This is a genomic window from Pedobacter roseus (genome assembly GCF_014395225.1).
Taxonomy (GTDB): Bacteria; Bacteroidota; Bacteroidia; order Sphingobacteriales; family Sphingobacteriaceae; genus Pedobacter; species Pedobacter roseus.
In genome coordinates this window covers 57,672-115,342 of sequence record NZ_CP060723.1, presented here as the reverse complement: position 1 = coordinate 115,342, position 57,671 = coordinate 57,672, and the positions used below count along the sequence as shown (strand labels likewise).

Annotated in this window: 57 protein-coding genes (2 of these 57 cut by a window edge); 24 read left to right on the top strand and 33 right to left on the bottom strand. The window is 40.8% G+C overall.

The genetic code is table 11. From position 1 onward, the window contains the following. The 7 genes from H9L23_RS00520 to H9L23_RS00490 all read right to left on the bottom strand — a co-directional run. Positions 1-120 carry the 5' portion of a hypothetical protein gene (locus H9L23_RS00520; RefSeq protein WP_187593144.1) on the bottom strand. It extends 585 nt beyond the left edge of the window, so the window shows 120 of its 705 coding nt (coding positions 1-120); the start codon lies at positions 118-120; the stop codon falls past the left edge of the window. Between the two features lie 92 nt (positions 121-212). Then, entirely contained in the window at positions 213-1,688 is a 1,476-nt protein-coding gene (locus H9L23_RS00515; protein WP_187593143.1) for an RES domain-containing protein, read from the bottom strand. Between the two features lie 59 nt (positions 1,689-1,747). Beyond that, on the bottom strand, positions 1,748-3,271 hold the full coding sequence (locus H9L23_RS00510) for a reverse transcriptase domain-containing protein (RefSeq protein WP_187593142.1): 1,524 nt from the start codon (positions 3,269-3,271) through the stop codon (positions 1,748-1,750). A 334-nt stretch (positions 3,272-3,605) separates the two neighbouring features. After that, on the bottom strand, positions 3,606-4,277 hold the full coding sequence (locus tag H9L23_RS00505) for a BT4734/BF3469 family protein (protein WP_187593141.1): 672 nt from the start codon (positions 4,275-4,277) through the stop codon (positions 3,606-3,608). After that, complete coding sequence (locus H9L23_RS26990; protein WP_394355249.1) at positions 4,208-4,606, bottom strand: BT4734/BF3469 family protein; 399 nt, start codon at positions 4,604-4,606, stop codon at positions 4,208-4,210. Before H9L23_RS26990 ends, H9L23_RS00505 begins: the two co-directional genes overlap by 70 nt. Positions 4,607-4,695: 89 nt before the next feature. Continuing rightward, positions 4,696-5,475, bottom strand: a complete 780-nt coding sequence (locus tag H9L23_RS00495; protein WP_187593139.1) for a nucleotidyl transferase AbiEii/AbiGii toxin family protein — start codon at positions 5,473-5,475, stop codon at positions 4,696-4,698. Next, positions 5,465-6,481 (bottom strand): type IV toxin-antitoxin system AbiEi family antitoxin, encoded by a 1,017-nt coding sequence (locus H9L23_RS00490; RefSeq protein WP_187593138.1) that lies wholly within the window; start codon positions 6,479-6,481, stop codon positions 5,465-5,467. Before H9L23_RS00490 ends, H9L23_RS00495 begins: the two co-directional genes overlap by 11 nt. A 310-nt stretch (positions 6,482-6,791) precedes the next feature. Between H9L23_RS00490 and H9L23_RS00485 the strand changes: the two genes are divergently transcribed. Both H9L23_RS00485 and H9L23_RS00480 read left to right on the top strand, forming a co-directional pair. Continuing rightward, positions 6,792-7,613 (top strand): hypothetical protein, encoded by an 822-nt coding sequence (locus H9L23_RS00485; protein ID WP_187593137.1) that lies wholly within the window; start codon positions 6,792-6,794, stop codon positions 7,611-7,613. Between the two features lie 4 nt (positions 7,614-7,617). Continuing rightward, positions 7,618-9,012 carry a hypothetical protein gene (locus tag H9L23_RS00480; protein WP_187593136.1) on the top strand — a complete coding sequence of 465 codons (1,395 nt, stop codon included), beginning with the start codon at positions 7,618-7,620 and terminating at the stop codon, positions 9,010-9,012. A 509-nt stretch (positions 9,013-9,521) separates the two neighbouring features. On the opposite strand, the gene H9L23_RS00475 is transcribed toward H9L23_RS00480, so the two are convergent. Then, positions 9,522-9,743, bottom strand: coding sequence for a PTS sugar transporter subunit IIBC (locus tag H9L23_RS00475; protein WP_187593135.1), 222 nt, complete (start codon positions 9,741-9,743; stop codon positions 9,522-9,524). A gap of 210 nt (positions 9,744-9,953) precedes the next feature. Between H9L23_RS00475 and H9L23_RS00470 the strand changes: the two genes are divergently transcribed. The 3 genes from H9L23_RS00470 to H9L23_RS00460 all read left to right on the top strand — a co-directional run bounded on the left by H9L23_RS00470 (position 9,954) and on the right by H9L23_RS00460 (position 12,314). Further along, complete coding sequence (locus H9L23_RS00470; protein WP_187593134.1) at positions 9,954-10,853, top strand: endonuclease domain-containing protein; 900 nt, start codon at positions 9,954-9,956, stop codon at positions 10,851-10,853. Between the two features lie 154 nt (positions 10,854-11,007). Beyond that, positions 11,008-11,454: a hypothetical protein gene (locus H9L23_RS00465; protein ID WP_187593133.1), complete on the top strand. Its 447-nt coding sequence runs from the start codon at positions 11,008-11,010 to the stop codon at positions 11,452-11,454. Positions 11,455-11,459: 5 nt separating this feature from the next. Then, positions 11,460-12,314, top strand: coding sequence for a hypothetical protein (locus H9L23_RS00460; RefSeq protein WP_187593132.1), 855 nt, complete (start codon positions 11,460-11,462; stop codon positions 12,312-12,314). Positions 12,315-12,428: 114 nt separating this feature from the next. Here H9L23_RS00460 and H9L23_RS00455 read toward each other — a convergent pair whose 3' ends face one another. After that, the gene (locus H9L23_RS00455) at positions 12,429-14,150 is read right to left on the bottom strand and encodes an NERD domain-containing protein (protein ID WP_187593131.1); all 1,722 of its coding nucleotides are present in this window, start codon (positions 14,148-14,150) and stop codon (positions 12,429-12,431) included. 34 nt (positions 14,151-14,184) lie between these two features. Next, positions 14,185-14,424: a hypothetical protein gene (locus H9L23_RS00450; RefSeq protein ID WP_187593130.1), complete on the bottom strand. Its 240-nt coding sequence runs from the start codon at positions 14,422-14,424 to the stop codon at positions 14,185-14,187. 312 nt (positions 14,425-14,736) lie between these two features. Between H9L23_RS00450 and H9L23_RS00445 the strand changes: the two genes are divergently transcribed. From H9L23_RS00445 to H9L23_RS00435, 3 genes are all read left to right on the top strand, one after another. Continuing rightward, entirely contained in the window at positions 14,737-15,255 is a 519-nt protein-coding gene (locus H9L23_RS00445; RefSeq protein WP_187593129.1) for a hypothetical protein, read from the top strand. A 64-nt stretch (positions 15,256-15,319) separates the two neighbouring features. Beyond that, entirely contained in the window at positions 15,320-15,634 is a 315-nt protein-coding gene (locus H9L23_RS00440) for a hypothetical protein (protein ID WP_187593128.1), read from the top strand. A 464-nt stretch (positions 15,635-16,098) separates the two neighbouring features. After that, the gene (locus H9L23_RS00435) at positions 16,099-17,232 is read left to right on the top strand and encodes a hypothetical protein (RefSeq protein WP_187593127.1); all 1,134 of its coding nucleotides are present in this window, start codon (positions 16,099-16,101) and stop codon (positions 17,230-17,232) included. Between the two features lie 162 nt (positions 17,233-17,394). Here H9L23_RS00435 and H9L23_RS00430 read toward each other — a convergent pair whose 3' ends face one another. The 8 genes from H9L23_RS00430 to H9L23_RS00395 all read right to left on the bottom strand — a co-directional run bounded on the left by H9L23_RS00430 (position 17,395) and on the right by H9L23_RS00395 (position 32,363). Then, positions 17,395-17,571: a hypothetical protein gene (locus tag H9L23_RS00430; protein ID WP_187593126.1), complete on the bottom strand. Its 177-nt coding sequence runs from the start codon at positions 17,569-17,571 to the stop codon at positions 17,395-17,397. A 98-nt stretch (positions 17,572-17,669) separates the two neighbouring features. Continuing rightward, on the bottom strand, positions 17,670-18,599 hold the full coding sequence (locus tag H9L23_RS00425) for a hypothetical protein (protein ID WP_187593125.1): 930 nt from the start codon (positions 18,597-18,599) through the stop codon (positions 17,670-17,672). After that, positions 18,566-20,038 (bottom strand): hypothetical protein, encoded by a 1,473-nt coding sequence (locus H9L23_RS00420; protein ID WP_187593124.1) that lies wholly within the window; start codon positions 20,036-20,038, stop codon positions 18,566-18,568. The genes H9L23_RS00425 and H9L23_RS00420 overlap by 34 nt, the downstream gene beginning before the upstream one ends. Before the next feature lie 421 nt (positions 20,039-20,459). Then, complete coding sequence (locus H9L23_RS00415; RefSeq protein WP_187593123.1) at positions 20,460-21,971, bottom strand: FRG domain-containing protein; 1,512 nt, start codon at positions 21,969-21,971, stop codon at positions 20,460-20,462. 152 nt (positions 21,972-22,123) lie between these two features. Beyond that, positions 22,124-23,902, bottom strand: a complete 1,779-nt coding sequence (locus tag H9L23_RS00410) for a DUF6119 family protein (RefSeq protein WP_187593122.1) — start codon at positions 23,900-23,902, stop codon at positions 22,124-22,126. A gap of 626 nt (positions 23,903-24,528) precedes the next feature. Then, positions 24,529-26,868 (bottom strand): nSTAND3 domain-containing NTPase, encoded by a 2,340-nt coding sequence (locus tag H9L23_RS00405; protein WP_187593121.1) that lies wholly within the window; start codon positions 26,866-26,868, stop codon positions 24,529-24,531. A 136-nt stretch (positions 26,869-27,004) separates the two neighbouring features. Then, positions 27,005-30,571 (bottom strand): KAP family P-loop NTPase fold protein, encoded by a 3,567-nt coding sequence (locus H9L23_RS00400; protein ID WP_187593120.1) that lies wholly within the window; start codon positions 30,569-30,571, stop codon positions 27,005-27,007. A 253-nt stretch (positions 30,572-30,824) separates the two neighbouring features. Then, positions 30,825-32,363 carry a P-loop NTPase fold protein gene (locus H9L23_RS00395; protein ID WP_187593119.1) on the bottom strand — a complete coding sequence of 513 codons (1,539 nt, stop codon included), beginning with the start codon at positions 32,361-32,363 and terminating at the stop codon, positions 30,825-30,827. A gap of 554 nt (positions 32,364-32,917) precedes the next feature. On the opposite strand from H9L23_RS00395, the gene H9L23_RS00390 reads away from it, so the two are divergent. Beyond that, the gene (locus tag H9L23_RS00390) at positions 32,918-33,109 is read left to right on the top strand and encodes a cold-shock protein (RefSeq protein WP_121281998.1); all 192 of its coding nucleotides are present in this window, start codon (positions 32,918-32,920) and stop codon (positions 33,107-33,109) included. Positions 33,110-33,591: 482 nt separating this feature from the next. Further along, a complete protein-coding gene (locus H9L23_RS00385) occupies positions 33,592-33,861 on the top strand; it encodes a hypothetical protein (protein WP_187593118.1) in 270 nt (89 codons plus the stop codon). Between the two features lie 92 nt (positions 33,862-33,953). Here the strand turns inward: H9L23_RS00385 and H9L23_RS00380 are convergent, their stop codons facing one another. Further along, positions 33,954-34,091, bottom strand: coding sequence for a helix-turn-helix domain-containing protein (locus H9L23_RS00380; protein WP_246474938.1), 138 nt, complete (start codon positions 34,089-34,091; stop codon positions 33,954-33,956). A 162-nt stretch (positions 34,092-34,253) separates the two neighbouring features. After that, positions 34,254-34,667 carry a hypothetical protein gene (locus H9L23_RS00375; protein WP_187593117.1) on the bottom strand — a complete coding sequence of 138 codons (414 nt, stop codon included), beginning with the start codon at positions 34,665-34,667 and terminating at the stop codon, positions 34,254-34,256. 215 nt (positions 34,668-34,882) lie between these two features. On the opposite strand from H9L23_RS00375, the gene H9L23_RS00370 reads away from it, so the two are divergent. Together H9L23_RS00370 and H9L23_RS00365 are read left to right on the top strand one after the other, a co-directional pair. Further along, entirely contained in the window at positions 34,883-35,434 is a 552-nt protein-coding gene (locus H9L23_RS00370) for a hypothetical protein (protein WP_187593116.1), read from the top strand. Between the two features lie 431 nt (positions 35,435-35,865). Beyond that, positions 35,866-36,519 carry a suppressor of fused domain protein gene (locus tag H9L23_RS00365; protein WP_187593115.1) on the top strand — a complete coding sequence of 218 codons (654 nt, stop codon included), beginning with the start codon at positions 35,866-35,868 and terminating at the stop codon, positions 36,517-36,519. A gap of 91 nt (positions 36,520-36,610) precedes the next feature. Here H9L23_RS00365 and H9L23_RS00360 read toward each other — a convergent pair whose 3' ends face one another. From H9L23_RS00360 to H9L23_RS00350, 3 genes are all read right to left on the bottom strand, one after another. Next, entirely contained in the window at positions 36,611-37,423 is an 813-nt protein-coding gene (locus H9L23_RS00360) for a helix-turn-helix domain-containing protein (protein ID WP_187593114.1), read from the bottom strand. Beyond that, positions 37,424-38,395 carry an aldo/keto reductase gene (locus H9L23_RS00355; RefSeq protein WP_187593113.1) on the bottom strand — a complete coding sequence of 324 codons (972 nt, stop codon included), beginning with the start codon at positions 38,393-38,395 and terminating at the stop codon, positions 37,424-37,426. It lies immediately after the preceding gene. A 91-nt stretch (positions 38,396-38,486) separates the two neighbouring features. After that, entirely contained in the window at positions 38,487-39,362 is an 876-nt protein-coding gene (locus H9L23_RS00350) for an alpha/beta fold hydrolase (protein WP_187593112.1), read from the bottom strand. A gap of 231 nt (positions 39,363-39,593) precedes the next feature. Here H9L23_RS00350 and H9L23_RS00345 point away from each other — a divergent pair, with 231 nt between their 5' ends. The 5 genes from H9L23_RS00345 (at position 39,594) to H9L23_RS00325 (ending at position 43,875) form a co-directional block, all read left to right on the top strand. Next, complete coding sequence (locus H9L23_RS00345) at positions 39,594-39,908, top strand: hypothetical protein (protein ID WP_223191021.1); 315 nt, start codon at positions 39,594-39,596, stop codon at positions 39,906-39,908. A 333-nt stretch (positions 39,909-40,241) separates the two neighbouring features. After that, positions 40,242-40,733, top strand: a complete 492-nt coding sequence (locus H9L23_RS00340; RefSeq protein ID WP_187593111.1) for a cupin domain-containing protein — start codon at positions 40,242-40,244, stop codon at positions 40,731-40,733. Positions 40,734-40,773: 40 nt separating this feature from the next. Further along, positions 40,774-41,607: a helix-turn-helix domain-containing protein gene (locus H9L23_RS00335; RefSeq protein ID WP_223191020.1), complete on the top strand. Its 834-nt coding sequence runs from the start codon at positions 40,774-40,776 to the stop codon at positions 41,605-41,607. Positions 41,608-41,706: 99 nt separating this feature from the next. Next, positions 41,707-42,156, top strand: coding sequence for a GyrI-like domain-containing protein (locus H9L23_RS00330; protein WP_187593110.1), 450 nt, complete (start codon positions 41,707-41,709; stop codon positions 42,154-42,156). Positions 42,157-42,324: 168 nt separating this feature from the next. Beyond that, on the top strand, positions 42,325-43,875 hold the full coding sequence (locus H9L23_RS00325) for an FAD-dependent monooxygenase (RefSeq protein WP_187593109.1): 1,551 nt from the start codon (positions 42,325-42,327) through the stop codon (positions 43,873-43,875). A 194-nt stretch (positions 43,876-44,069) separates the two neighbouring features. Here H9L23_RS00325 and H9L23_RS00320 read toward each other — a convergent pair whose 3' ends face one another. Next, the gene (locus H9L23_RS00320) at positions 44,070-44,810 is read right to left on the bottom strand and encodes an SDR family NAD(P)-dependent oxidoreductase (protein ID WP_187593108.1); all 741 of its coding nucleotides are present in this window, start codon (positions 44,808-44,810) and stop codon (positions 44,070-44,072) included. 90 nt (positions 44,811-44,900) lie between these two features. Between H9L23_RS00320 and H9L23_RS00315 the strand changes: the two genes are divergently transcribed. Both H9L23_RS00315 and H9L23_RS00310 read left to right on the top strand, forming a co-directional pair. Further along, positions 44,901-45,290 carry a winged helix-turn-helix transcriptional regulator gene (locus tag H9L23_RS00315; protein WP_187593107.1) on the top strand — a complete coding sequence of 130 codons (390 nt, stop codon included), beginning with the start codon at positions 44,901-44,903 and terminating at the stop codon, positions 45,288-45,290. Positions 45,291-45,835: 545 nt separating this feature from the next. Further along, on the top strand, positions 45,836-46,726 hold the full coding sequence (locus tag H9L23_RS00310) for an SDR family oxidoreductase (protein ID WP_187593106.1): 891 nt from the start codon (positions 45,836-45,838) through the stop codon (positions 46,724-46,726). A 219-nt stretch (positions 46,727-46,945) separates the two neighbouring features. Here the strand turns inward: H9L23_RS00310 and H9L23_RS00305 are convergent, their stop codons facing one another. Both H9L23_RS00305 and H9L23_RS00300 read right to left on the bottom strand, forming a co-directional pair. Continuing rightward, positions 46,946-47,467, bottom strand: coding sequence for a DinB family protein (locus H9L23_RS00305; RefSeq protein ID WP_187593105.1), 522 nt, complete (start codon positions 47,465-47,467; stop codon positions 46,946-46,948). An 18-nt stretch (positions 47,468-47,485) separates the two neighbouring features. Beyond that, complete coding sequence (locus H9L23_RS00300; RefSeq protein ID WP_187593104.1) at positions 47,486-47,647, bottom strand: hypothetical protein; 162 nt, start codon at positions 47,645-47,647, stop codon at positions 47,486-47,488. Between the two features lie 594 nt (positions 47,648-48,241). Between H9L23_RS00300 and H9L23_RS00295 the strand changes: the two genes are divergently transcribed. Next, positions 48,242-48,595: a hypothetical protein gene (locus tag H9L23_RS00295; protein WP_187593103.1), complete on the top strand. Its 354-nt coding sequence runs from the start codon at positions 48,242-48,244 to the stop codon at positions 48,593-48,595. 80 nt (positions 48,596-48,675) lie between these two features. Here H9L23_RS00295 and H9L23_RS00290 read toward each other — a convergent pair whose 3' ends face one another. Next, positions 48,676-49,416, bottom strand: coding sequence for an SDR family oxidoreductase (locus H9L23_RS00290; protein WP_187593102.1), 741 nt, complete (start codon positions 49,414-49,416; stop codon positions 48,676-48,678). Between the two features lie 106 nt (positions 49,417-49,522). Between H9L23_RS00290 and H9L23_RS00285 the strand changes: the two genes are divergently transcribed. The 3 genes from H9L23_RS00285 to H9L23_RS00275 all read left to right on the top strand — a co-directional run bounded on the left by H9L23_RS00285 (position 49,523) and on the right by H9L23_RS00275 (position 51,332). Then, positions 49,523-50,092 (top strand): Crp/Fnr family transcriptional regulator, encoded by a 570-nt coding sequence (locus H9L23_RS00285; RefSeq protein ID WP_187593101.1) that lies wholly within the window; start codon positions 49,523-49,525, stop codon positions 50,090-50,092. 117 nt (positions 50,093-50,209) lie between these two features. Further along, positions 50,210-50,578: a response regulator gene (locus H9L23_RS00280; RefSeq protein ID WP_187593100.1), complete on the top strand. Its 369-nt coding sequence runs from the start codon at positions 50,210-50,212 to the stop codon at positions 50,576-50,578. 211 nt (positions 50,579-50,789) lie between these two features. Then, positions 50,790-51,332 carry a hypothetical protein gene (locus tag H9L23_RS00275; RefSeq protein WP_187593099.1) on the top strand — a complete coding sequence of 181 codons (543 nt, stop codon included), beginning with the start codon at positions 50,790-50,792 and terminating at the stop codon, positions 51,330-51,332. A 139-nt stretch (positions 51,333-51,471) separates the two neighbouring features. Here H9L23_RS00275 and H9L23_RS00270 read toward each other — a convergent pair whose 3' ends face one another. After that, positions 51,472-52,110, bottom strand: a complete 639-nt coding sequence (locus H9L23_RS00270) for a hypothetical protein (RefSeq protein ID WP_187593098.1) — start codon at positions 52,108-52,110, stop codon at positions 51,472-51,474. A 187-nt stretch (positions 52,111-52,297) separates the two neighbouring features. Between H9L23_RS00270 and H9L23_RS00265 the strand changes: the two genes are divergently transcribed. Then, entirely contained in the window at positions 52,298-53,092 is a 795-nt protein-coding gene (locus H9L23_RS00265; protein WP_187593097.1) for an SDR family NAD(P)-dependent oxidoreductase, read from the top strand. A 666-nt stretch (positions 53,093-53,758) separates the two neighbouring features. Here H9L23_RS00265 and H9L23_RS00260 read toward each other — a convergent pair. From H9L23_RS00260 to kdpB, 5 genes are all read right to left on the bottom strand, one after another. Further along, complete coding sequence (locus tag H9L23_RS00260; protein WP_025146845.1) at positions 53,759-54,889, bottom strand: histidine kinase; 1,131 nt, start codon at positions 54,887-54,889, stop codon at positions 53,759-53,761. Positions 54,890-54,894: 5 nt separating this feature from the next. Next, positions 54,895-55,143 (bottom strand): hypothetical protein, encoded by a 249-nt coding sequence (locus H9L23_RS00255; RefSeq protein WP_187593096.1) that lies wholly within the window; start codon positions 55,141-55,143, stop codon positions 54,895-54,897. A gap of 144 nt (positions 55,144-55,287) precedes the next feature. Continuing rightward, entirely contained in the window at positions 55,288-56,358 is a 1,071-nt protein-coding gene (locus H9L23_RS00250; RefSeq protein WP_187593095.1) for a porin, read from the bottom strand. Positions 56,359-56,803: 445 nt separating this feature from the next. Continuing rightward, on the bottom strand, positions 56,804-57,364 hold the full coding sequence (locus H9L23_RS00245; protein WP_187593094.1) for a K(+)-transporting ATPase subunit C: 561 nt from the start codon (positions 57,362-57,364) through the stop codon (positions 56,804-56,806). 135 nt (positions 57,365-57,499) lie between these two features. Continuing rightward, a protein-coding gene (kdpB, locus tag H9L23_RS00240) for a potassium-transporting ATPase subunit KdpB (RefSeq protein ID WP_187593093.1) crosses the window boundary here: on the bottom strand, positions 57,500-57,671 show its 3' end. Its footprint extends 1,856 nt past the window's final position; the window shows 172 of its 2,028 coding nt (coding positions 1,857-2,028); its start codon lies off the right edge, out of view — the gene reads right to left on this strand; its stop codon occupies positions 57,500-57,502.

The following is a 57,671-nucleotide window of genomic DNA, read 5'->3' as shown; positions in this document are numbered from 1 at the left end:
TTCACGTTCCTTTTCATCCCAGTCAAGCCCGTTGTACTGGCAGTCGAAATGCTCATCTAACATCACATCCCACCTTGGGAAATGTTTGGCAGCCGAGGAGTTTAATTTAGTTGCGGACATTTAGCGTTAGTTTATTTTAGTGATTTGCCCAATATACGGCAAAAAGGCACTCTAGTGCAAGCTAGGTTTATACAAATTGCCGCCACAATAAATCAAAAATCCAAAATTTCAGGCTTTTTTATCTTACACTCCTCCTTTACGGTAGCTCGCTGGTAAGGTATTTCCTTCGTTATAACCTCCAGAGAGCTGATTTCAAATATCTGCAGATCATTTTCCCTGATCTTCAGCGTAATTTCCCTGGTATCCTCCACAATTGGCCATCGAGGAGAGGGAAGAAATCCTATTCTTGGATGATAGACGTGATCTTTAATCGGCTCCTTTTTTTTCAGCTTCCCGGGCTGCTGAACAACGACATTATAGCTTTCATATTCTCCCTCTGCAGGTTCATATACGCTTGAATGTGCTGTGATCGTTGCGCCCTCCACTAGGTCTATCTGCTGAACCCTTGCGGCGCGGTGGAATAGCACAACATTGGCGCCTTCCTTTTTTGACTGCGTGGAAGAAAAGATAATCCCATCATAAGGAGGGTCATTGGCCTCGGCTAAAAAGTCGGCAATGATCTGGGTGGAAAGGTAATCCTTTGATTCCTGCGAAGGCATTACGGGGAGAGCTATGCGGTCTACCAGGCGACTGAGGAACAATGCCTTTTCACGAAGTGGTGCATATTGGGGATCGAAGATGCTTCCCTCAGCCCGTGCATTGCGAAGAGCGGTAAGATCAAGAAGTCTTAGTGGCCTTAATATTTCAAAATATCCGATAACTACTTTACTGCCCACCGGTGGCCTTACTTCTGCAAGCGCAAGTTCGTGGCTAGTCGCACCATAAAAGACGGCAACCCCTTGTGCGTTCATCCTTCCGCCCCTTGCAAATTTCGAAGATGGGGTTCCAATCTGCTGGTCGGGGCTCTTGATCACTGACAATATCTCATCCCGGTCCTGAAAAACCCTCGCCCTGTAGAGCCCCTTTATGCCCTTTGATGCGCCTGCCTTGCGGATAAGTGGAGCAGCCTTGTAAGAGGTAAATTTCTCAAGCCCAGTGAAGACCCTGGTTAGGTAATCATATACCTTTCTGCTAAAAAAGCGGGATTCCGATTGCACGACACGTTCGAACTCATCCCAATCCTGCTGCCATAAGTGGTCAGAGACACCTCTCATTTCATATAGGGCTTCGCTGCTGAAGCGCTGTTCCTCGAAATCGTTATCATGGTTGTCATACCTGGATTGAAGTATTGCCTGGATGTCTTCTGCCGCCTGCTCTGGAATGCCGCCCATATCTTCCAATAGGAATGGCAGGCTTTCCCCCTCGCGGTACCACCAGTATGAGGATTCCGGATCCGAGTGCTGCCTGTAATACTCTTCCTCTGTGGGCTGGTCATTGGTGGGCTCAAAATGCTGTTCAAAAGCTTCCTCAACGCGATCTGCCATTTTAGAGAGGGTGTAAGATCGCCTCTTCTTCTTACAATATGAGCAGATGCAGCTTATGCCACCTATCCTTATTTCCTCGCTTAGATATTCGTCAGTTACACACTTATAACATAACTTTTCCTCGTCATTGTCTTCCATATTCATGTCATTAAATTTTAAACACTAGGCTTTTTGGTAAATACAAACGGTCAGATATCCTGATCCTATTTATCTTTTAGTGCTTGATAGTAATAACTAAAAGGAAAGCCGTGATATATAGGTTCGGATATCCTTGATCGCTCTTCTGAGTCTGTATCATCCTTGTCATCAGCGCCCATTTTTCCTACCATCAATCTTAATTTGAGCAGTAGCCGGTTGCGGCTGGAGTCTAAGCGCTTAAGCTGTATGCGAGAGTATTTATTGTCGGTCAAAAGTTTGTAGCCGCTTACCCAGCACATTTCATTTGGAATCTGCTTATAGTTCCAAAGAGATACCCTTCCCACGGACATGCCTATTAATCGGCTGGCAACGGATTCGTAGATGGAGCCCTTGCCACTGCGGCATTGAGGATCCTTTAAGATCTGCTTCAGGTCGCCCACCACGCGGAACTGCTTTTTCATCTCTTTTAATAGTGAGCTTTTTCTTACCCTAATATGCCCCTGGTAATGCATTTCATACCCCACGAAGCCAATCCAGGGTGAGCCCATTCCGCTTTCATTTCCCCAGCTATAGCAACTTTTTGATTTTTCCGACCAGAATTTCTTGGCAGTGGCATAAGGGGTTTCCACCGGATCATGCACCACCAGCTTTTTGGATTTTAGCCCCAAGAGATATCGTTGGAAGGCCTGCTCGCACTTGTTCCGCTCAGGGTGGATGATAAGCATGTCATCGCAAAACCTTAGGTAGAGAAGCTTCCCATCCTGCAGGGCATTTACCTTCTTGTCTATGCCGTGCAGTACGGCATTCGCTATCAAGCCCGATAGTGCACCGCCCTGCGGAATACCAATTTTCGCGCTCGATAGGCGCTTGTAGTAATCCTTGGCAATCAGTTCCTTCCCAACCCATCCATATTCACCTTTGGGAATCTGGAACCTGTCGAAGTGCGCTTGTTTTTGGTTCAGTGGCAGAACAGTTTTATTGAAGGTGTAAGAATCCAGATAGTCGTAAAGGATACGTTTTGCATCGGCCAGGTCTTGGGCCTGGTAATCTTCCATTCCCTTTCGATTAAAAAACTGCGCAAAAATCTTCTTGATCAATGTATGGCTAACGGTATCAAAGAATTTCTTCATGTCACATTCGGCCACATGCAGGCTGCCTTCTTCAAATCTTTTCCTGTAATCCAGGATTTCCTGTACGGGTTCATGGTGCGTTGGGCACATCAGTTTTCCGTTTATCAAGCGTTTAGCCCTAAAGGCAAAGGAATGTTCGATAAAGAAGGGGTCAAAAACGCCCGTTAGATACCTGTTGGTGATACTTAGTATTAATTTGTCCTTCAGTCCAAATGAGGCTATCGGCCTGCATATATTTATTTTTGTATCACTGGCCTTGTCCTCTTTTAATTTTGGGATGATCTTTGGAGCGCCAATCTTATAGTTGCCTCCATGAATGCCATCCTGAACTTCCCTTATAAAGGCATCCAGCCTGCCCAGAAATGGAGCATCGGGCTGGGTATCTCTAAAGAACCTTAGAGTCGCCTGCAAGGAGAGCATTGTTTTTTCCGTTGAGCTGCGCGGGATGCCGTTTTTCATCCTTTTGCGCTGGAGTACCGATTTCCATTGTTTTCTTGGAGGAAATAAGCTTGTCAGCAGCTCGGTACTGTTGGTGCTGGAAGTCCTATGGTAATTGTGTTTTTTAGAGCTTGTGTGCAGATGAATAAGGTGGTCCTTGTTCCTGCGGTGAGCTAGTTTTACCCTCAGGCGGCAGAGCATATCAAGTATGCTTTTTTCAGATGAATAATCGCTGAGATTTAGCATAAAGAAAAAGAAAGTGGTCCCTGACTAGAAAATACTGAACTATTAGAGCTCCTCCCAACTTTGTCGTGCACAGAATGGCTGTTAATACTTGCGGGGTACTTTGCTATTTTCATAACATTTCCTCCACCTTAGGTACCTCTTTCTCTTTCTTATAGCCATTTTGCTTAGCAAAAAAGACTACGGTTGCAAAAGTAAACTTTCCCATCGAATTTGCATAGCAGTAATCGATCATATTTCGGCTGCCCCGTTCGTTATAGTCCCTGCCATCAAGTTTTGATAGTGAGAGAAAATATTTCATCCCCAGTTCGTAGGTGAATGTGTTGGCTATGGCATAAGATACCTGGTACCAGTTGTGAAAACTATAGGTTATCGAAAGTCCCCTTCTTGAGAGATACCTAATGATCGCCTGCACCTCAGTCCTATTTAGCTGGCTGTTCTTGCCCAATGGATTGAATTTCTGGTTGGCTGTTGGCTCGGCTGCATAAGAGTAGACCGCCGTCCTTAGTGTCTGCCTGGCCAACGCCGCTTCGCCATCGGTATAAGAAACGGAAAAAGGTGTTGTTTCTTCCCGGATAAATAGGTCGGGATCGAAGGAGAAAAAACATAGACGGGTGACGTCACTACCGCTTTTATCCAATTCAACATCGTATTTTTCCTTAAAATAGGTATGGACTTTCCTAAAGGCGTAAGTGTGCCTGAAGTTTGCATCCTCTAGGGGAAGTCTTCTGAAAAATCTAGAAACATTAGCCCCTTCAATCCAGATCCGGATGGTGATTCCCAAAAGGATAGAATATGAGGGTCGGCTTGAAGTCTGGATTTCAGGCCAATCATCCCATCAGCCGTTAATTTATCAAAATCTAGTACAAGTAACCGGTTATACTCAGATATGGAAGCGCGGTTCCTTTGCTTTTCGAAACTTGCAGAAAAGGTAACCGCAGGAAGCCTTTTTTTCTCTCTATCATAGTAATCGGTATTTCCCTCACTGAGATGTCTTCTGAGATTCTCAACCTCCGACTTGTAAGTTCCTATTTTTATAAGTTCAAGGCATTCTCCTACCTTAAGTTGTCCCGAAAGTGGGCTCCAGGAATTTTCCTGAAGGGAGACGGTCATGGATAATAACGGTTGAGAGGTCATTTTTTCTATATTTGGATATTTCGGAAAATAGGCAAAATTTGAGGGCTTTAAAAATCTTTCTGATCTTAGAGCCAGTTGTCATTCATTCCGTCTAGAATGGCCTGCCATCTTGCCGTTTCACGCTTTGATAATATTGCCTTAACCCTGTTGGCAAGCGTAACTGAGTTTGCCAGTAAGGTATTTATTTTTCTTCCTATCAACCGTGAGCATACCAGCTGGATATAGTCATTGTTGGTGGTATCATATAATTCCATCAGCTCAAAATGGGACATATAGATATCATCATTGTTCAGTTCGAAATAACTCTGGATTAGATGTTCGATATCGGCAATGTCCTTTGTCCGCTCCGGACGGTCGTCGTTAGCAATCAGCTTTAGCAGGATGATACCTTCTATGGTACAGACCTTTACCATCTGGCCGTTTCCGACATCATAATCCTCAACAAAGGGATAAATTTCTGCAAAGCCCGGCATATTCAATACAAAGGTTGGGTCGGTCAATTTTACATTTCTGTTTGCTTCCTCAATTTCTCCAAATGGCAGAAGATCGAGTTCCACGCCCTTTTTATAAATCAGCTTTATGGCCTCTGTTTCATGCCCTTCAAATAGCCCGGTTCCTATCAGCGCTTTTTTTATCTGGTTGTACTGCCCCTCATCGCTAATGGTGATGGCAAGGTCAACATCCTTGGTACCTCTTTTTGAAAGAAGTTCTTCGTTGGCAGATAAATGGATATCTCTTGCAATTGCACCCACGAGATAAAAATCGATATCAAATTTTGCGCATACGGTGCTCATCTCACTTAGCATTTCTGATACCAGTGGCAAAAGTATAGGGTTATCCGACATATTTTTCCTTTATTCTTAATGCGATTTCCCTGTTTCTGCTGTCCAGGCTGCTGATCAGTTCGGCATAGGCCAGCATCGGCGGAACCGTACCATCACCAGGCTCTGCGGTATCCTCATTCCAAAAAGGCCTCAGGATTTCTACATCACCAGTTGCAGATGGAACCAGTCTTAGCCTTCTCATTAGTTCAAATCGGTCACTGTTAGAGTATATGGTATAAACTTCTGGCACCAAGTGTCCAGTTAGGATAGCCCCTGCAGTTTCGCCTCCCCAGCGGATGTCGCCGCTTTGAGCTGTATATTCGTGCCAATTTGCCCTATCTTCCTTTTTAGCGAAGCGAAATTTCCCGACCAGCTGCTTTGGCCTTAGGACTGTTCTATACATGTCGGCCCATTTATCTATTAGGGCAGTCTTGTTGTCAAGTAATAAAATTGGCTGTTCCAGACGTGTCCCCATGATGATGTAACCGTCGCGCTTCATCTCTGAGATAAAGTTGCCTACATTACCCAGGGCTACGCTAGATGCGTATGCCATGTTACGGTAAGAAGTATTAAGTATGTCCGGCTCCTGAAGAACTGCAAATAGAAACTTTAGCCCTGCTGGTGCCCATAATTTGGTATCTTCATTATGTTTTGGCTGTGTGCTTTTTTGGTCGCTTATTAGAACGAACATGCTGCGGGTTTCGATATAGCAGTTCCCTGATGTTTCAATATAACAGATATTTTGCTTGCGCAGTTCCCCTTTCATGGGCGAGGGAATATATTTTGTAATAAGGATTCTCTTGCCGTCGGTCTGCTGCTGCCTTGAGATAATGTTGTCCAGCGTTGCAGTCCTGACCTCGGTCTTGACATCTGCTTCCAGAATGGATGTCTGTTGCCCTTTGGTAAGTTCTATTATGGCATCAGAATTTCTTCCGCGACCTGATGGATAGCTCAAGATTTTTGCTGTAACTCCGGCAATTTCTGTTAGTCTTTCCAAGGCGGGCAAAAGTATATCTTGCTCTTTCATGTTCAAAATTTTAATCTGTTCAAGATACATGAACAATCAAATATAATGAACAATAACTGATAATTCCTAAATAAGCTTATATTATGTTCAATAAAATTCAATGTTCAGGTTACATGAACGCTTAAATTTACTGAACAAGCATAAAGAATAGACGGAGAAAATCAGTGGCTTGGTGGGCCAGATATAATAGAAATTGGTTACTTTAGGATATAATTACGCTCCGAATGATAACAATAAATACAAAACTAGCTTTCGAGTTAGGAGGCCACTTGGCGTTTATCCCTGTTTCAAATAATCTAAGGCTATAGGGATGATTACGCTAAAGAAGTTTCGTAAAATAGACCAAGAGGTCAAGGATGCAATCGAAGAGGCATTCGACTATATCTCGGCAAGATCATTGGAGCATAACTATCTATTGTTCCTTGCTGAAGGGGAGTTCCATGCAAGGCCAATAAATTCCTCGCTGAACCTTAATCCATATACGATTGACAATAGAGGAGATAGATATAAGGATGAGTCAAGGCTGAGGTTTTTTATCGAGTTCATGAAGAATCAATATGGCTTTCCCTCTGGGCAGACATCTATTCCGGATGATGAGTATCGGATAACAATTGAGATGATGGTCTATACCCATATCTGGGAGGCTAAGGCATTCTTGCGCCAATTATACCGGCTGGCGACATTGGTTAGCGGCGCAAGTTACCCCTGGAAGGTCGAGGTTCCTGAGATGAGCAGGCATACTTATATCAGGATGGATATCAGGGATGTATTGGCTGGAAAGAAACTAAAACTGGCAAATGTGATTAGCAACGGCTTTCTTACTTCGCTAAGAAATGCATTCGCACATTCAGAATACCAGATTGATATGCACAATAAGCAAATCCATCTTGATACCTATAAAGGAGCGAGGTGGGATATCCCTTTGATAAGTTTTGATGATTGGAGCCTGCGGTTTGCCTATTCGGCATTGCTGTCCTATCATTTCCTTAATATCAAGGCAAGAAAAAGAAAAGAATATGGAACGGCAAAGCCCAAGACCCTGATCATGCATCCCATAACCTCAGAAAGGCATTTCCGTGCCCGCTATATTTATTATGACCAAAGAAGGAACTCATTCGGATTCCACCCTTAAGCAAATGGAAAGCACAACAGAAAAAGAACTGGCCGATATACTAAATAGCATCGGGCCAAATTATTTGGGAAAGTATTTAATGAATAAATTCTTTATAATGATTAAAACCGAGCTTAGGAAAAAAGACATTCCCAGCTACGATTACATAAGGCATGATTTTTCAGTTGAAGACCAATTGGCTATCCAGAGAAAGTATCAGGAGGTGATCCATCATGAAATCATACATTACGTGCATGAGGTGAGTACGATGGTGGGCATAACTACCTTCTATTTTCAGGTGATCAATAGAGCAATATTCACCGAGTTCGTGAATATTCCAGAAAGTAGTTCAGTAGAAAAGATTTCTGGAGAAAAACTTACGATGTGGAGAGGCATAAATGGTACGATTTTTACAATCATGGGTGGAGCAGCCTCTAATTTTGAGGATAGGATCGTATATAATATTGACAAAATTGAGAATGTAGACATAGAGGCCTACGCGCCATATGCTGACGATAAAATGGAGATGTCAATTCCAATGGTCCATTACGAATACCTGGATAAGGTAACAGGTGAAAGGCTAATAGACCAGGTTTACTTCGGTCATTTTTACATATATGAAGGATTGGCTTCTAACCTCGAGCGCGAATGTGCCAGGCTTCTAAACAAAGAAGTACCTCGGAAGTCTAAATTAGGATTTGAATATCTTTTGATGGAGAAAGTGGCTAAGCATATTTATCCAAGGATAAAAGAAAGGGATATGCTTGAGCTTACATCGCTTTCCTTGAGCTACCTGAATGCGGCACAGATGTTTGTTCAGTTTGTAACGGAGTTAAAAACTGCCAAGCACAAAAGGAAATTCATAGAAAAGAAGAAAGATACAGTTTCATATATCCTTAGTAAAAAATTAGAATACCTAAAAGAGACACTAGAAGAAATCGCAGGCATATTCAAGCATCGTTCCTCATTCAAAAAAGCAGTAGACCATCTAACCTCGGTAATGCTGGAAGGCTATAAAAGGAGGATAGAAAATCCTGTTTTCGAAGTGGATCTCACATTTGCCGGAGAACATCATAGAATGGGAGAATATGTACCGCTGTGCGATATGGCCTATGAACTCGTTGATGATGATGATTATATGAAGGACTATTCAGGGACCTATCTCGGGCAGGATTCCTTGAGCAATGCATTAAGGGTCTTGCTGTGCCATGTAGACTATTATCAATCTTTTATCAAGGGTGATGATGAACATCGCTGTCCGCAATATACATTCTGTCCTCATGAGCGAAGACAGCAGAAACCAGAGCAATGCAGAATAAACCCGCGACTGGCATTCGAGGATATGGATGAGCTGGGAGCATGCCATTATTCTCTTGGCGTAGCTTATTGTAAGGCCACGGACATACCTCAGGAGATGTAGAATATTCCGTGATATCACAAGTATAAAGGGAACAACCGAACTAACATGTTATTACAAGAGGCATCAAACTTCAAAGTATGCTAGTTGAAAAAAATAGTGAAATATTTCCATACCCTATAGGGATTCCTAGGTGGAAAATTACAAAGGTTAGGCATAAATGTGTAGTCACGAATTTGAATGACCATATGAAAACACAACTATTTGAAGGTCTAATTTCTAACAGTGAAAAGCTTGTAATAAATTAATATCATTGAAAAACGTGCTCTAAGATTTCTTCTTTCTGTATTGTCCTTCTACCTTATTATTCAACACTTTCTCAAAATTTACCACTGCTTCACAATCATCATAAAAGTTAGACCTATTGAAGCTTAACTCTACTTAAGGAAACACCATATTATGGTTGTTTCCTTTTTTTTGACAATAAAAATCTACTAGTCAAAACTTTACGCTTAAACTAATATCAGTTCGAAAATTACTTTTTAAGTCCTTAGACTTAAAACAAGAATAGTCTAAAAAACATCATTGGAAGATTTTGATGCAGATTTTGACTTGTTCGAAGTCTCTTTCGGGATATTATAGGTTCTTCCATCTTGATTTCCTGAATAATTCTTAGAAATTAGATATAAGAAATCCAAAATAATACCAGCTTCACTATCATCCACATAGATGCCATTCTTGGCTAAAACAACAATAGCCCGTTTAACAGAGATCTTACGCTCGGTGAAATTCATTTGTATCAGCTTTTGAGTTCAGAAATTAATATTTTTGATAATGCACTGTCCAGTTTAAGAGAAATATCCCCAGTTTGAAAGTTAACGGTATTTAATGGCAGAAAATTTAGCAAGTGTCTCCTATCAGCTATATCAAAAGTGTCATACTTTCTAAAAACCCTTACAATTTCTCCGTGATCCAACTTCCTCTGGAAGTCAATATTATTCAGTTTGTCAATATTATCCCCTAATTCTTTTTTAAGGCAATCAAAAAAAGAAATTGAATATTACAAGGCAAGAAATACTCAATTCCAGCTTATTCATGTTGTAGCCAATGTTCATACATTTCGACAACAAGAAGATAACTCATTGATCGCGTATCCATACGCAATATCTCTTGTCCTTGGACAAAAACGTGGATTGCCAGAGGTTACCAATATCAAATTCGTAGAGAAAATAAATCTAGAGAAACTTAACCAAAATAGCTACGTTTACACCGACTTGTCCCCTTTTAAGGCAGTATATGAAGGGTTTTATGCTCATATTAGTTTCATTTTCGGAATTGAAGCAGAAATGTATACAGACACGGTTGGCTTTATACTTGAAACCTACTTACTTCCATTAGATATAAAAGATGAGGATATTCCAATGATGGGGCCGCAAGATATTGATCCTGAGGCAGCTAGAAAATATGATAAATATAGGATCAAAAGATTTTTCAAGCCATTTAAAGACGTCACCCCTAGAAGAATCTGGGGGTGCGACTCTCCTATTGAATTATTTCTAATCCAAGGCCTCGCATCAAAGAACATCTTTCCAGTAATCCAGACCCTTATATTTAAGAACGGCGAAATATTTGACAACTACCATATGATAGAGGAAAAAGTCTTTATCAAAGGCGATGAGCTCATCACTGAAGTGGATTTATATTTTCCAGAAAAAAAACTGGCAATTTTTTGCGATTCAACCTCTTTCCACAGAGGCAAAAAAAACAAAGATAAAGACCGCTTGATTGATGAAGAACTTGCCAAACATGGAATAAATGTATTCCGGGTGATGGGAAAGGAAATAGTAGACAATCTAGATGGAGTTTTAGAGGATATACTTAAGACATTGGCACAATTGAAATAATCGGTTCCAGAAGAGCATTAAAATCTTTCAGGAAAAAATTTTTCTTAGGTCATATCAAAAGTACCTATTGTTCTTAACAGGCTTGTGAAACGAATCATATTATTGCTAGCTTTATATTTATTAAACTTTTACTATCAAAATTTCGACCTCAACAATGAAAAAATATCAGATTGGGACACTATTCCCCAATATCAATACCACTATAGCGCATTACTCACCGACGGCATTTTGTATTACATTAAATACCATAACCCAGCACCAGTTAAGCCAGATAAACCCATCGAAGGAAGACAATGCCGATAATCGAAGTATTTTGTACCATGAAATGCGCCATAATATTGATCATTTAAGCACATTATGGGGCCAGAGCAAAATCCTCCAGCTTTCAGAGGCGGTGAATGCCAAACTTGGCAGGGATGAAAAACAGTTCCATAAAATGATCACCTATAAAATCGGAGAGAACCAGCTTCATTTCGATAAATACTTTACAGAAACCTATAATGCAGTCACGCACACCCCGGCCAGGACACCTGGGGATTTGATATCTCAGCAGGCATTCGTTTTGATAGTCAGGGAAAGATATTGGAAAATAGGCCAATAGTGTTTATGAAATTTAGCACTAGGAATCATCTTCCCATAAATCGAGTACCTCTGTCAATAGCCTCTATCCTTGAAGTAAATGCAGTTTGGGAGGAATTCGAGGTTTACAATCAATACCTGGAGACTTTAAATGGAGATAACAAGAAAAAAGAAATATTCAAGCGGGAACTGTATGTTGAAAGAGACTTGCTTTATAATGTGGATTTGTCGCTTTATAATAGCGTCATACACCTGATAGCAAGCCACCTAAAAATAACATCTGCCTACGAAGCATTTAAAATTGCCACCAGCATGTGTACTATCGTACTTAACCTTCCCAGCAAGCTTTTAAAACAGATCCCCATACAAAACAAAAATTTTGCTACCTGGGGCGATAGGGTAAATGCAATGATCGATAACGGGGAACTTGGTTTTATGCTCTTTAACATGTTATATAATTACAGCAGAGAACGAACAGATGGTGAAGAATACAGTGCAGAGCTGTTTTTACAAAGAAATAACCTCCCTGCTAAAGCCGATGTGGAAGCGATAGTGCTGGAAGAATTTGACGGAATTTATCAAAAGGCAGCTAAGGAAGTCCATCTAAATGAATTCTTTAGCCAGCAGCTTGAAATAGGCAAAGAGCTTTTCCTAAAAAGAGGCTTGGATGGAACTGGGAAACCGATCAAAGAGCTGATAAAAGCACTTGAATATGTTCCTTTCATCATTACCAAAGACGCGGCAATTCCTTGCAAAACAAATTTAGTGGAAGTACTTAATAGCGATACACCGTTAAAAAACATAGACATCGATCAGTGGTACCATTTATCAAATGAGCTAAGTATAAACATGGAGGAATTCTATCAGATACGTGGCTTATAGCAGGCAATCAGATTCCACCAAAAATTACCAAGTAAAATCTAAAAAATTAGAAGGCCCGCCAAATAAAGTGGGCTTTCTGGTTTAATTGGATAAACAATACCAATAAGACAACAGTTACATCAGATGGATATAACCAGGATTGGTCTTAAACTCTACGTTCCGCTCATCTTTAAATCCTAATACTTTTTTATAAAGATTATCATAAATAAGATCATCGTCCAGGACCGGGTTATATTTGCCATGCGTTTTTCTCATCTTTAAAAAATTCTTGTGCGATAAAAAATATCCGGTTACCCTTCCTTCATCATTTGCCTGTAAATTGGCATGCAGGTTTTGCCGAAGGTTCAAAAACAGATGAAAATCGGCAATGGTCATATTTTTGTTCTTCATCGCCAATAAAAATATTTCCATGTCATCCAAACATACCGACCAGGGGTAGCGATCATCCTCAAATAAGGAAAGCATCTTGGAGAGATCATTCTGAATATGTCCGAACTTTTCTAACGTCACCACAACAGAAAACACCTGCTTAAATGGCCTAGTATCAATTGTTTCTAAAAACACATTTTCATCATCAGTTATATCAAAATTGGCTCTGTCCAGGAAAAACTCCTTTATCTTGAAGGTTTGCTCATACCCATACCCTATGGTGTTATTAAAATCCTTTTTGATCTTATCGTAAGCCCTTCCAGGATCAAAGGTAGGTTCGCGGATATTACCTGCTTTAACCTCAACAATGATTGCAGTTTTACCTGAGAGAATAAGCAGGTCATGTTCCGAGCCATCGACATGAAAGTTCTCATAAAACCTTGCCCCTTTATCCCTGGAATAAAAGTCCTTAAAAAGTTCAGTAACTTTCAATTCCAAATATTTGTCCCTCACCCTAGTAATCCGGTTGCTATCCTTTAAAATAGACTTGGCAGTAACAGTTAAAAATTCATAAATAGCATCCAATAGTACTTTATAATCAATAACCAGATACTGTCCATCCCCCATCCGGTAAATTGGCTTTTTAAGCAACTGGTTTGCTCCACTAAAATAAAGGAATCGCTCATTATGCTCCCTTCGAAGTGAAAAGTAAGAAAGGAACTTAGCAAGCTTTTCGGTGCCGCATTTCCCTTCCAGATCAGCTAAAGAAAAATAATGACTCGCGGCTGGATTAGTCAAGGCCTGCATAAGTTCCATATCTTTTTCTCCCACCGTAGCCATACCTTCCCTGAAAGAGTATTTTCCCAATTTAATACCTGACTGGATACTATCCAGATATTCGTTTTCTTCTTTATTTTCCCTATCCCACGCGCGGTTAAGCTTGCGGTGACAGAGTTTATCCAATTCATCATAAATAGCGATAAAGTCTGCCGGATTCAATCCCAGCTCTGCCTCCAGTTCCTGATGGATATTCTTAAAAACCCTTAAAATTTTCTCTATCACCTGCTCCTCAAACTTAAGTGGCCCCTGGTGAAAAAAAGCGGTATAAGTTGATAGCGAAACAGCATTTCGAACAAACTGTTCCTCATCCAAATGCTGAGATAAAACCTTCTGCTCACCGTAGGTCTGGTCATAAATGGTATTAATAGAACGCAGGTATGCCTTTATTCCGTCCCAATCCCGCTGAGGAAAATCCAAATCCTTAACTTCTTCAATAGGCGAGGTTAGATTCAGATTCATCAGGTATATCAACTGGCGAAACGGTGAGATAAGACCTGCATAAATATGCTTTTGACTGGGCATAGTAATGGTCTTGATCAGCGTAGTGATTCTTCCAACAAATACATCGGGATCATACTTCCCAACCAATTGCTTTAATTTCTTCGATTGTGCTTCTAACTCGTCCAAACTATTACTATTAACATAAAATTCAGCTATACTACTAAAACAACTCCTTAAAATTGATTTTGATCGCCCGACCCAAAAGCTCAATATGATTAGCCAACATTACTTCTCCGGAGGTTTGTTTCCAGTCATCGTAATCTGTCAGTTCTATTATTCTACTGGGATGATTATCAAAAAGATCAATTTCAAACTTTTGATTTTCGTTTTCCTTTTTCGGTAATTCGGTAACACCAAAATACATTCCACCGGGTATAACTAGCTTTTTTTGCTCCATCATTTTTTCAAACAATATAGCTATATTTTATTGGTTTCCAGATACCGTTATCCCATTATAACTCAAACAAATTAATGAAATCAGAACCCCGCAATCATATGACATTTTGTTTAGCCTCACGATATTTTTATATTGCTTCAATTACCGCTCAAGGCGAAGGACATGATCAAAATTAAATCTCCAAAAAAACAGTTAAGTAATTTAAGCCACCAACGCGCGATTGTCGTCGAATGTTCGGTAGCTATCGAACAGATGATATCCAACCAAGTCTGTTATCTAATGGATATAGAGCGGCCAAGTTCCAAACTCTTCGGAATGGGAAGTAGCTCATTATCTTTTAATCAAAAGGTAGAATTGCTTACTGAGGTAAAATACTACTCAAAGGAACAAAAAGAAAAACTGAACAGGTTTGCAGAAATCAGGAACAAATTTGCCCATCTGGCAGAAATAAAAAACTTTGAAGATTGCTTCAACTCCATTCAAGGACTCGAAAGCAAGCTCCTTAAATGGTTTCCCGAAATCATGCAAAACAAAACGGATTCAAAAGAAGATACCTTTTCCAAGTGTTTTTCAGCCTTATTTGAAACCATTGCCGCAGATATCGAACGCTTCGTGGAACACTACAACAATAGGTTATTTGAAAGGGTCACCCTCGAGGTCAAAGCAATTAACTATGACGCGATGCTTATCGCAATGAGCGAGGTTGAAAAAGAATTTGACCCCGAGATAATGGAAAAATTTGCAAAAAGATTTATTGAAAGAACAGATGAAATCTTTCGTGAATTAGACCAGAAAAAGGAAAATGAGAAAGCTCCAAAGAAAACTGCGCCATAAAATACAAGCCGGGTAAAACCTCGCTCAAATAAATACTTATATTATTGCATTCAAAAATCTAATCATGACCTTCGATCTCCAGCAAGCCAAAGAGCTTATTGCCCACTATCAATTCATCATAGGCCAACCACTTGATAAAAAAAATAATGCCTTCCATATTACAACACTCGCAATTGTTCCTGACGATGGCCAAAAGATTGCAAACATATTAAGCAGCCTAAATGAGAACAATAATATGATCCTTTTAGCCCAGCAAGGATACGACGTAAGTTCGGTAAAAGTGGTAGCAGCCCACATCGACAAATGGAATGGCAATACATTTTATAATGATCTTGATAGCTTTCTTGAAAGAAATAACCTAAAAAAAATTTACGAATAATCAAACTCAATATAGGTTAGTTAAAAACCTTCAGAAAAAACCCTTCTAAAGCTATATCAAAAGCGGCAATAATTTTCAATAGACTAGTTAAGCGAAGGTCGCTCCCATTCTCATAACGGCCCCATTGGGTTCTAGCAATATCATGGTCATAAGCAAAATAATCATAATTAGAATAACCCTTGGCGATACGAAGGTTCCTGATCCGCTTGCCCAACTTTTCCAAATATTCATCTGGTGAAAATCTGCTAGCCTTTTTTGTACTGATTTCTTCTCGTGCATAGTGTAAAGTAAAGAAATATCTGTTTTTTTACCACCACACAAGCGATACCACGAAAGCGTGACTAACATCTATTTGTTTCCCGAGCTATAGCATGTTTAAAATTAGACGGCCTGTCAAAATTGACTTGCAACGCAAATTTTGATTAAAAATACTGACAAGAAAATTCATTTCCGCACCTTTGTACATGAGCAAAAGAGCAATAGTTAATTTAGTTGATGAGAATTCGCTCCTTGAATACAATGATCAAGATTGGTCCGGGTTAAAAAAAAATGCGAGAGTCAATATCCAACATGATCTTCCAGGCGAGGAAGTTATTAAAATGCGTAATAAAATCGGCACCTCACATTGTCTATTTCTAAATAGCAGCAAATTCATGTTAAGCGGTGAATTACTTAAACATTTAGGTTATTTGGATATAGTTTTCGCGAGAGCGCAAACATTGGAAGTAATCGATTTAGAGTATTGCAAAAGTCAGGACATCGAGGTAGTTGAAATTAATGAAAATACACCTGAAAATGAGATAGCAGAGCTGATAAACAACTGGGCTTTGGCCCAAAAAGATTTAGATCCAAAATTTACAAACAGATATCACCAGAGTGGTGAAGAGGTTTATAAAATTTTAAAGGAAAAAGATGTAGAATATCTTTACCATGCCAATACCTTATCAACTTCTCAGACTTTCATCGAACAGGGCGCTTTACTTTCCAGAAAATACGTGGAAGATAACGGCTTGGTGCAAACAGAACAGGATAGTGATGCAATAGATAAAATATATGGTATATGGGATGATGTATTTTTAGACGGCGTAGACAACCATATTGCCCATAAAAGGGATAATATTTATGGACCGGTATTATTCTTGCTTAAACCTGAGATATTGTTGGAGCTAGATGAATACCCATTACTGGTAACCCGGTTTAACCCTCAGAATTGGAATGAAATTCCAACATGGAAAAGACGGTATATTTATAACCTAGAGACGTTAGAGAAGGACTATAAAACCTGGCAAAATATCAGCTCGCGTATGATGTTTACAGTTAGGGGCTGCGACAAGCATATAGATTTACAGAACTACCTGATGAAAGTCATTGTCGATCCCAGCGAATTCACCGTTGGAGGAACTGCTATGGGAGAGTTCTTAAAGCAACATATCCGAAAAGCTCTTGATGAAAACGGATTAGATCATATTGAGGTTTCCATCAGGGAACATTCCCTCAAGCAATCAGATTGTAAGTGTTTTCATGAGTATGATGTGTTAAGAGCAGAGAATCCGCCTACTGAGCTTAAAAAACGGCTCACACCGAAAGGTAGAGTTTAAAACCAATGTTGAAAAATCGTTAAAAAGTGAGCTACATATAAAAGAAAAAGAATAGCTTTTAATTTGGATTATTCCAGAAAGGATTATATTTTAGACCTTGAGAGCGTTAATTTAGATTTCGGGGATATAGACTTGTCTACATCCCCGTTTCATTTAAGTATTTTACTTGCGATATTCCTCGTTGATCTCTTGCAAGGTCCCATCCGGGAAGTATTTTCTGGTAATCTTTAAAGGAAGTTTTCTTAGCGAGAAACCGTATATCCGGTTAATGATCAGATACAATAAACATACCATGGCAGAAGATAATCCAATCTTTTCTGCATGATCAAAAAATTCCATGAATTGTTTAAGTTCCATTCCCATTGGTGCAATTATTATTTATGCAGCCAAGGTCGGAACTATTAACTTCCTTAATTTCCCAAAGGAAGATAAGGAAGTTAAATTTCTTTTAGCACCTTTTCAAATTCATCCTCATAATGCTGTTGGGATCCGCTGGTACTACTAAAAAGCGATTTCAAGGTGATGTTAAGACCTGGCACGAGACGATTAACCAAATCGGTTCTTTGCTGCCTGGAAAGATTTAAATCGACTTTCCCTAATTTACTTAATTTATCCATCCAGACTACAACAGCCCCCTTCTTACGTTCCCCGAGTATATAATTCCCTTCCTGATCTACTACCGGAGGTTCAACATTTTTTAGCGCTGATAAATACAAACTGGATTTTGAGCCGTCTTTGAAAAGATTTTTAGGCAAAAGTTCAACAGAGATTTTTCCCTTACTGACCTCCGATTTCCCGAGACCAAAAAGATCAATAAAATCCAGAATATGTTGACATATTTCCGCAAGAAACTGATTACTGGCAATATATCTAAATGCCAAACTTCTACCGGGTGAATGTTTATAATCCGAAACTTCCACGCCAAGATCAATACTAGTTACAAAGTAGTCTGATACGAAGACTAAGGCATGATATTTTTCACTCTCATGAATCCATTCCTTGGCTGGACGGCCACGATCCTCCAAAAAATCATCTACAATCTGATTACCTTTTGTTAGCTGCTTATTGTAAAAGTCTATAGTTGCCGCAGCTTTTAACCTGATCTCTCGTAACTGGTTTAAAAGTAATACATGATTGGTTGTGGCTTCATATCGCTCAGTAATGTTTCTTTTAAATTCCTGAATATTAAATAGCTCGGTGCTGGAGAAAATTTCCATGTGCTGAATATACTGGCCATCGATCCCGCTCCTACCATTCTTATCCAGTATGGGGATTCCTTGCCAAAGCTCTCCTTCTTCCGGGCGGAAATACTGTGACTGATAGATTGTGGCCACTACATCCAATTCCCTTTTAATCCTGTCGAACATTGTGATTTTAGGAACCAATGGCTCCCCTGCATAATAGCTACTCTATTTAAGTCTTCCATCGCCTCAGCAAAATATTCATCAGCCAATACCTTTAAAATCTTAAAGCGCTTGGTGATTTCGCCATGATCATTTTTATGTTCCCCGAAAAATTGGATCGCAAGGCCTAGATCTGTTTCTATTGATAACGATAATAATTTTTGCAGGATAGACTGTTTGAGAACAGGCAGCTCAAGTTTATTTAGCTCAGATAAAATCGCCTTTGCCGAAGCTTTAGCATAAGGCTTATAATTATCTATATTGGCATCGTGGAATACATATTGTTTGAGTTCAGATATCTTCTCATCTATCGAGCTTAAGATTTTTACCATCAAAGTATCCCTTAAAAACCTCCCGAAATATTTCGGATCAACTGCATTCTTCGCAATCATACCATCAAATTCACGGATGATCTCCTCCGCCCTGCGCTCGGTATCGGAAGTTGGAATAAAATTCGCTGCTATTATTTCCTTACTATCGGTCTTGCTTAATCCCTGGGTCCGGGTACAATTTTCTTCCCATTCCTGATCGCTGATAAACTGGTTGAAATACCAATGCAATTTAGGTTTGGATTTAAGATGGGCAAACTGTTCCTTGAGTGCAGTTAATAGATGCTTGTCCTTTTCAATAATAGCTTTGAATGGAAAGTGAAAAATGGAAAGCTCATAAAGGAAATCTTTGTCGGCACTAACCGGTAAGGCTGAATTTACTTCGACATCTTCAATCTGGGCAGATACCAGGGGCGGAACAATTTGGTTTAGGTTCCTAATTAAATCGAGTTCTAAATCTATAACCTTAATAAGCGCTTCATGGACTTTTTTAATTCCATGATCCTTTTTTAGCAGTTCTGTTTTATATCTCAGCAAAAATTCTCTCTTTTTTTCCTCTGAAGTCTGCTTTAGCTTCTCCTCAAGCTGCCTGACCCTTACCCTAGCGATGAGACTAATACTGGTAGCCAGGAAATATTGAAGAATGGCAGAAAGCTGCGCCAACATCCTAATTTTTACCTCTCTGGGTACTGTAATTATATCTGCGTCTTTCTTGGTGCTATCTTTTCTTATTCCTTCTACAACAAGCCAAATCACTTCTAAGTCTTTTAAACTATTTTCAACTCCTTTACTCTCGACGGTAATAAAAGCCCCATTAAAATCAACCTTTGCATAAAACCTACACTCAGCTATAATTGTCTCTATCAAAGTCCTATTAAAGTTCTCATAGACCGATTTCTGCTCTAATAGTCTAACAAAGGGATCACCAATTTCATCAATGAGAACACTATCTTGAAATAGTGCATAGGCGATTTCGATAATATCCGCCAATTGGTCTAATCCCCGTAAACGGCTTTCACCTTCTGCAGCAATGGTTTTTAAAACAAATGGAAGGGTATCCCTTTCATCCTTCATAATACTTCGACTTAAAAGAGATAACATTTATGTACACGATAAAGATAGCTATATTCTTACCCTATTACCAAAACCAGGTTTTCCATCTAAGTTCAGTTTTATGGCCTTAATGACATCAAATAAACTTGATGGCTTTCTGGAGATTTCGGCCACACTGACCAAGTAATCCAATAGCGGATTGACCATTCCAAGAAAATACATAACTCATTTATAGCATATTAATTATCAGTTTATTGGACTGGTCAGTCTGGACAAAAACAGACTGACCTTAAATTTCGAAACGAGTTGATAACTCCTAGCGGAATCTCCGGATTAGTTCTTAGCTGATAGTTAACAAATGTTCGATCCTTTTTCCCTATTCTTCTCAGCGCAGCCTTTGAACGGGTTTATCTGCAGAGTGTCTCCATTATCTTAGAACAGATTAAGCCAGTCCAAATACCTTGAGGTGTGCGGGGTTGAAATAAACCGTCGGATGTTCAGCGTCCAGTTCAAGTACCATCTGGCTAGGAATGACGTTTTCTGAAAATAGCTCGCACAGCTTCTCGAACCGAAACAGGTACTGCGGATGATAGATGAGTTGTACAAGTGCCACGGGATTGCTATCAATATCTTCCTCCAATCCCTCTTTGATATATTTCGCTATCGAGTTGCGCTTTGCCCATAATATCCCATAACCGCACACTTGCGCCCTGCTTTGGGCGCCATCCCCATTGGTCATTTCCACCAATACTTTATCGGGAATCAGCGGATTAAAGTTGTGAATTGGGTTTTTATGATGGATGGCGGCCATGAAGACAAAGCGAATGATAGCTACGGCAATCTGCGCACTGCTATAGGGCAGCAACCGCATACCGTCCCAGATGAGGTTGCATCCGAAGTCGATTTGCTGCTGCAGTTTTTTGGCGAATGGAATCTTGTTTCTTGTAACATGTATGGAAAATGCTTCGTTTCGGTTTTCGCTCAGCGTGTTGATGGCATCGGTCAACTGGGTGATGTAGTTGTTGAGATTCAGCGCTCGAATGTCGCTTAGAAGGATATCCAGGGTAACCATATGTTTCCGGTTAAAGCTCGACCAGGTTTCTGGTGAGGATTCCAGCCAGTTTCTAATCTTTTTCCTTTGCCAGGAACGGTGCCTGGGCATTCCTTTACTTACATATTCATACATGTCCGTCTCCGGAAGTATTTTGACCTGTTGAGCCGGCAGTAGGGATTTGATAAAGGTCATGTTATTGCTTCTGCGCTCGGCCTCGAAATAATGGTCCAGATTCATCTCAAGTATGCTCTTTTTATCGGGATAAATGTCGTTGTCCTGTATGGCATTCGATGGCTCCTGGTAAGAAAAAAGAATCCGGTTGAACTGGTAGAAATTTTCGATTCCTTTAAATGGGGTGTACAGGAACTGTCCATGCTGGGCTTCTAGCCGCCAGAGGTTCGCCACAGAAACCGAGAGGAAGCAGGGACGCAGTTCGTTGGCTTTGAGTATCTTCTTGAAGTAGGATTCAGCAAACTCGACTAGGCTGGCGAAGTCCTGGGAATTTACGCAAATGATACAGGCCTGCTGACCGGGCTGGTTAGCGGCAGAGTGCGTGGCGAAATAACCGGCTACCTCTGGTACTGTCGTAAAGTCGATATAGTTGGTGGGCAGGCCGTAATGTTGGGCGATGGCAAAAAGTTCATCAACCTTGCCTAGGTGCTTTTGTAGTATTTTGTTTTCGGAAGCGAAATGGTAGAACATGGTTATTCGGTCCTTGGCAGCGAGATACTGCGTTTCATTAAGCCTATGGAGTGAGGAAACGACTTCCCAGTTCTGGGCCTGCCCCCTAAAGAGATCGTATTTGCCTTCCGCTTTCCATTTTTCAGCTAAAGCAAGCGCTTCAGTTAGGCTGTTCACTTCTGTAACTATAGGATCGAAGGCGATATCACCTAGATTCATTCAAAGATATTTTGGTGGTTTGATGGGGTTGTTGATTTTGGTGTTTCAAAATTAGGCTGATAACCCAAAGCTTTTCTTTCAGTGATCGTTTGGGGATCTTGCTGTTGAAATACTCTCAGGTCGCGACTTTCAACGGACTCGGGCTGCTGTTATCATCCCGGACTATTCCGGCTGATCTGGGCGACGTAAAGTTCGAAGTAGCTTTGCCTCATATCGCTCGAGCATTCGATGAGCGAAAATCTGGCGATATTGGACTTGAAGCGTTCAATCTGGTCTTCCACTAAGAAATCATCTTTAAGATGCGAGCAAAATGCAAGTACATAGTTTACTTTCTTTGTCACAAAGAGGCTTTTGAAATCCTCGAAGGATAGGCCCTGGACATGGCCGGCCCGTTCAGCTAGGGCATGCGCTTCCTCCAGCCATTTTTTTTCTTTGCTGGCCAGATCGAATTTTAGCCTTCGCGCCGATAGGATAATCTGGTTGGTCAGCTCACGGATCTGTCCTCCAAAACCGTATTTGACATGGATGAGGTAGATATTGTCCTTGTCATAATGGATAAGGTCACAGAGTTCAATACCATCTGGGGTAAAGGTGTCCATGACGATATAGCCTGCCCTGCCCTGGTAGCTCAGGTTGTAGTCTCTTTCTGTGGCCAAGATTTTTTTGTCCCATGGCAGATCCAGGATTGTCTTCGGGGTCTTATTGGCCCTGAAGATATGGAGGGCATCGGTCTGCAGTTCATTGACAAAGGTTGCACGCAGTTTGAACCATTTGGTATCAATGAGAAAATAGGGTGTTTGGTCGAGGTGGAATTCCGCGTTGAAATGGTAGAGAAAGGCGGAACCGACACTTTTTTTATTGTTGTGGTAACAGGTCACCCGAACGCCCTGAAGAAAGACCATCAGGCTGAACTTATCGTTTTCGCCCACCTGCGTCAGCGCGTGCCGCATGACTTTGAGGTAAATTTCATCTTTGTGCTCTGCCCTCCCAAATTGTTTATGACCTCCGTCGTCCGTTTTTGCTTTCAATATGTAGTAGTCCGCCTCGTAAAACTTTTCGATATTGTTGGGATCACAGAAATCAAATTCAAAATGGGGCTGGTATTCATCAACGGTGCGGTTAATGTACGGTATGTCGTTGTATAGCTGCTGGATCAGTAAGGGATAAAGTTGATCCCTGATGAAACCGCTGTCAGTGACCTCTTCATAGGAGCTTAGGTAATCTGACGGCGCTAGTTCCTGTATGTAGTTGAGTTCGCTCACCAGGTCGTCCAGGGCATCGAAATCAATTGCTTTTTTGACCTTGAAGCCTTTGCTGACGGTGATCTGGACGCGTTCGTTGGCCTTGGTCTTCAGGTAGGAGAAATGAGTATCTGTGGTCGTTCTGGAAAGTCTGAGTTGTATCTCCACCGGAAATTTCCCAAACCTGATGAAGTCCATGATTCGGAAATCTTTTCGAAACTGTTCATTCATGCCTACCCTATTTCCGGTGATGCCGCGGGAGCGGATAGAGATGAGCTCATCTTGATCCCTGGTCATGATGCGGCTGTAGGTGTTCAGTCCGTAAGACTCATCGATATAAGGAAGGATGATGCGAAAGGCGCTTCCTCCAACGATGACCAGTAAGTCAATGCTGGTCTCGACAAAGAGTACGAGCGATAAGAGTTGCTGGGAAAAATCGCGGTCTATCGTGAGGTCCTCTGGCAAAAAGTCCTTCCAATCCGATTCGGCTTCATGGCCATTGTCCACGAAAAGTGAGTATTTGTGCTGTTCGGTCTCGTAGGTGGTCAGTCGGTCCAGGATTTCGGTGACCGATTGCTTTTTGAGTGGATTGCTGGCCAGGATATATTTGATGATGGCGGTATTGTCCTTTAGGGACCTGAGCAATCGGTGTCTGCGATTGATGCGGTAAACGGTTGGGTTTTGGGTCATGGAGCGTCAATTTGTTTTTAGTTTAGCATGATATACACTAAAAGAGTTTTAGGTTAATATACGTACATTCTGTAAAATAAGCTTATTTTGGGATGCATGTGAACTGTTTTTATCAAATAAGCTAAGAGGCTGGTTCGGAATACTGCATGAGTACTTGCTTTGGGTGGATTATCAAAAAAAAATTCTTCAAAATTCGTTCACTAATCGAGCCCATTTCTCTTCTCCATTCCAAACCCTATAATGGGCCTACCGGCAAAACACAGCGAGAGCTTGCATTTAGGGATTTTTGTTTGGCCTTGCATGATACATTTTAGGTATAGCTTCTTTAAAAGGTGTATTTGCATTTTTCCGTTCTTCTTGGCTTTACTTATGCTATATGTTCGCTTATAATCTATACCAGCTAATGCGGATACATTGACGAGTAGACTATTGGGGATTTCGGCATGTGAACTACTGACGATCTATGGGAAGTCCTGTTTTTTGTGGCAATATGGGATACATGGATTATCTAGCTGCTTAAATATAAATCATTTAATAAGATAGTTTTTTTTCGGGGGAACGAATGCCAGTAATGTTTTACCAGTTCGATATAAATCCTTAGCACCCTACTTTATTCTATTACGCAATCAGCGCTCGAACAGCCGATCAATCTCCGAATCCGGGCTGATCTGTTCCCGAGACTGGGTTAGGCTCTCCCTGGCGTAATCGTTGGAATAGTCACTGTAATCATTCCAGTTCTCTACTTGCCGGGTCAGAACACGGGAAGCATCGAAATCAATGCGCTCCCAAAAAAGATCCTTATAATGCGAGAGTTCATATTCATCCAGAAAATTGTCAAATTCGCGTTCAATAACGTTTACGACATCATTCTCATCATATTCCGGACTGGAATCTTCGTCCCAGAAAAATGCATTTTCCCTAACCGAAGAATAGTCAAAATCATCGATCAGATGACCGAATTCCCGGTTTAAGACGTATAACAGCTCATCCAGGAATTCTGGGTTTTCACTCCAGATGAGCTCATCAATTCCAAGCGCTTTGAAATGGGAGAAGTATACATTCATCCTGGTGCTGTCGGAGGCGACATTAATGGCCAATACTAAAAAGTCAAACCAGTTCTCACTGATGTAGCGCTGAACCTCAGGAAACTCCTCAAGTTCGTTTAGGATCAGATAATACCGGTTATCGGAGATGGCAAAATCGCTGAACTGAACCTGTCCAAGGAGCTCAAGCAGTGTATCCGCGCTGGTATTTTCTTTGAATAAGTGCAGGTGCACGTAAACCAGCTGCATTGGCAGGCTGAGCCTATCAGCCGCAAGCAGTTTGAGCTGAGCAGAAATTTCAATGAACCGTTTGAAATAATGCCCGGTTTCTGCCGCCGGGATGCGCAGTGATTGCGTCCTTTCACCGAAGTAAAAAGTGATCTGGTCGAGATAAGTTGCAGAAAAGAATAACCGGCGGAGCTCGTCGGGCCGTTCCTGTAGGTAATTGAGCAGGAAGTCAGCGATGGAGGGGTTTAATAAACTGATGGAAACGGAGGTATCGTTTTTATCGATGTAGGTACTGATAAATCCGTCTCCGAGATTGGAGAGCGAGATACCAAAGGCATCGGTCTTGCGCATAAATCCATTATGTTTGATCTCATAATCATATCTGGCGTTGAAGGCAGTCCTTAGCGCATCGATCTCCAGATAATTCTTGCCAAAGCTGAAAAGGGTCGTAATTAGAAACTGGTCTTCCGGATTGAGCTGTTCGCGGTAGGCGTGCTCCCAGATCTCGCTGGGGTGATCCAGGCTCTTTTGGATGAAGGCCCTTGCGGAGACCACATTTCTGCCTTTGAGATAACTCGCTGTAGTGATGAATTCGATCAGCCGCGGAAAAAAGTTCTCATGGCTGACGATGTTCTTGTAATAGTTATCCTCAAAAAAGACCTCTTGATTGTCGCTGGGCAATAGGTGATAGATGTGGTTGTAAAGAATCCGGGCTTTGTCGAGCTTCGAATAATCCTTGATGACCACACTATACCTAAGCTCATCCTCGGTCCCGATCCTTTTGAATTTATAGTAATGCTGGTTCGCTTGGTTTAAGATCGTGGTCCTGGTGGTGAGTATCAGCAGTTTGTTCTTGGTATCCCGCACACGCTCCACGAAGTTGACCAGGTGGTTCTGGGAATTGCGGGGATTGAGGATTTCTGCGATGTTGGCACCCAGGAAGTCATCAAAGAAAGCAACCTGTTTCTTTTCGGGGTGTAGAAATAGCAGATCTTCTGCATCGTCTATCCTGCCATCGATGTTGACCAGTTCGAAGCCTTCCGCCAGTAAATTGTACAGCAGCTGGTAGGCAATGGTTGTCTTGCCGACTCCGGGCTCCCCGGTGATGATCAATACTTTGTTCTCGTTGAGTTTGCTCACTGCCCTGTCCAGGTTCTGGGTGGGGACATATAGCTTGGAACGCATCAGTATTTTGGATGCCACAAATTCCGAGCGCCCGCTCACCCCATTATGTAGTATATGTTCCAGCACGCTGCTGCTGGTGAGCCATAATTTATAGTGTCTTTTTTCGATCTTTGGATGGGAGGCAATGAGCGATTCGATTCTGCCCAGTCCATAGATATCCTGGGAATTCTTCAAATAGGGCTGAAACATTTGAACGAGTTCATCAGTCTGTTCTACCCCCAGGTCAAATGAGGTAAAAAGAATGTATCTTTTTGGCCTTGGGTTCAGCGCATCTATCTTCTTTTTTTCAAGCTTCATCTGACGTTTGAGGTCAGCAAATTTCGAGCGCAGGTAGTGCTTGGCCTGGACGATGAGCTCGTTTTCGTGATCACCCGCATACCTCAGGTCGATCCCTTTGTCTCTACCGGAACGGAACGACTGCAGTTTGATCCAGGGCAAATCCGCTTCCAGCAGGTCTTTTGCCAGCTCTTCAAAATCTTTATTGTGCAGTACTTCTAAATTGTATTTCATTGTTACGATCAGGGATATTTAAGGGCCTAGTTAAATATGTCTAAATTTAAGCATCATTTTGCATGGGTCAGCTTTCCATGCAAACACCTGTTTCTGGTGAGGGTGCAATGGGCGCTTAGGGAGACTTGAGATGAAATTAAGACTTGGTCATCCTAAAAGTTTGCCGGAGCTTATTGGCTCTATTGCCAAGCTTCGGATTGACTTTTAGCACCGTAGCCAAGATTTCATCGAGCTTGAGCTGTTCTTCCCTTTCGAGCCTAAATTCTTCTGCTTTAAAACCTGCCTGGAAGTGAATAAATAGGGTCTGTAGCTCGCTCTTTAGTGTAGACCGCTTGTCCTGGAGTATTTTATAGACGATGGCTGTAAAATAATCCAGCAAAGATGAAAATCCCTCGCCAAAGGTCGATCTCACAAGCTTGCAAGTCATGATGAACACGGTATACAGCCGCTCCAACGGTCTGTCTCTGACGCTATTCTCCATGATAAGGGCATCCAGCAGCTTGAGTCTGGCTTTATTGGTTTTGAGATGAGTCAAACCGATTGCTTTCGATTGGATATAGCCATAGGCATCACCATCAAAGGTGAGATCAGTATGTAGCAGCAACACCTCGAGCATTCTGCTCCTGTGAATTTGGGGATAATCAAAATAACGGACATTATCACTGGGTTTCAAGGTGGTCTTGCCAATGATCTTTGGAAGCACTTCGGCAAGATGGCGGTTCGTCGGCTTGGTAAAATTTACCTCCATCGTCAGTATACCCAGGCAGAATGTGACATGTGCAGGACTTTTTTCTTCGGCAATTGCCTCGCTGATGTATTTTAAATCCAGTGGTTTACGCAAGTTTGACAGCATGGCCTTCAACAGGTTACCAAATAAAGGGGCAGCCTCAGTTTTATTGGCCTTGAACATCTCGGAAACCTGGCTTGCCGTAAAACGCTTATCATAGGTATCTATCATTCCCGGATATTTTTTGATAAACGCCTCCACTTTTTCGACGTTATCCAGCTCAGAGGATACCGCTTCAATAAATTGCTGGGTAATTGCACATTTGATTTCAGGGGCCCTGTACTCCCTTGCCCCAAGATCCAGGAGCATGGTGAGGTTCGTCTCTACACGGGTGATCAATGGATTTTTTAGGATCATATCCCTTATAAATTCCTGCTTCAATGGTTTTTGCAGACCTCGAGCAAGATGAATATTTCTATAGCAGGACATCATCGCAAGATTGACCGGTTCCGAGTTATAGCTGTCCAAAAATCTGTTGGCATGATCGAGAACAGGATATACCGATTTGTTGACTTCTGGTGCTCCTTCCCCTTTCCTTGACAAGATTCTGGCCGAACAGATTCGAAGAATGAGTTCGAGAAAAACGCCGTCCCCCTCATCTTCATAGAGAATATCCTCATTGGTAAAAAGATACTCCGCGATTAACTTGCTAGCCTTAAACAGCTCCTGAAACTTGGTGACGAACAATTTGTAAAGTGGTTCGTGCCTCCGGGCCAGTTTACCCAGAAAGATGACGATCTGACCGTCCAGGTCATTGTTATGCAGATAATTGAAAAAGTTCACAAAAAAACTGAGGTCATCGGCTGATTTTTCTGTTTCGGTTTTTAAAGCGAGATATTCATCGCCAACAATCTTGGCCAGTTTTATCATCATGGGGTGGCAGTATCGGGCAAATTCCTTTCCGCTAATGGTGACACCTAAAAAATCAGGAACAATTGATCTGTAGTTTTCAACTGTTAAAGATTCAGGGATATCTGACAATAAAACGGGTTCAATTTCGTCCTTTAACGTTTCGGATTCGATCGTATGAAAATAATCCTTACCGATAAACCGAAGCAGGAAAAATAGGTTTGAGAATTCTACTTTGTTAAAATTCGTAGTTGCATTCAACAGTGCCCTACCCTGCTCGATGTGTGCATGGTTATAAGCATATATGATCAAATTGATCAGACCAAAACTGTTTATCCGGGTGAAATCTTCATCTTTCTCGAACCAAGACTCATAATTGGACCTAAAGGCATAAAGCACCTGAGGGGAATGAATATATTTGGAAACTTCAGGATACCGTTGAGCGACTTCGCTGAAGATGATTGTGGCATTCTTCCGCTCGACGATATTGGTCAATGAGTCCAGCAATGATCCGATGGTTGCGCAGGCTAAGTTTCGGTCTGTTTCTTCCAGGCGTTCAATCTCCTGGAAAATATGCTGATTCCCATCCCGCACCAACCGCATGTATTTGGAATGGTCAGCAGCTGAAAGCTCGTTGAATCCCGTAGTTTCCAAGGCAACGAACAGGTATGGTGTAAAGTCCCTTGGAACCCAATCCTTCACCAAGAACAGATAGGCTAACAATTGGCTATGGTAGTCCTTTTCGTTTTCCTGAATGTCGGAAAAATAACGCTTCTGAAACTTTAGTGAATCTATATTTGAATCGTTGTAAGCAAGCTTTGAGGCCAGTGTTGGATCGACGACTAAGTCATTGGTAAAAAGTGGAAAATCGATCTTCAGGATGGTTAAAATCGCCAGTCTTTCAGGAAATTGCGTGATATAGCCCGTTTGCAATGGGTGGTTTATGTCCGACTCCTTTTCTTTAATGGAATAATAATCGAATATAAAACTGTTTAGTAATACCTTGATTTTCCGGGGATTGATGATGTCCCGGTAAGCTAGGATATAGATCACGGCATCCAGTTGTTTATCGCTTAGGTCTGTGCCGATGCTCAACCCTGCATCGGTGATGAGTTGTTTGGTATAATTCCGGAGATTGGTTGGCAAATAGGGAGGCAGATAAATAAAATGTTGAAAGAATTTCTCCAAATAGTTCGCACCGTCTTTATCGGAATATTTGAAATCCTTATTGCTATCGATAACTGCCTTTTTGACCATATCCTGATCACAGGCGACAATAAAGACACAATTGTTGATCTGCAGAAAGGTCTTTATCGTTTCCAGTGTCATCAATACCTTATCCGAGGAACACCTGTCCAAATCATCAATAAAGAGGATCTTTTTCATTTTGACGAATTTTTCTGCATTGAATAAATCAATGACTGCATGCTCGAACTGTTCTTCGGATTCAAATGGCTTGGAAACGACCGCTGTGGTATGGACAAAGGTCTTCATGAAATTGTCAAACACGAGCTTGGTTAAGCCTACCGACACCAGTATGGAGATGCCTTGGCTGGCCACTAAGCCCAACTGCGGAATGAGTTTGTGAAGGCAGAAGAGTGCGATGAAAAAAGTAACGAGCAAAATCGCTGTTACAGCATAATTCTCAAATTTGTTCTTGGAGAAACGATTGCCAAACAACGTCTCGAAAAAGCCTTTGTAGTTGGTTTTGCTGGAGGTTGTGGTGGAGCTTTCATATATCGACCGGACCTTTTCCTCTACATCTAACACTTTTCCGATTTGGTAGAAGATCTTGTTTCTGATGCTGGTTACCGAATGGTATTTCCAGACGTTTACCCGTATGAAGCAGATGTCTTCGTTGGCAATGTCTTTGGCCAGAACATTTTTTTCAAGCAGTTCTATGACGGTTGATTTCCCAACACCCCACTTTCCGAACAAACCAATATTGATGGGCAGATCTGTTGTCTGTTCTTTGATAATTTCGGAAATCTGTTTGGCTAAGTTCAGATGGCCAAACTTATCATCTGCGGCATCATCTACCGCTTTGTCGTCTAGGTATTTTTTCATCGAAAGCAATCAAAATTAAACCGGACATCTTAGACTGCTGAAGGTATTGAGAAGCGCAATAAAGAAATATTCCGATTTTACTAAATTATCATATTTATATGGATTTCAAAACAATGGCCACATTGTTAAATTTCAGTAGGATGCTTGTCCGATAAAAGAGGCTATGCCGATGAAAGGTTAAGCCGCCTGGGGAATTGCGGGTTTAAAGCATTTTGTCGGATTCTTTGAATCAGGGGGGACCTATTTTGATTTCTTAGTCGCGGACGATTCCGTTTTTGAGGCAGTTCAAAAGCGCTTGGTGAAGATACCAGTATGGGTTGGGCCGTTTGACGTAAAGTTTTCCCTCCAAAGAGCTTGTCGTCAGCTTTCCCATATGATATTTGCCTTCCACTGAACGGGATAATTCACCCTTCACAAGTTTATTATGCTCATTTACAATTTGGAATTGGATATGTTTAGTCTTGTCAATTTTGTCTAATACCTTATAATCCGCTGTAACAAACGGGACTGCCCATTTGATCAGTAATTTGGCGCTGGTATCGTCATAGGGGTCTTCTTCGGCCTGTCCGTAATCGGACTTGAATTCCTTGGACAGTCGTAGAAGTTCAACTGGTAAATCTTCTATGCGGGGATAAAATTGTCTCAAGACCTGTATCAGCACCAGAAATGGAAAATCGCGGTCATAAAAAGTTCGGCCGCTTACGATTCTAAACTGTCCCATGGGGTATTCGTAGGTGCTGAGTTTGGTAAAGTTGCGCACTTTGATGGAGTCGATGGTAATCAATCCCTTCATCATATAATGCAGTGTTTCGGCAAACTTGGGCTCACGGCTGGAGATATTGGCAATAGAGTTTGGTGAGGCCGGAATATTATGTCCCATATTTGTCATGACATTCTTGATGAAAAAACTAGCCAGGTTTTCACTCAGAAATTCCCTGAAATCGAACTTATAGATCGCTGTGGAGTAAAATTTATTGATATAGCCTTGAAAATCGACTAAGGGGCCGTATTTATGGACGAATATGTGGTGGATATTGACGATGTCGCAAACGAAAATTACTTTATCAAAGCCAAATTTATTTTCTTCGGTCTGGCTTTCGTGGTGCGCGGTAAAGATATTGAACAGTCTAAAGATGTGATCGGGATCTAACCTATCCATATCATCGATGACTAGGATGATTTCTTTGCCCTGTTTTGCCTTTCGGATTCGCTGAATAAACTCTCTGATGCGGCCGGTAATCCCGTCCAGCTCCCTGATGGATCCGGACCGGAGTTTTTCCTGCGCGAGGTATTTGATGATGGTTTCTAATTCATCCTGACCTAAATCTGCTTTATGCTTTATGATCTGACTAAACGTGTTTTTAAGCTCGGCGGTGAGTTCAGTTATGGCCTCCGCGCCGGGAACCAGTTTTGCCAAGGCGGGCAGGAATGGGAAAATATCTAGTTTTGAATCCAACCACAGCTTTCCTGCGATTAGCAGGTCGACGTCTTGCTTTTCAAGGGCAATCTCCGGGCTAAAGTTTTCCATAAGGTACACCAGCAAATCATGTTTGATCAGCTCGAATATATCCTCATTGCTGGAGACACTATAATCGACCGGATAGAGTTTAATGGGTATGTAATCCTCCTGTTTTTTGAAAAACTGTTCTAGGAAATAGGTTTTGCCCGCTCCGAAAGGGGCGGAAAATAGGATTCTTTTATTGTGTTCTGGCTTGATGTGCTCATGAAAATCTTCGATGATTTCATTGGTATTGATGTAATAATCATCTGGTCTGTTGGTAGCGTTTGACATAAGTAGAGATTTTGCAGCTTCTTACAATTTTATCTAAGGGCAAAATACCAAAAAGGATAACATTTTTTTGAACTCAACGGCAATTGATTGAACCTTATATTTTTTCACTGTATCTATATTAGCGTGCAGCGAGCTAGGCAATCTCCGGTGATAAATGTTGTTAAGTGGTTTTATAGAATTTGCATCCCTTCGCCCAACCTGGGTATTTCGGCAAAAGTGTGTGAAGTCCTACTATAGCTTGTCATTTAACCAATCCATAAAACACTTACAATTTCTTTTTCCTATACTGTCCCTCAATCTCGTTATTGACTACTTTTTCAAAATTTACTATGGCCTCACAATGTTCATAAAAGTTCGATTTTTCGCGGATTGACTCTACTCGATTATAAGGCCTATAGCTTTAAAAAGCCAGAGCGGAAAATGCCGAATAAAGATCTCCTTCCCATCATTTAGATCGGGTGCTGTTAGCCAACATCAGCTGCACGCGCTTAAAATATAACGTTTTGATTTTCAATATATTTGTTTATATTTGGGAATAATTAAAATAAAATATAATGCAACAAGGAACAGTAAAATTTTTCAATGAGACAAAAGGTTTTGGATTTATCGTACCAGCTAATGGCGATGCAGAGCTTTTTGTACATGTATCTGGCTTAATTGATAACATTCGCGAGAATGATTCAGTAAGCTATGATGTAGAAGAGGGCAGAAAAGGCCTGAACGCAATCAACGTTAAGATAGGATAAGATAATAACCTTCATACATTGTTAAGAACATCCGTCCAATAGGCGGATGTTTTTTTTTGCCCTGTATTTATTTTAACATTTAATGGGCCGATTCAAACCATTCGGATATCTCAATCAATATGGTTATTTTGCATAGATAGAGACCAAATCCATAAACTTTACGGATTTGTATATTAATGACTCTGCTATTTAAAAGCTACCGAGATGAAGATTCCACGTTCTTGCCTGTCGCCGAAATCCTTATTGATGGCGGCACGCCTTGATTTAAACCACAACAAACTTGTACTTTTATAACTCAACAGGCTATTTTTAGGGGAATTTAATTAGCAAAGAATGAAGCGGAACTCATTATTGCTTTCGCAATTATAAAAGATGCCCAACGTAACCATTTATACTATCTGTACCGAATTTTGACCGATGCATAACGAAAATCAGCTTCGCAGTTGGCCTGTAATATTCTAACAACTATTTTTATTATCCCTATGAAAAATAATATTACGATGGACAATGAGATAATGGAACTGTTTACAAAGTTTGTAGAAAAACGGCAAAGCCCTGAAGAAACCTTAAAGGTTACTAACTTACTTAACCTTGGAAAAAACATTAAAGAGTGGCAGGTGGTAATCGGAAACATGAATGATGTGTGTGTTGTTAACAGAGTTCTTACAGAATACAGGACCCGGAAAATTTTCAACAAAATATCTGGAAGGGTTAAAAACAGGGGAATTAAGAAACTTCACATCCCCAACTAACTATCAATCACTTTAAATTGTTAACTGTAAAATAAGGCACGCAAAGCGAAGAATGTCGGTTGATTTGTAGGAAATATGGCAGCCAACATTCCTCATTTTGAAGCAACACCATCATTCAGTGTGGTAGGTGCCATGCCGAACTTTTTTTTAAAGGAATGGGAAAAATGCGACAGGCTTTCGAAACCCAAGTCGAGGTAAATGGAAGATGGTTTTTGATGTTTGGTTTCGATAAGGTGTTTGGCTTCATTCAGTCTTTTATCCTGCAGCCAATGACGGGCTAGCGCAAGCCTTAGCGCCCTGGCCTAAACAATAGCCAGACTTATGCTTTTAAAATTCAACAGGGATTTTACTAGGGAAATTTAACTATCAAAGCATAACATTACGGCAATGATTCAATTTGGTTGTTTAGCAATTTTATAGAACCAAACACAAACCGGAATTGGCAGACTGTAGCAGAGCAATAATATAAAGTTACCTTTTTTGAAAACTGAATGATGATCTGATTGAGCAATGAAGTAAAACGTGATGTAACAAGCAGCAATTGATATTAGGCTAATAGCAGTTTTAAATCCAACCGCATTCAGCCCTGTGTACTTAAGCGTATAACTAGCAAGAAAAAAGGCTATAAGTGCTGGCAAAGAAATTAATATGGAAACTAACATTGTCAAAGCGAGGTACATAGGAATCATACTCCATTCAACATCTTTAGCCGGAGAGAAAATAATCATTGTTGACCAAAAAGCAATGGTACCAAAAACTAAACTAGTAAGCCATACTTTAAGTGAGTAAGATAGCGCTGCAGACATATATAAATGTAAGTATAGCTTTTAAATTTAGGAAATTTAATCTGGTTATTACTAGCTAGCGCATCTTACAAAAACCTGAATGCCAACCTACAACAATGAGCAGACATTTGCCATCGAAGCTCCCTAACCATATTAGTTTTTGCAACTATTCTAGATATTACATATCTTCATTTATTAACGGCAAATCTATTTCTTCGGTTATACATGAAACAGAAATGAAAAACATTCTATTCTATGCAGCGATTTTAATCACTTTTACTTGTTCTGCACAAAAAATAAAGGTGCAGAATCTTAAGCTTGTAAGTTATGACATTACATCTTCTAAAAATTTAGAAATAAATTCATACTCAACGATTGATCAGTATGGAAGGTTAAATATTTTTGTTAACGGAAATCATGGCCCTGCCTATTATGCTGCTCAGTTATCTGATGATGAAATAGAAGCTGTAAATAAACTAACTGCAAAAGATCTTCAAAGTTTTGTCAAAACAAAAAAACTCAGCGCAGGTATGCATTATGCCGGAGATCGGGATTTTATATCATTCAATAAAAGTAAAAACCAAAATAAAATGTGTTTTATTGAGCCTTTTATGACCGAGGAGTTTAACGATGTAATCAATATGCTTCATGACAAAATTTATAAACAAGATGATTCAACAAAAATCAAGAAGTTTAAAATTGATTTCATTAACATTAAAGCAGAGCTTTATATGCAGGGTAAGATTGACAATTTTTTACCTAAAAAAGAATTACCGCCATCTCGCTAGTTAATTCTAAGAGACAAGACTTTATGACCACACAATACTTCAAACGATATTATGAGGAATTTCGGATTGAAAAATCCGAAATGTGGGGAACCTGCAACTATTATTTCGAAACTAATCTAAACGGGGAAGTACTGCGGCAGATCGAGGTTTATGAAAATGGTAAAACACTAAAATACAGCGAACAAATGATCGAGGACGCGTTTGGCTTTCTTACAGACCAACCAATCGACCTTATAGATTTTGAAGAATTCGCAATAAATAAAGATGACTTCGAATATCAATGGCAAAGGCAAAATTGATATCCACGTAGTTAGGGAGCCTGTAAAAGTACTATCATTATGACCAGAAGATTTTTAGAGAATTTGAAGCAAAATAAAAATAGAAAATAACTTGAGTCTACTAATTTCAGATGCATATTCAATAAATACCGTATGACAAAGGAAGAATACAGGCAACAATTTACCGAAGACGACGCAGTTGGTTGGTTAGCTATTGATAAAGAATTTGAAAGACTATATCCGAATCAAGAACCTCAACATTATGGAACAACTATAAAATATATGCTTGGGGGCGAAGAACCTTTAGATGGTCTAAGTATTTATGAGAGTAAGCGCCAAACAGACCATTTCCATATTGTCAGCTATGGTTTTACAAACCTTTATTACGATGAAGATCTCGCAGGTGAAGAGTTCAGTAACTGCGGATTTGAATTAACTTTTCGGTTAAAGAAAATAAATAATGAAAAAAGTTCAGATCAAATTTGGGCTTTAAATCTAATGCAAAATTTGGCAAAGTATGTTTTTAGTAGTAATCAAATATTTGATGAATGCCATACCATTGATGCAAAAGGCTCAATTAGGGCTGGATACAACTCGAATATAAAAGCACTGCTTTTTGTAACGGACCCCGAACTAGGCATTGTAGAAACGCCACATGGGCAAGTTCAATTCTTACAAATTGTTGGACTAACTACGAAAGAATACGAAGATCACAAACGAAATCAGGACAAAAATAAAGGAATTGAATTAATCGATAAAATTAGACTTTTAAACCCACTGTTTATAACTGATTTGGACAGAATATAACTGCTATCAATCTGGGTTTGTCCACCTAGTGCAATTCCCAGCGCCCTGGTCTAAACAATTTACCAGAATGTGCTTTCTTTAAGTCCATACCTTATGAGTTCAACGCAGTCGGTGCCATGCCGAACTTTTTCTTAAAAGAATGGGAAAAATGCGACAGGCTTTCGAAACCCAGGTCGAGGTAAATGGAAGATGGTTTTTGATGTTTGGTTTCGATAAGATGTTTGGCTTCAGTTAAGCGTTTATCCTGCAGCCAATGACGGGGTGGCGCACCGAATGTTTTCAGGAAATCGCGTTTAAAACCCGCCAGGCTACGGCCGGTGAGCTGCGCAAATTTTTCGATAGGCACATTGAAATGAAAATTACTCAGCATAAACTTTTCCAGGTCTATTTTATAAGGTTCTGAAAAATCGAATAAAAAGTTACGAAGTGATGGCATGGCCAATAAAAGCAATTTTATGCCTTCTTTCACTTTCAAAATGCCCATTTCATCTGTCATAGTAGCGCCCGAACTTCGGGCATAAGGAATAATAGACTGAAAATAGCCCTGCAAGAATTCGTTCGACGGAATTAAAATATTTGGCGGACCAATATATTTACAGTCTGCTTCGAGTTTTTCCTCTAACACGATTTTGCGCAAAAGATCTTCTTGCAGGGAGATTACAATGGTTTCATAGTTTCCACCGGGTAATGGTGTTTTAGTGAGCGTACCCAGCTGGTTTTTGCCGATCAACAGCACTTCCCCTGTGGCCATCGAAATGTTTTGCCCGGAGGTTTCTAAGATAAACTGTCCCGAAACCTGTAATATCAGGGTATGGTGATTCCAAAAGCACACTTTCTCTTTCCGCTCTGCAGAGAGGTAAGAATAAAAAATTACACCGGGAAGAATTTCTGCTGGACTGGTCATTTAACGTTGTAAGTAAGTGCCACCACGTATAGCACCTATTGCAAAAGTAGTATTTAAAGTATTCATTTCTTCGGGCGTAAATACAATATCCATAGCCTCCATATTTTCAGGCAAACGCGACCTGCGGCTCATGCTTACCAAAGGCATAATATTGTCGCCCTGCGCTTTTACCCAGGCAATGGCCACTTGTGTGGGTGTATAACCTTTATTTTGGGCCAATTGCTTCAATACTTCCACTTTTTCGAGGTTATAAGCGAGGTTCTCGCCCTGAAAACGTGAGAAATGGTTGTGGTAATCATTTGCTGCAAGCGGGGCTTTCATCTCACCGGTTAATAAACCTTCAGCAGTATTGGCAAAGGCCACTACGGCAATGCCCAATTCTTTTGCTGCCGGCAACAGGTCATTTTCGATGTGACGGTCGGCCAGTGAATAACCGATTTCGAGCGCGCTGATGGGATAAACCTCGTTTGCTTTGCGGAGCTGATCAGCCGTAATTTCAGAAACACCAATGTGGCGCACTTTTCCTTCTTTAACCAGGTCGGCAATGGTTCCGATAATATCTTCTACCGGCACACTTCCATCCATCCGGCTTGGCTGATAAAGATCAATAGTTTCGATCCCCAAACGGGTGAGCGAATAATTGATAAAATTCTTGATCGCGATAGGTCTTAAATCCAATCCCAGCCACTGGCCGTTGTGAAAGATGGCTCCGAATTTTACGCTGATAAAAGCATCATCCCGCCTATCTTTAATGGCTTTACCAATAAGCATTTCATTATGACCAGCGCCATAGAAATCTCCTGTATTTAAAAAATTAATGCCACGATCTAAGGCTTCATGGATCGTAGCAATGCTTTCTGTTTCATCGGGTGTAGAACTACCCCAAATTGAAGACATGCGCATACAGCCTAAACCAAGTTTAGACACGAGCGGGCCATTTTGACCCAACTGAATTTTTTCGATGTTGTTCATGATACAAAGATCAACAATCAATACAGTCGTAACTTTCTTCTACGGCTCAAATATTTTGTCTGTACGGCTCAATATTAACTGATATCGTTTTTTACTTTAAAAAGCCATCCAAATAGCCCAATATTGTTTTGCTCTGCATCATCAGGCTTACATGCCCCTGGGCAGGAACAACGGCCAGCTGCGATTTTGGCATTTTGCCCATATCAGCAAATACAGCACCGCCCAACAACTGGTAGGTTTTAATCAGCTCTGTTTTGTCAAGGCCATCATTATCGCCTGCAATGAGCAATACCGGTGAAGTAATTTTTGCAATATTGGCGTCTCCCATGTCGAACGGTACCTTAACAAAATCAATCATCTGTTCTAAAAAACTGTTCCATTTTGTTTTATCGGGTGCGATGGCATCATAAGCCGTTTTCATTGGCGTATTGGCTAAAAATTCAGGTTTCATTCCTTTAAAGGCACTGGTTACGGCAGGCATCCAGCCACTGGTTTTATAAGTAGAAGAAATGATTACCAATTTGTTTACGCGCTTAGGGCTTTGTACAATTAATTGATAAGCCACTGAACCACCCATGCTATAGCCAACAACATCGGCACTATCTACTTTTAATTGATTCATTACAGCTTCTACATCACTTGCCAGGGTAGGCAATTCCAATTTTCTGTCTGAATAAGGAGAGTGGCCATGTCCCTGCAGTTCTATCGCAATTACTTTTCTTGTTTTTGATAATTCGGGTATTAATTGCCCCCAGTTTGTTTCAATGGTCATAAAAGCACCGTGCAATAAGATTAGCGGTTTGCCCTCACCATACACTTCATAATAAACTTTGGTACCTTTTACAGGTGCATAACCACTCGCAGCAGGTTTAGTCTGCTGCCCTTTTGATTGCGCTGCTGTAAACAGCATGAGTATAATAACAAGTACTGATTTAAGGGGATTGCTGGTTTTGAAGAAATTTTTCATAAGGCGGTTTAATTTTTTTTGATCTGTATTGACCATACAAATATGGAGTGGATTTCTGGTTTTGAGATGGCGTGAAAACGACAACCTTAGCGGCAAATTGCGACATTTTTTATTTGCCGATTTCTGCAGATCAAAAAAAAATCAAAAACGGCTTTTTTGTTTTATGGCTTTGCCTGTTCATTTTAATTAAACGCAATTAAGTTTTTTAGTAAAAGCGCCTATTCCATATATTTGAATAATAACGAATATGAAAATTATCCTTCCCGCAAAGCGATTGTTAAAAAACCCAGACAAATGAACCAAAAAGAATTAGCGCAATTAACAGACGAAGAATTATTACAGGAAGCAAAAAAAATGAAATCAGCGAAGATTATGAACGCTGCAATTATAGGATTTCTGATTGGGGTGATATTTTACAGCGTGATGAAAAGCAGTTTCGGTTTTTTAACACTCATTCCTTTATTTTTTGCTTACAAATTAATTAATAACTCAAAATATAATAACCAGGAATTGGAAGATCTTTTAAAAGAAAGAAATTTGAGATAAACTTAAAGCTTATTTTATCACGATTATCTTCGATGGTACTCCGCAGCTCCCAAACAAACAGATAGTTATTGGATTGGGACGACAGATTCCAAAAATTGGTCGTCATTTCGACTGAAGCGAAGCGAAATGGAGAAATCTTTGAGCTGTGTTCAAAGATTTCTCAGCTGCGTTCGAAATGACGATCCGACTATTCTTATTTTAACAAAGCCTTTATTTTCTCTTGAAAATTCATCTCTAGGAGTGACATGCCCTGCAACCTATTAATTCACTAAAGCCCCTTATTATTTCTATTTTTATACAATAACTAACCTTCATTATAATTCGAAAAACAAAATGGAATCGAACATCAGTATCATCAACAAAAACGAGGGTGAGTTATTAGGCATAGCCGGAGGAAATTACCGGATCATTATCTCCGGCGCACAAACCAATGGCAACTACGCTGTTATCGAAATGACGGTTCCGCCGGGAGGTGGCCCACCACCACATGCCCACCCCGATACGCAGGAAATGTTCCATATATTAGAGGGGGAAGTTGAATTTAAAACAGAAGCCGGCAAACAAACCGTTGCAAAAGATGGCTTTGTAAACATCCCTTTTGGTGGAGCGATCCACTGTTTTAAAAATAACTCCGATAAAAACGCAAAACTGCTTTGTACGGTCGTACCAGCTGGCCTCGAAAACCTCTTCCGGGAAATTGGAAGCCCTGTTCTTGCGGGCGAAATGCCCGCAGTTCCTGAATTAACAGAGAAGCGAAAAGCATTTTTAAAAGAAATGGATCTGAAATACAATCAAAAAACATATCCTCCTGATTTTCTGGGTTAAATCAGATCATCTTAAATTTGAATAACCATAACCTTATACCATGCCGCCATTGAATATGTTACATCAGGAATTTGAAGCACCCGAAGCCCTTCAGGATGTAATCAAGTGTTTCTGGTATAACAAAAGAACATCAGGTGATGGGTTATCCAGCTATGAGGTGATACCGGATGGTTATGCGGAAATCATTTTTTACTTTGGAAACATCTCCATCGGGCAGGATGGAAACTTACAGTCCCTGCCCTCACCTTTCATGATGGGTCTGCTTAACCAGCCCGTTCATTTTTATACGGCAGGACAACTGGAAATTATCGGGATCAGGTGTTTCCCCTGGACGGTTTTCGATTTGCTCGGATTACCTTCGGGTAAATCGGGTTTACAGGTATTCGAACACCCTATCGCAAAACTGCAAACTGAGCTGAGCGGATTAATCAATACTGGCAAAATAGAGGAAGCAATTGAGGCAGTAAAACAATATTTTGTAGCTGCACGGTTAGGGATTGCTGCCAACAGCATGTTGTATAAAGCGGGTGTTGCCTTGCAGAAAGCGAGGGGCAAGCTACCCGTGAGCGAAGTAGCCGCCGCAGCCCATGCCACAGTGCGTACGCTGGAAAGGAACTTTAAGCAATCATCTGGTTATACCGTTAAAGATGTATCGGGCCTAATGCGCTTTGAACAGGTAAGAAACCGCTTGTGGACCGAACCTGATGTTAACCTGGCGAGTTTAGCAGCTGAAATTGGCTATACCGATCAACCGCACCTGAGCAGGGAATTTAAACGCTACAGCGGCACCACACCCGCCGCATTTGCCCGCAATGCCAGAAAAGGCAAACAAGCCGCTGCAAATGATGTACTCGCCCTCACTAAAAAAGATTAAAAATAAAAACCTGTTATTTCATAGAAGATCATACAATTCCTGATTAATTTTGACTGGCGCAAAAGCCTATTTTTCACGTAAACAACCAACAGCTATTTTATGACAAAGGGTTTCAAAATTATTGGTATTGCTACCCGCACCACCAACCAGAACAATCAGTCGGCAGAAGATTTAGGCAAACTCTGGTCGCAGTTTTATGCAGAAAACATTTTTGAGAAAATCCCTGATAAGGTTTCAAGCGACATCATCACGATTTACACAGATTACGTAAGCAATTATACCGAAGCCTATACCGCCATCATTGGTATTCTGGTTTCTACACTTGATTCCGTTCCCGAAGGACTTACCGGCCGTGAATTCGAAGCGGAGAATTTTCAAAAGTTCACCGCCAAAGGAGCAATGCCCAATGCCGTGGTTAATACCTGGATCAATATCTGGCAGCAGGACAAAGAACTGAATAGAAAATACACTTACGATCTTGAAGTTTACGGCGAAAAATCACAGGATGGCGAAAATGCAGAAGTGGATATTTTTATAGCAATAAAATAGATCCGTTATTTCGAATTTTAATTTGTTGCATAAATACCAGCAATTAATTTATATACCTCTTCTATAGTCCTCGTTTGCTAACGAGGACTATTTTGCACAACGATTGTCGTATTTATACAAGCCTAATTTAGTCGTGTTGCTGAATTTTGTATCATAATCATTTCCATTATGAATACGACAAATACAAGCGGAACATCCGCACAAAACGATAAACTTTACGATGTTATCATATCCGGTGCAGGACCTGTGGGCCTTTTTCTTGCCTGCGAACTGGCCCTGGCCAACTGTTCGGTACTCATCCTCGAAAAAGCGACTGATCCAAATTCCCCATTAAAACTGCTGCCTTTTGGCATACGTGGACTCTCTGCGCCTACCATTGAAGCGCTTTACCGTCGCGGTTTGTTTCAGCAACTCGAAATACACAAACAACTCAAAAACCCTCATCAACACCAAAAGGACAAACAAGGTGCCCAAAGGCAAGCCGGGCATTTTGCAGGTATTCCATTTCTTCAAGGCAATATTGATACCTCCAAATGGAAATATCGATTGCCGAGTTCCACCGAAACCAGTCTGATTTCTGAAATGGCCGAAATGGAAACCATACTCTCGCGCCGTGCCGAAACTTTGGGGGTATCCATTAAACGTGGATATGCAATTACCCATTTCGAGCAAAATACCGATGGCGTAACCGTTGACTCCTGTGAGCAAACTTTTAATGGCAAATGGCTTGTGGGCTGCGATGGTGCACGGAGCGTGGTGCGCAAGTCGGCTGGGTTCGAATTTGCAGGTACAGAACCCGAATTTACAGGCTACACCGCGAAGGTAGAACTTTTAGATCCGGAGAAACTGCTCCCTGGCCGTAATGTAACTGAAAGAGGCATGTACATGCAGTCGCAGCCAGGATATATGGCCATACAGGATTTTGATGGCGGCGCCTTTCATGGCTCAGAACAGCCCATTACACTCGAACATATTCAGGAAGTATTGCGCCGTGTATCAGGAACTGATGTAACGCTTACCAGGCTACATATCGCTACCACCTGGACCGACCGTGCAAGGCAGGCAACCGCATACCGCAAGGGAGGTGTGCTTTTAGCTGGCGACGCCGCTCATATCCATGCGCCTTTAGGCGGACAAGGATTAAACCTGGGCATTGGCGATGCCATGAACCTGGGCTGGAAACTTGCTGCAACCATTCACAATACAGCTCCTGAAGGATTACTCGACACTTATTTTACTGAAAGATATCCCATCGGCATAAAAGTGCTCGATTGGTCGCGGGCACAGGTAGAAATTATGAAACCTACCCCACAAGCCAAGGCACTACATGCCATTGTAAGCGACTTAATAAACACCCATGATGGTGCCACCTACATGGCCGAAAGGGTTTGGGGCATTTCTACACATTATAACCTTGGCGATCAGCATCCTCTATTAGGCTACAGCGTGCCCAATTTCGAATTTGAAAATGGCAGTACCATTGGCGATTTGATGCATCATGGTAAAGGAATACTCCTTGATTTTGAGAACAATGCTAAACTTAAAAATCTCGCCGCTAAGTACGATCAGTTAGAGTATGTTGCTGGCAACGCAAAAAACCAGTTAGGTTTAAGCGCACTACTAATCCGCCCCGATGGGATTGTAGCATGGGTTGCAGAAGGTGAGGCCGATTATAATACACTTCAGGAAGAAGCAGATAAATGGTTTGTGTCCAGCTAACAAATATCCGTTTCGGTGAAGGGATAGTTTTAATTCCTAAGTTCCGAGGAATCGTCATTGCTGAGATACAAAGCAATCTTAAAACGATCGCTACTGGCGTACGCATTAAGATTGCTTCCTGGAAAGGCCGGGGTTGGCTGTCGTTCCTCCTTCGCAATGACGACTTTTCTCTTCAGTCCCTAATTTCTATTAACTTAAGCGTTCAATCCGCCATCAATGGTTAAAAATGAACCGGTAATATATTTAGCTTCATCACCTGCGATAAAGTTTACAAAAGCAGCAATATCCTCTACCGTACCATATTCCGGCAAAGCCATACGTGTTCTTAGAAAATCTGCCAAAGGTGCATCTGCCGGGTTCATATCCGTGTTGGTTGGTCCAGGCTGAACCAGGTTTACTGTAATTTTACGTGCCCCTAAATCGCGGGCTAAACCACGGGTAAAACCTTGGAGTGCCGATTTGCTCATGGTATATAAGGTGGTTTCAGGTCCAACAGCGTTATCGCCCATGTTACTTCCAATCGTAATAATCCGGCCACCTTCGGGCATGCCTTTTACCGCAGCCAAAGCCGCCACAAAAACCGCTTGCACGTTAATGGCCATGATGTTGTTATAATCTTCAAGCGTATGTTCTTCGAAAGCTTTACCAATATAAATCCCTGCGTTATTGATCAGGATATTGATGCGACCAAAATCGGTAATGGTTTTGGCTACTGCAGCAGTTACTTCGGCAGGCACAGCACTATTGGCTTTTATGGCTACCGCTGTACCGCCCGCAGCTTCAACATCGGCAACAACTATCTGTGCCTTTTCGGGTGAACTGGCATAAGTAAAAACCACTTTTGCACCTTCGGCAGCCAGTTTTTTCACAATAGCTGCACCTATTCCCCTGCTTCCTCCGGTTACCAGGGCTATTTTATCTGTTAATTTTTTCATCTGATTCTTAAATTTTCTGCTAAATTAAAACAGATACTGTACATTTGAGAGTAAGCAACAAATTGTTAGGTACTAACAAAAAAGTTAGAAATGAGAAAAGAAACTTCAACCAATGCCCTGAACGAAAAAATGATGATCGATAGCTGCGGCATGTCTGCTTCCCTCGCTGTAATTGGCGGCAGGTGGAAACCAGCTATATTATGCCGTTTAGCTCATGGCACCATGCGTTATGGCCAGCTTAAAAAGGACATTGAAGGCATATCTGAACGGATGTTGGTAGCACAATTGAGAGAACTGGAAAAAGACCAGATCATTACCCGTATGGTTTTCCCCGAAGTGCCGCCCAGGGTAGAATATCAGTTAACAGATTTGGGACGCACCATGAGGACGATGCTTGATGCCATGTCGGCCTGGGGAAACATGTATCGTACGCACATCAATCAAAAAGAGGTTTTGACCGTTGAGGAGAGTTTAAATTAAGATTACTTACCGTAGCATCAAATGCCAAACAGGAATTCCTAAAAAGTCTGTTGTTAATTTTAAACGAAAGTGAGCAATTAAAAATATAGCCCATTTGATTTGGAAAGCAGAGGCAGCAGCTCTATTTAAGGTTAGTCCTGCTTTTTGCTTGTAGTCCCGATCGGAAAAAATCGGGAGCTACCGCTGCAATCAGGTTTAAGCAGCCTGGTTTTGGATGCTATTTACGGTTAACTTGCATGGTGCATTAATAATTTTACTTCCGGGTTTTGCAACCCTAAATATTTCCACATTACCTTGCCACCTAAACCCGATCAAAGCGGGATGCCCCGATTTTTCATCGGGAGCAGAAGCTGGAGCGGGACTGCTGTATCCTAAAAGCTTCTGTTTTTGATTTTCTCAAAAAAGCATATCACTAAAGCTCAAAGCAATCCTATCTATGGTTTTTGGCTACAACATCAACTGATTTGGCTAAATCAATCTTCAGCACTCACCCGATATTTGCTTCATCAAAAAGTTAAATTATTGTTTAAATAAAAAAATCAATCATGCGTGTATTTGTAACAGGAGCCACAGGTTTTGTAGGTTCCGCAGTAGTTAAAGAATTAATAGGTGCTGGTCACCAGGTTTTAGGTTTGGCCCGCTCAGATGCTTCGGCCAATGCGTTAATTGAGGCGGGTGCGGAGGTACATCGCGGCGACCTTACCGATTTAGATAGCCTCCGCCGTGGCGCAGCGGCAGCTGATGGCATAATCCATACCGGATTTATCCACGATTTTACACGCTATAAAGAAATGTGCGAGGTAGATAAACTTGCTATCGAAGCTATTGGGGCCGAACTGGCTGGTTCCAACCGTCCTTTTATTGTAACCTCGGGCACTGCCCTGGTAAGTCCGGGCAGCGTGGCTACCGAAGCGATTATTCCAGCTCCGGGCGTATCTGTCCACCCACGGGTATCAGAACAAACCGCCGACGCTGTTGCAGCGCTTGGTGTACGTACTGCCGTAGTACGTTTATCACCATCGGTCCATGATGAGGGGGATTATGGCTTTATACCTATGCTGATTAATATTGCGCGCGAAAAAGGGTTTTCAGCCTACATTGGCGAAGGCCTTAATTGTTGGACAGCGGTACACCGTTTAGATGCAGCCGTACTTTACAGGCTGGCTTTAGAAAATGTAACACCACGCGCCAGGTATCACGGTGTGGCCGAAGAAGCGATTACCTTTAAAACCATTGCTGAAACCATCGGTAAACAGCTTAACATTCCTGTAGTATCGGTACCCGCAGCAGAAGCAGCTGAACATTTTGGATGGCTTAGCGGTTTTGCCTGCATCGATTGCCCGGCATCGAATAAGATTACCCGCGAAAGTTTAAACTGGCAGCCAATTCAGATAGGTTTGATTGCAGATATGGAAAAGGGACATTATTTTAGGTAGGATGTAAAAGGTAAGAGGGATGATGGAATGAGTCTGAAAAGTCAGAGGCCTGAGGTCAGAAGATAAGGAGGTAAGATAAAGAGTATTAATTTTTTACCCACCCCCTGCTTTGTGACCTCTGTGCCTTTACTCTGCGAACGCTGTGGTTAAAAAGACACGAAAAGATAGATGCATATAGATCTGTGTTGATCCGTGTAAATCTGTGGTTAAAACTTAGCCTTAATGAATTGCTTCATCTCTCTTCACAACAGCAACGGTAACCATCAGCTGACCTACATGCCGCATGGTATGTTCTGCCGCATGGAAGAGCAGGCCAATAACCGTTGATGGAAGTTTTGCTCTACCAATACCCCTAAAATCGGGTAATGTACTTACATCTGTATTTTTTAATTGCGCTAACGCAAGGTCGACCTGATGATTAAAACGATCTACCAGATTGGCTACGGTATAGCCTTCCGCACTATCGGAGCCTTCTTCTGCTAATTGTGAAAACTGAAATTCGGATAATCCTTCGGCCCCGGCATAAGTAAATACCCGATCGAGTACCCCACTTAAATGCTGAAGGTGAAAACCGGTAGAGGCCATGCCTGCAGGGCGTTCCCAAAGTAGTGCTAACGGAAATTCATGCATGTATTCATTAATTTCTTCCCGCGCCTGCAAAAGTGCGTGGGCAACCGGTTGTAATAATGGATCGATATCGGGCAATGGCCCTCTTTGCCAAACTTCCAATTTTTGCGCCATATTCGAATTGCCGATAAATTAAAGATAAGCTATCGTTACAATCACTACCCAGATCAGGCTAAATACACTGCCAAAATAAACCATGGGCATATTCTGTTTAAGGTTCTTCTTTACAAAAGCGGCGTAAATGATCCAGCCAAAAAAAGCAATAAAATATAATGGAACTGCAAATAATAACATATTATGAGGTATTAGTAATCAAATATAATTAAATAGTATGAAAGTCAAGGGTCAGAGGTCCGAAGATAAGGTGCAATAGGCAAGCGCTTATAATAATAACTATGCTCCTAACTCTGTGCCTTTCTCTCCGTGTACTTTGTGGTTAAAAATGGAAGAAGTCCGAAAAGTCAGAGGTCGGAGGTCCGAAGATAAGGTGCAACAGTTAAGCGCTTATAATAATAACTATGGTCCCAACTCTGTGCCCTCTGTGCCTTTCTCTCCGTGTACTTTGTGGTTAAAAATGGAAGAAGTCCGAAAAGTCAGAGGTCGGAGGTCCGAAGATAAGATGCAACAGTTAAGCGCTTATAATAATAACTATGCTCTTAACTCTGTGCCTTTCTCTCCGTGTACTTTGTGGTTAAAAATGGAAGAAGTCCGAAAAGTCGGGAGTCCGAAGACCGGGGATAAAATGCAAAAAATATCCACCCCACTCTATGCCCTCTGCTCCCGTCTCTCTGCCCTCCCAACTGGCGGATAATCAAATATTTTCTTACATTAGTTAAAACTATATCCCTTAAGTTGAGTTGAAATAATAGAAACCAATGAAAAATAAGTATGGAAAAAAGGGAAACAAAAACACATTTAATTAATGAAATTACTACCACCGGACTACAAACAGCTGCTAAACAACTAGGCGCCTCTGCAAGCAAAAGACAGATCAGAAAAGGCGTTTCCAAAAACCTAAGTTTAGTTGATCAATTATTGCGTATTGCTTTAATCAAGAGCAAGGACCCTTCGAAAAGGACGCAAAGAAATATGGAATTTATTAGCCTTGGTGTTATAGCCGCACATTCTTTTTACCGGGGCCTGAAAAAGAAAAAACGTTTATTGATTTTTGAAGGTGTATTCCTAACCGCTGCCCTTGGAGGGGTGCTTTTAGCTACCCAACTTAAAGTAGCAAAACGGTAGCTCACCTGATGTCTAAAAATCGTCATTTCAATCCCGAATATTCAGGATCGGAATGACGATTTTTTCTATTTGCAACCAATTTAAACTAACACCAAACCTCCATCAACATAAATAACCTGCCCGGTACAATATTGCTGTTTCATGGTATATAAGAATGTTTGTGCAATATCGCTGGCTTCGCCTATCCGCTTTACAGGCAGGCTCTCGGCAACACTGGCATACAAGTTATTCCGGTCAACTTCGTTCATGCTATTCCACAAATTGGTTTTAACAACCCCCGGAGCTACCAGGTTCACCCTTAACGGTGCAAGTTCTACGGCCATTGCCCGTGTAAAACCTTCCATTGCAGCGCAGATACTAGCAGCTACTGCCCAGCCAGCGCCAGGCCTCGGACTGGCCGTTCCTCCTGTTAAATTGATAGATCCACCTGCATTAATTTTCTCCGCTCCATATTTAACCGCAGCAAAAGCGCCCCAATATCTTAAATTAAAAAATTGTCTGGCGGTTTCAATATCAGTTTCATCAATAGTGTGTAAAGTCAGGTTTTCGCCTGCAGTATATACCAAATGATCGAAAGGTGCTACCGAATTAAAAAAATCTTTAATATTTTCTTCCCTGCTTAAATCAACCGCCAAACCGCTACAATTTTCGGGTAGTGATTTTAAGGCCTCATTGATCCTGTTTTGATTGCCAGATACGATTATTACTTTCGCACCATCCTGCGCCGCAGCTAGGGCTGTTGCTAATCCTAAACCTGAGCTTCCGCCCAGTATGATCACTGTTTTGCCTTCCAGTGTAAATTCATTTGCTTTTATTTTCATGATGTTGTAATTTGATGCAAATTTTAGGATATCGGCCGCCAATCTACTTACCAATTGGTAAATTCGGTTAGTGATTATATTTCTTATCCTATTTATAGCAATCCCAATGTCTAATCAACTTACCCGCTTTCTTAACCAGTATCATCCATTTTCAGCATTGGCAGAACACCAAATTGAAGCCGCTTTTACATCTAAAACTTTTAAAGAAGGAGAAGAACTATCAGCGCCGGGCAGTATCAATAAAGAACTTTTTTTTATTGCAGATGGTGTACTCAGAATTGTAATCCGGAATGAAAAAGGAAATGAAGTAACCCATTATTTTTTAAAGGAAAATCAGTTTTGTACCATACTGAACAGTTTTCATAATCAGGTGCCGGCAGAGGAATGTATTCAGGCCGCCTGTAATTGCGAAGTATATCGTATCAATAGAAACGCACTCTTAAACCTTTACAAGCAGGTACCCGATCTCCAAACACTGATTAATCAGATTACACAACAGGCTTTAATCGATAAAATCAATATCAGAAATATCTATTTAGGACAGGATTCTGCCAGCAGATACCGTTTATTTATGAACCGACAGGCTGATATTGCACGACGGGTTTCCTTAACAGATACCGCCTCGTACCTGGGCATAACGCCACAATCTTTATCCCGGATCAGAAAACAGATTTAACAGATTTTAACCCTAAATTTTTATTTATTTAGTAAATCATCAACAATACAAAACTTTATTACGCTTTAGGTGTTAAATTTTATTGCTAATCACTTAATGGGTAAAGAATTTTGTACTATGGGAAAAAAAATATGTTTATTGGAGGATGATGAGGGAATACGTGAGATTATCGAAATGATATTGACCGATGAACAATATGAAGTATATGGATTCTCTAACGTAAAGGATTTTATGGCCTTTGAAGATAAAGGATCGCAGGATTTATATTTACTTGATGTAAGGCTACCGGACGGCAATGGCTTAGCGGTTTGCGATAACCTGAAAAACAATGAAGCCACTAAAGGTATCCCAATTATGATGATGAGTGCCCATGCAGGACTAAATGAAATGCGGCGTGATTGTAAAGCGGAAGATTTTATTGCCAAACCTTTTGATATTTTTGATCTGCTTAAAAAAGTAGATCGCCAGTTGAGCAAAGGCAATTAATATATTGCGGTGCGCTTGCTTGCAAACTATAATGTTAGATTATCCCTAAAATCTAATTTTTCATTTTTAAAAAATACTTTCATTCTGCGCCATTAGCATACGGCTTTAGAAAAAAATCAAATTTCTTAACATCCTGCGCGTGTAAGTAACCACTATTCGAAGTAAACTATAGGCCGCTTATCCCCGTATATGCTGATACAAAACCTAAAACATGTTCAGTATTAGCGGAAAAACAGAAGCAAGAATTGTGGCCTGGAAGGCGCGGAATGGGATCAACATTTTACGGATCAGCCTTGGCATTATATTTATTTGGTTCGGTGTACTTAAATTTTTTCCGGGCCTAAGCTCTGCTGAAGAAATTGCAGGCCGTACCATCCTTAAACTCACTTTTGGATGGGTAAAACCACACACATCTATGCCAATACTTGCCATTTGGGAGTGTATTATCGGTTTGGGTTTAATTACCAAAGCATGGCTCAGACTTACCCTGATTTTATTGTATATGCAGATGGCCGGAACATTTCTTCCGCTGATCTTTTTCCCGCACGAAACCTTTTACCATTCTGTACTTGTACCTACACTACTAGGTCAATATATTATAAAAAACTTTGTGCTAATTTCTGGCGGAATTTTAATAGGTGCTACCCTCAAAGGCGGAAAGCTAATAAACAAGCCTATGTTGGAAGAAAAGGCTGCAAAACTTGAAAAACGTTTCGGCAGGATCAGGCGCATCATCAAACTGAAAACAGCTTAAAAGATCAGCCATTTATTTCACATTTTTAAAACAATATAAAGACAAGCTTGTTCTTTACTTATATCTACCGAAAAACAATTTATAAAACAGACTTTGCAAAAGCAAGGTCTGTTTTGTTTTAAGGCAGTTTATTTATTGTTTAAGCTTTCAGCTCCATGATAAAAATATAACCTTGGGCAGAGTTATACTGCACGTTAACGACATAATTTTTACCATTATTTTTAAAAGCATAAACCGCAAAAGGTTCATCATCTGATAAACCGATTGTACGGTGTTTACCATTCCATAAGTTTTCTTTCAGTTTATCCCTCAAGGCCTCGTTCGCGGTTTCATTAGCCGGATAATCGCCTTTGTATAGTTGCTTCGCCCCTATTTTGGTCATATAATCGTTAATATTTTTTTCGAATAAACTTCGGCTGAAATTTTGGCCATCCACATTTTCAAAAACCAGTACGCCAAGTTTTCCTTCTGTAGTATACACATCCTTACCCGTATAGTTTTCCAGTTTTTCATTTTCAAAAACTTCCGATAGGCCATCTTTCTCATCTAAAATTTTAAATTCTTTAGAAGGTTTGAAAAAAGGAAAGTTGCCGATTTCTTTTGCTTCGGGAATGCTTTCCCAATCAACATTTGTAGTGCTAACGCTTCCGCTAGCTTTAGGCTGTTCAACAGTTGTGGTTGAAATGCTGTCATTAGGATTTTCCGCTGTTTTCTTTTCCTTATTATTACAAGAAACCAGGGCCACTCCAAGTACGAGGGCAATTGCTGTTTTTTTCATGGGGTTGATTACGTTTAGGATGATTTTTTTGTTTCCGACCTCTGCTTATTCAAAAATGATGCCCCGATTAACTAATTACTATAATTGATTTTAGCATATTCTTATGACACATTTTCACCAGAAAATTGTTCAGTTTGTATATGCCACAGGGCAACTCAAATTTGATCATCAACATTATTTAATCAAAATGGATTTACAATTAAAGAATAAAACAGCTTTTATAAGTGGCTCTACCGCAGGTATTGGATTCGCAATTGCCGAGAGCTTGTTAAAAGAAGGTGTAAATGTAATCATCAATGGCCGATCGCAAGGCAGCGTAGATGAGGCTGTAAAAGATTTGGAAGGTATGGCAGGGAGTGGAACTGTTTCGGGTATAGCCGCCGATTTTTCAAATGCAGAAGAAGTAAGCAGGCTCATTGCACAACTTCCTGAAATTGACATCCTCATCAATAATGCAGGTATTTTTGAACCCAAAGCTTTTGAAGAAATTACTGATGAAGACTGGTTCAGGTTTTTTGAAGTCAATGTAATGAGCGGCATTCGTTTGTCGCGCGAGCTGTTTCCGAAAATGCTAAAGAAAAACTGGGGCAGGATTATTTTTATTTCGAGCGAATCGGCCGTATTTATCCCCGACGAAATGATCCACTACGGTTTGACTAAAACGGCACAACTTGCAGTTAGCCGCGGTCTGGCCGAACTCACCAAGGGAACGCAAGTAACCGTTAACTCCATTTTACCTGGACCAACCAAATCAAAAGGTGTTGGAGGTTTTATTGAGGATTTAGCAAAAAAAGGAAACATAACTGTTGGAGAAGTAGAAACTGATTTCTTTAAAAATATGCGCCCAACTTCATTATTACAACGCTTTTTGGATGTAAGCGAAATTGCAAATGCAGTAACATTTTATTCAAGTCCTTTAGCTTCTGGAACAAATGGCGCGGCCATCAGGGTAGAAGGAGGATTGGTAAGATCGATATTATAGTGGCATTCTGTATTGTCATTCTGAAAGGAATGAAGAATCATTTAAAACGATCCGTCAATCCCGCGCAGGCGGGAATCTTAATGCAATTTACAAGCCATACTAAAGCATTACGATTCCCAATCGACCCGATAGCTATCGGGTTGGGAATGACGATCTCGCGCAGCCTCCCATTTTACCAAAAAGATCTGTCTTTTATATTGATTTTATGAAATAATTATCCCTCAGGATGACAAACTATTAGAATAGTATGATCGTCATTTCGACTGGAGCACAGCGAAATGGAGAAATCTTTAAACTATGTTAAAAGATTTCTCCACTGCGGTCGAAATGACGATCCGACTATACCTTTATCACAAATAACTGATCTATGGGAATGATAATTCCTTGTAGCCTCCAAAACACAAAAAAAACTTTTATTATATTGATTTTATACAATAAATTATCTCTATGGATGACAATTGCTCGAATTATTTTCCGTGTTTTCAGTGCTTCCGTGGCTAGAAAATAATTGCTATACCTTCGATTGCGCTCTTGTTGATTAATATCTAAGAAAAGTCGTTATTGCGAGGAGGAACGACGAAGCAATCTTAAAACTATCGCTTTAACCCATAGTAGTAAGATTGCTTCGTCGGCTGAAAAAGCCTTCTCGCAATGACGATTTCTCCTTTAAGAAAGTATCACCAAATCAATATCCTTCATTGCCAGGTTTTTCAACAGCCCATTAAAAACTGCGGTACGCAAAATCACCTGAAAAATATTAAGGTGGGGTTTGCCGATGCATATCGTGGTAACTTCTTTTTCAGTAGCGATATCGATAATGGTTTTGGTAATGGCGTTGCTTTTTATTTTGATCACTTCTGCGCCTAATTCGGTAGCTAGTTTAAAATGATTAATCAGGTGGCGCTGTTTATCCAGTTTAATCCGCTCCATGCTTTCGCTATCGCTTTGCACATACAATACCATCCATGGCGAACGGTAATAAGAAGCTAATCTAGCGGTTTTGCGGATCACCACACCCGCGGTTTCTGCATTCGACGAAATACAGGCCAAAAAGCGTTCGGGCCGGAGTTTAATCGATTTGGGAATTTCCGTTTGGATTTTCCGCTCTACCTGATGCACCACTTCTTTAAGGGCCAGCTCACGCAGCTGAAGGATTTTATCCGACTGAAAAAAATTACCCAGTGCCCTTTCGATCTTTGATTGATCGTAAATTTTTCCTTCTTTTAACCGGGTAACCAATTCATCGGCAGTAAGGTCGATGTTTACGATTTCATCGGCAAGCTCCAATATTTTATCAGGGATGCGTTCGGTAACTGCAATGCCGGTAATTTGTTCAATTTCTTCGTTAATGCTTTCTAAATGCTGAATGTTTACTGCTGAGATTACGCTAATGCCCGCCTCGAGCAAATCGAAAACATCCTGCCAGCGTTTGCCGTTCTTACTGCCTTCGGCATTGGTATGCGCAAGTTCGTCTACAATTACAATTTCGGGATGGCGGTTCAAAATCCCGTTAAGATCCATTTCTTCTATTTCTTTACCACGATAGAAGATTTTGCGCCTTGCAACCATGGGTAAACCCGCAACAAGTGCTTCAGTTTCTGCCCTTTTATGGGTTTCTACATAACCAATGCAAACATCTACCCCATTACGCAGCAAAGCATGCGATTCCTGGAGCATCCTGTAAGTTTTACCCACACCCGCACTCATACCAATGTAGATTTTCAGTTTTCCGCGCCTGGATTTCTTTACCAGATCCAAAAAGTGCCTTACCGATTCTTCTTTTTGTTCTTCTTCCATGATATTTACCAGTTAACGCTCATGATACCGTTTTCGATCAGTATAGTAATTGCAATAATCACAACCAGCGTAAATAATACCACTATAAATCTAAAGGAAATCTTATGATAAAGTAGTTTAAAGTATTTTTCTGTGGCATAACTTCTTTTTTTTGCACCAGTTTTATTCCTTTTTAAAGAATTCAATTTTCGCATCAATAATATTCCTAAGAACGCTAAAAACAGGCTGAATATGATTTCTATGTAGGGATGCATTGTTTTATTAAGAAATTGTTACAAAAGTTAATTTCATTTTAAAAATGCCCGTCATTCCCGCGCATGCGGGAATCTTAATGCATCATGCATTAAGATTCCCAATCAACCCGATAGCTATCGGGTTGGGAATGACGAGCCATTTACTTAAAACGATACTGCAATACTTGCCGTTAAACTTGCATTGGCATTAACCGCAGCGCCTTCCCTGGCAAATATTTTGTCTTTACTATCGTAGGCTTTTCCTTCCAACCTTACAACAGCATTAGCGATTGGCGAGTAATCAAGATTTAAAGAGTAACCTTTGGTTTTAAAGCCTTGCGGTGAGCCTGTGGCAATAAAAATTCCGTTTTTATCTTCATAATATTCGAACCTACCCGCAACTGCCCATTTTGGTGCAAATTTGTATTGTGCAATGGCTACCGGAGAAATGACTTCGCTTTTATCGCTACTGCCTTTTTGTTTCTGTTGTGTGCCGTAATCAAAACCAAGGGTCACACCAAATTTATCGGTAAGCTGAAAAATTCCATAAACATTGTGGTAAAACCTGTTTACGCGTACAGAATCGGCACCTTCTGTTCCGAGATAATTGCTGTAGTTTACGGTAATTTTATCTGTTGGTTTCCAGGTTAGCTGAAGTCCACCGGCAGGTTTGTCATTTCCATTCTGGCGGGTAATGCGCTGCCATCCGTTTAGGTACAATGCGGTAGCCGTAAATTTTCCATCTTTAGTACCATAAGTAATTTTCGCACCCGATTCGTAATAAGGTGTATTTTCTGAAGAAATATTTCTGGTAAGTACCCAACAATCTTTCGAAACCGCACTTTCGAAACCGATGTGCGAAGAAAAGATTCCTGCATCAATCCAAAGATTTTCTGTTTTGGATAATTTGACACCAGCATTGGCCTCGAAGATATTTTTCAAAACCCCTGGCTCCGCAGCAAGATTGGCATTGGCATAAGTTCCGGCCATTACTGCTAAATTAGCCCTGATCATTCCGCTATCATAAGCTGCCTTAATAAAACCAAGGTTCAGGTTCACTTCGTTAGCGCGATTGTGGGAATAAATAAAGCCAGGGCGGTTATGGTCAGCAGGTTTGTTAAAATCGTATCCGTAATAAGCTTCAAGGTAACCGCTTACTTTAATTTTTGGTTCTTCCTGTGCTTTAACGAAGAATCCTGTTGTAAGTGTAGCGGCAAATAATAGTAATTTTTTCATTTTATCTGATTGTTTTGTATTGGGCAAAGCTTAAGGCCCTGGCTCGTTTTATACCAGGCCTTAGTGCATTACCGTTGTTATTGTTTTGGGGAATTGTTCATTTAAATTGTTCGTATTGATAGATTGCTCAGTTGTTAGTTAAGACCGCGCATTGCTGTTATTTAAGCTCTCGGCTTAGGCAAGCATGATTTAACCACAGATAAAAGGGATGCACACAGATATAAAATCCGTGTTTATCTGTGTACATCTGTGGTTAAAAATCCTTAACTTAATGACATTGCATTCCAGCGAAGGCGGGAATCTTAATTCACATACATTAGCATTAAGGTTCCTGATCAACCCGATAGCCATCGGGTTGGGAATGACGATCCCTCGCAACTTATCATCGTCGCTATCTGTCTTTTAGTTTTGGCAAACGCATTTTGACAGATTGCCAAGCCACTAATTAAAGTGCATCAAGGGCAAGGTTTAATTTTAACACATTTACTGATGAAGGGCCAAATACACCCATAAATGGTTTAAGCGTATTCATCGCAACCAGTTCTTTTACCTTTTTCACATCGATTTTACGGGCTGCAGCAACCCTCTCGATCTGAATAGCGGCACCTTGCTCAGAAATATTTGGGTCCAGCCCGCTTCCTGACGCAGTAACCATATCGGCAGGGATATCAGATTTTTTGATACCAGGGTTGTATTTCAATAAAGTGTCGATACGGGTCTGTACTTCTTTTAAATAATCTGGGTTTGATGGTCCTTTGTTAGAACCTGCAGAACCTGCTGCATTGTAGGCCACAGCTGATGGTCTTCCCCAGAAATATTGTGGTTTAGTAAACGACTGACCTAATAATGCATAACCTACTGTTTTACCATTTTTGGTGATTTTTTCTCCTCCACCGTTTCCTTTAGACATTTTACCGATAAAGGCAACAGTAACAGGATATATTACGCATAACAGTACCAATAATACCAGTGTTAAGCGGATGGATTGAATGATGTACTTTTTCATCTTTTTATTTTTTTAAATTTTTCATTGCTGTCATGCTGAGGAACGAAGCATCTCTAACTTATTAGGCAGTGCCAGATTTTAGATACTTCCCTATTGCTTACAGATTCTTCGCTGCGCTCAGAATGACATTTTTCTTTATACAAATAACCCGACCAATAAATCGATTATTTTAATCCCTATAAATGGAGCTACCACACCGCCGATACCATATATAAATAGGTTTCTACGTAATAAGGCAGTTGCACCAATAGGTTTGTAGGCTACACCTTTTAAAGCCAATGGGATCAGGATCGGGATAATGATCGCG

Excerpts from the sequence above, each read along its gene's own strand:
- H9L23_RS00515 (WP_187593143.1), bottom strand. The coding sequence starts at position 1,688 with ATGAATATGGAAGACAATGACGAGGAAAAGTTATGTTATAAGTGTGTA.
- H9L23_RS00510 (WP_187593142.1), bottom strand. The coding sequence starts at position 3,271 with ATGAAAAACGGCATCCCGCGCAGCTCAACGGAAAAAACAATGCTCTCC.
- H9L23_RS26990 (WP_394355249.1), bottom strand. The coding sequence starts at position 4,606 with ATGACCGTCTCCCTTCAGGAAAATTCCTGGAGCCCACTTTCGGGACAA.
- H9L23_RS00495 (WP_187593139.1), bottom strand. The coding sequence starts at position 5,475 with ATGTCGGATAACCCTATACTTTTGCCACTGGTATCAGAAATGCTAAGT.
- H9L23_RS00490 (WP_187593138.1), bottom strand. The coding sequence starts at position 6,481 with ATGAAAGAGCAAGATATACTTTTGCCCGCCTTGGAAAGACTAACAGAA.
- H9L23_RS00485 (WP_187593137.1), top strand. The coding sequence starts at position 6,792 with ATGATTACGCTAAAGAAGTTTCGTAAAATAGACCAAGAGGTCAAGGAT.
- H9L23_RS00480 (WP_187593136.1), top strand. The coding sequence starts at position 7,618 with ATGGAAAGCACAACAGAAAAAGAACTGGCCGATATACTAAATAGCATC.
- H9L23_RS00475 (WP_187593135.1), bottom strand. The coding sequence starts at position 9,743 with ATGAATTTCACCGAGCGTAAGATCTCTGTTAAACGGGCTATTGTTGTT.
- H9L23_RS00465 (WP_187593133.1), top strand. The coding sequence starts at position 11,008 with ATGAAAAAATATCAGATTGGGACACTATTCCCCAATATCAATACCACT.
- H9L23_RS00460 (WP_187593132.1), top strand. The coding sequence starts at position 11,460 with ATGAAATTTAGCACTAGGAATCATCTTCCCATAAATCGAGTACCTCTG.
- H9L23_RS00450 (WP_187593130.1), bottom strand. The coding sequence starts at position 14,424 with ATGATGGAGCAAAAAAAGCTAGTTATACCCGGTGGAATGTATTTTGGT.
- H9L23_RS00445 (WP_187593129.1), top strand. The coding sequence starts at position 14,737 with ATGGGAAGTAGCTCATTATCTTTTAATCAAAAGGTAGAATTGCTTACT.
- H9L23_RS00440 (WP_187593128.1), top strand. The coding sequence starts at position 15,320 with ATGACCTTCGATCTCCAGCAAGCCAAAGAGCTTATTGCCCACTATCAA.
- H9L23_RS00435 (WP_187593127.1), top strand. The coding sequence starts at position 16,099 with ATGAGCAAAAGAGCAATAGTTAATTTAGTTGATGAGAATTCGCTCCTT.
- H9L23_RS00430 (WP_187593126.1), bottom strand. The coding sequence starts at position 17,571 with ATGGAATTTTTTGATCATGCAGAAAAGATTGGATTATCTTCTGCCATG.
- H9L23_RS00425 (WP_187593125.1), bottom strand. The coding sequence starts at position 18,599 with ATGTTCGACAGGATTAAAAGGGAATTGGATGTAGTGGCCACAATCTAT.
- H9L23_RS00420 (WP_187593124.1), bottom strand. The coding sequence starts at position 20,038 with ATGAAGGATGAAAGGGATACCCTTCCATTTGTTTTAAAAACCATTGCT.
- H9L23_RS00415 (WP_187593123.1), bottom strand. The coding sequence starts at position 21,971 with ATGAATCTAGGTGATATCGCCTTCGATCCTATAGTTACAGAAGTGAAC.
- H9L23_RS00410 (WP_187593122.1), bottom strand. The coding sequence starts at position 23,902 with ATGACCCAAAACCCAACCGTTTACCGCATCAATCGCAGACACCGATTG.
- H9L23_RS00405 (WP_187593121.1), bottom strand. The coding sequence starts at position 26,868 with ATGAAATACAATTTAGAAGTACTGCACAATAAAGATTTTGAAGAGCTG.
- H9L23_RS00400 (WP_187593120.1), bottom strand. The coding sequence starts at position 30,571 with ATGAAAAAATACCTAGACGACAAAGCGGTAGATGATGCCGCAGATGAT.
- H9L23_RS00395 (WP_187593119.1), bottom strand. The coding sequence starts at position 32,363 with ATGTCAAACGCTACCAACAGACCAGATGATTATTACATCAATACCAAT.
- H9L23_RS00390 (WP_121281998.1), top strand. The coding sequence starts at position 32,918 with ATGCAACAAGGAACAGTAAAATTTTTCAATGAGACAAAAGGTTTTGGA.
- H9L23_RS00385 (WP_187593118.1), top strand. The coding sequence starts at position 33,592 with ATGAAAAATAATATTACGATGGACAATGAGATAATGGAACTGTTTACA.
- H9L23_RS00375 (WP_187593117.1), bottom strand. The coding sequence starts at position 34,667 with ATGTCTGCAGCGCTATCTTACTCACTTAAAGTATGGCTTACTAGTTTA.
- H9L23_RS00370 (WP_187593116.1), top strand. The coding sequence starts at position 34,883 with ATGAAAAACATTCTATTCTATGCAGCGATTTTAATCACTTTTACTTGT.
- H9L23_RS00365 (WP_187593115.1), top strand. The coding sequence starts at position 35,866 with ATGACAAAGGAAGAATACAGGCAACAATTTACCGAAGACGACGCAGTT.
- H9L23_RS00360 (WP_187593114.1), bottom strand. The coding sequence starts at position 37,423 with ATGACCAGTCCAGCAGAAATTCTTCCCGGTGTAATTTTTTATTCTTAC.
- H9L23_RS00355 (WP_187593113.1), bottom strand. The coding sequence starts at position 38,395 with ATGAACAACATCGAAAAAATTCAGTTGGGTCAAAATGGCCCGCTCGTG.
- H9L23_RS00350 (WP_187593112.1), bottom strand. The coding sequence starts at position 39,362 with ATGAAAAATTTCTTCAAAACCAGCAATCCCCTTAAATCAGTACTTGTT.
- H9L23_RS00340 (WP_187593111.1), top strand. The coding sequence starts at position 40,242 with ATGGAATCGAACATCAGTATCATCAACAAAAACGAGGGTGAGTTATTA.
- H9L23_RS00335 (WP_223191020.1), top strand. The coding sequence starts at position 40,774 with ATGCCGCCATTGAATATGTTACATCAGGAATTTGAAGCACCCGAAGCC.
- H9L23_RS00330 (WP_187593110.1), top strand. The coding sequence starts at position 41,707 with ATGACAAAGGGTTTCAAAATTATTGGTATTGCTACCCGCACCACCAAC.
- H9L23_RS00325 (WP_187593109.1), top strand. The coding sequence starts at position 42,325 with ATGAATACGACAAATACAAGCGGAACATCCGCACAAAACGATAAACTT.
- H9L23_RS00320 (WP_187593108.1), bottom strand. The coding sequence starts at position 44,810 with ATGAAAAAATTAACAGATAAAATAGCCCTGGTAACCGGAGGAAGCAGG.
- H9L23_RS00315 (WP_187593107.1), top strand. The coding sequence starts at position 44,901 with ATGAGAAAAGAAACTTCAACCAATGCCCTGAACGAAAAAATGATGATC.
- H9L23_RS00310 (WP_187593106.1), top strand. The coding sequence starts at position 45,836 with ATGCGTGTATTTGTAACAGGAGCCACAGGTTTTGTAGGTTCCGCAGTA.
- H9L23_RS00305 (WP_187593105.1), bottom strand. The coding sequence starts at position 47,467 with ATGGCGCAAAAATTGGAAGTTTGGCAAAGAGGGCCATTGCCCGATATC.
- H9L23_RS00300 (WP_187593104.1), bottom strand. The coding sequence starts at position 47,647 with ATGTTATTATTTGCAGTTCCATTATATTTTATTGCTTTTTTTGGCTGG.
- H9L23_RS00295 (WP_187593103.1), top strand. The coding sequence starts at position 48,242 with ATGGAAAAAAGGGAAACAAAAACACATTTAATTAATGAAATTACTACC.
- H9L23_RS00290 (WP_187593102.1), bottom strand. The coding sequence starts at position 49,416 with ATGAAAATAAAAGCAAATGAATTTACACTGGAAGGCAAAACAGTGATC.
- H9L23_RS00285 (WP_187593101.1), top strand. The coding sequence starts at position 49,523 with ATGTCTAATCAACTTACCCGCTTTCTTAACCAGTATCATCCATTTTCA.
- H9L23_RS00280 (WP_187593100.1), top strand. The coding sequence starts at position 50,210 with ATGGGAAAAAAAATATGTTTATTGGAGGATGATGAGGGAATACGTGAG.
- H9L23_RS00275 (WP_187593099.1), top strand. The coding sequence starts at position 50,790 with ATGTTCAGTATTAGCGGAAAAACAGAAGCAAGAATTGTGGCCTGGAAG.
- H9L23_RS00270 (WP_187593098.1), bottom strand. The coding sequence starts at position 52,110 with ATGAAAAAAACAGCAATTGCCCTCGTACTTGGAGTGGCCCTGGTTTCT.
- H9L23_RS00265 (WP_187593097.1), top strand. The coding sequence starts at position 52,298 with ATGGATTTACAATTAAAGAATAAAACAGCTTTTATAAGTGGCTCTACC.
- H9L23_RS00260 (WP_025146845.1), bottom strand. The coding sequence starts at position 54,889 with ATGGAAGAAGAACAAAAAGAAGAATCGGTAAGGCACTTTTTGGATCTG.
- H9L23_RS00255 (WP_187593096.1), bottom strand. The coding sequence starts at position 55,143 with ATGCATCCCTACATAGAAATCATATTCAGCCTGTTTTTAGCGTTCTTA.
- H9L23_RS00250 (WP_187593095.1), bottom strand. The coding sequence starts at position 56,358 with ATGAAAAAATTACTATTATTTGCCGCTACACTTACAACAGGATTCTTC.
- H9L23_RS00245 (WP_187593094.1), bottom strand. The coding sequence starts at position 57,364 with ATGAAAAAGTACATCATTCAATCCATCCGCTTAACACTGGTATTATTG.